55 protein-coding genes and 2 pseudogenes (2 of these 57 running past the window's edge) are annotated in these 56028 nt (G+C 65.6%); 30 read left to right on the top strand and 27 right to left on the bottom strand.

The window, feature by feature from the left end:
• The 4 genes from PSR88_RS16485 to PSR88_RS16470 all read right to left on the bottom strand — a co-directional run.
• Nucleotides 1–1027, bottom strand: the 5' portion of a protein-coding gene (locus PSR88_RS16485) for a tyrosine-type recombinase/integrase (RefSeq protein ID WP_016881979.1). It extends 77 nt beyond the left edge of the window; the window shows 1027 of its 1104 coding nt (coding positions 1–1027); the start codon lies at nucleotides 1025–1027; its stop codon lies beyond the left edge, outside the window.
• Between the two features lie 493 nt (nucleotides 1028–1520).
• Nucleotides 1521–1667: a hypothetical protein gene (locus tag PSR88_RS16480; protein WP_157180143.1), complete on the bottom strand. Its 147-nt coding sequence runs from the start codon at nucleotides 1665–1667 to the stop codon at nucleotides 1521–1523.
• Between the two features lie 60 nt (nucleotides 1668–1727).
• On the bottom strand, nucleotides 1728–3098 hold the full coding sequence (locus PSR88_RS16475) for an FAD-binding oxidoreductase (RefSeq protein WP_011595894.1): 1371 nt from the start codon (nucleotides 3096–3098) through the stop codon (nucleotides 1728–1730).
• Nucleotides 3095–4795 carry an L-lactate permease gene (locus tag PSR88_RS16470; RefSeq protein WP_016881981.1) on the bottom strand — a complete coding sequence of 567 codons (1701 nt, stop codon included), beginning with the start codon at nucleotides 4793–4795 and terminating at the stop codon, nucleotides 3095–3097. The genes PSR88_RS16475 and PSR88_RS16470 overlap by 4 nt, the downstream gene beginning before the upstream one ends.
• Nucleotides 4796–4926: 131 nt before the next feature.
• Here PSR88_RS16470 and PSR88_RS16465 point away from each other — a divergent pair, with 131 nt between their 5' ends.
• The 4 genes and pseudogenes from PSR88_RS16465 (at nucleotide 4927) to PSR88_RS16450 (ending at nucleotide 7147) form a co-directional block, all read left to right on the top strand.
• Nucleotides 4927–5607 (top strand): GntR family transcriptional regulator, encoded by a 681-nt coding sequence (locus tag PSR88_RS16465; protein WP_029538972.1) that lies wholly within the window; start codon nucleotides 4927–4929, stop codon nucleotides 5605–5607.
• A gap of 58 nt (nucleotides 5608–5665) precedes the next feature.
• Nucleotides 5666–6130: pseudogene (locus tag PSR88_RS16460) on the top strand (transposase); the annotation flags it as partial.
• Nucleotides 6131–6306: 176 nt separating this feature from the next.
• A complete protein-coding gene (locus tag PSR88_RS16455; protein WP_011595890.1) occupies nucleotides 6307–6951 on the top strand; it encodes a GntR family transcriptional regulator in 645 nt (214 codons plus the stop codon).
• A gap of 40 nt (nucleotides 6952–6991) precedes the next feature.
• On the top strand, nucleotides 6992–7147 hold the full coding sequence (locus PSR88_RS16450) for an Hsp20 family protein (protein WP_063711553.1): 156 nt from the start codon (nucleotides 6992–6994) through the stop codon (nucleotides 7145–7147).
• 220 nt (nucleotides 7148–7367) lie between these two features.
• Here PSR88_RS16450 and PSR88_RS16445 read toward each other — a convergent pair whose 3' ends face one another.
• From PSR88_RS16445 to PSR88_RS16425, 5 genes are all read right to left on the bottom strand, one after another.
• Nucleotides 7368–8579 (bottom strand): MFS transporter, encoded by a 1212-nt coding sequence (locus tag PSR88_RS16445; RefSeq protein WP_016881984.1) that lies wholly within the window; start codon nucleotides 8577–8579, stop codon nucleotides 7368–7370.
• Between the two features lie 427 nt (nucleotides 8580–9006).
• Nucleotides 9007–9315 carry a WhiB family transcriptional regulator gene (locus tag PSR88_RS16440; RefSeq protein ID WP_016881985.1) on the bottom strand — a complete coding sequence of 103 codons (309 nt, stop codon included), beginning with the start codon at nucleotides 9313–9315 and terminating at the stop codon, nucleotides 9007–9009.
• A 260-nt stretch (nucleotides 9316–9575) separates the two neighbouring features.
• A complete protein-coding gene (locus PSR88_RS16435; protein ID WP_016881986.1) occupies nucleotides 9576–10715 on the bottom strand; it encodes a glycerate kinase in 1140 nt (379 codons plus the stop codon).
• A 1-nt stretch (nucleotide 10716) separates the two neighbouring features.
• Nucleotides 10717–11031, bottom strand: coding sequence for an L-lactate permease (locus PSR88_RS16430; RefSeq protein WP_051004154.1), 315 nt, complete (start codon nucleotides 11029–11031; stop codon nucleotides 10717–10719).
• 83 nt (nucleotides 11032–11114) lie between these two features.
• Nucleotides 11115–12488 (bottom strand): FAD-binding oxidoreductase, encoded by a 1374-nt coding sequence (locus tag PSR88_RS16425; protein ID WP_016881988.1) that lies wholly within the window; start codon nucleotides 12486–12488, stop codon nucleotides 11115–11117.
• A gap of 771 nt (nucleotides 12489–13259) precedes the next feature.
• Between PSR88_RS16425 and PSR88_RS16420 the strand changes: the two genes are divergently transcribed.
• The 4 genes from PSR88_RS16420 (at nucleotide 13260) to pyk (ending at nucleotide 18861) form a co-directional block, all read left to right on the top strand.
• A complete protein-coding gene (locus PSR88_RS16420; protein ID WP_016881990.1) occupies nucleotides 13260–14084 on the top strand; it encodes a hydroxypyruvate isomerase family protein in 825 nt (274 codons plus the stop codon).
• A gap of 40 nt (nucleotides 14085–14124) precedes the next feature.
• Entirely contained in the window at nucleotides 14125–15009 is an 885-nt protein-coding gene (locus tag PSR88_RS16415; RefSeq protein ID WP_342338282.1) for a 2-hydroxy-3-oxopropionate reductase, read from the top strand.
• A gap of 36 nt (nucleotides 15010–15045) precedes the next feature.
• On the top strand, nucleotides 15046–16851 hold the full coding sequence (gene gcl / locus PSR88_RS16410; protein ID WP_342338280.1) for a glyoxylate carboligase: 1806 nt from the start codon (nucleotides 15046–15048) through the stop codon (nucleotides 16849–16851).
• Between the two features lie 498 nt (nucleotides 16852–17349).
• Nucleotides 17350–18861, top strand: a complete 1512-nt coding sequence (gene pyk, locus PSR88_RS16405) for a pyruvate kinase (RefSeq protein ID WP_011595880.1) — start codon at nucleotides 17350–17352, stop codon at nucleotides 18859–18861.
• Nucleotides 18862–18934: 73 nt separating this feature from the next.
• On the opposite strand, the gene PSR88_RS16400 is transcribed toward pyk, so the two are convergent.
• The 3 genes from PSR88_RS16400 to PSR88_RS16390 all read right to left on the bottom strand — a co-directional run bounded on the left by PSR88_RS16400 (nucleotide 18935) and on the right by PSR88_RS16390 (nucleotide 21386).
• Nucleotides 18935–19711 (bottom strand): IclR family transcriptional regulator, encoded by a 777-nt coding sequence (locus tag PSR88_RS16400; RefSeq protein ID WP_011595879.1) that lies wholly within the window; start codon nucleotides 19709–19711, stop codon nucleotides 18935–18937.
• Between the two features lie 650 nt (nucleotides 19712–20361).
• On the bottom strand, nucleotides 20362–20688 hold the full coding sequence (locus PSR88_RS16395) for a WhiB family transcriptional regulator (RefSeq protein ID WP_192815069.1): 327 nt from the start codon (nucleotides 20686–20688) through the stop codon (nucleotides 20362–20364).
• 527 nt (nucleotides 20689–21215) lie between these two features.
• Nucleotides 21216–21386 (bottom strand): hypothetical protein, encoded by a 171-nt coding sequence (locus tag PSR88_RS16390; RefSeq protein ID WP_237720490.1) that lies wholly within the window; start codon nucleotides 21384–21386, stop codon nucleotides 21216–21218.
• A 280-nt stretch (nucleotides 21387–21666) separates the two neighbouring features.
• On the opposite strand from PSR88_RS16390, the gene PSR88_RS16385 reads away from it, so the two are divergent.
• The 5 genes from PSR88_RS16385 to PSR88_RS16365 all read left to right on the top strand — a co-directional run bounded on the left by PSR88_RS16385 (nucleotide 21667) and on the right by PSR88_RS16365 (nucleotide 27167).
• Entirely contained in the window at nucleotides 21667–23109 is a 1443-nt protein-coding gene (locus tag PSR88_RS16385; RefSeq protein WP_237724040.1) for an MFS transporter, read from the top strand.
• A 93-nt stretch (nucleotides 23110–23202) separates the two neighbouring features.
• Nucleotides 23203–24003, top strand: a complete 801-nt coding sequence (locus tag PSR88_RS16380; protein ID WP_016881996.1) for an SDR family NAD(P)-dependent oxidoreductase — start codon at nucleotides 23203–23205, stop codon at nucleotides 24001–24003.
• Nucleotides 24004–24032: 29 nt separating this feature from the next.
• Nucleotides 24033–24782: an SDR family NAD(P)-dependent oxidoreductase gene (locus tag PSR88_RS16375; protein WP_007298644.1), complete on the top strand. Its 750-nt coding sequence runs from the start codon at nucleotides 24033–24035 to the stop codon at nucleotides 24780–24782.
• Nucleotides 24783–24873: 91 nt separating this feature from the next.
• On the top strand, nucleotides 24874–25575 hold the full coding sequence (locus PSR88_RS16370; RefSeq protein ID WP_007298643.1) for a cyclase family protein: 702 nt from the start codon (nucleotides 24874–24876) through the stop codon (nucleotides 25573–25575).
• A gap of 188 nt (nucleotides 25576–25763) precedes the next feature.
• On the top strand, nucleotides 25764–27167 hold the full coding sequence (locus tag PSR88_RS16365) for an amidase (protein ID WP_016881997.1): 1404 nt from the start codon (nucleotides 25764–25766) through the stop codon (nucleotides 27165–27167).
• Nucleotides 27168–27206: 39 nt separating this feature from the next.
• Here PSR88_RS16365 and PSR88_RS16360 read toward each other — a convergent pair whose 3' ends face one another.
• On the bottom strand, nucleotides 27207–28211 hold the full coding sequence (locus PSR88_RS16360) for a LacI family DNA-binding transcriptional regulator (protein WP_016881998.1): 1005 nt from the start codon (nucleotides 28209–28211) through the stop codon (nucleotides 27207–27209).
• Between the two features lie 187 nt (nucleotides 28212–28398).
• On the opposite strand from PSR88_RS16360, the gene PSR88_RS16355 reads away from it, so the two are divergent.
• The 6 genes from PSR88_RS16355 to PSR88_RS16330 all read left to right on the top strand — a co-directional run bounded on the left by PSR88_RS16355 (nucleotide 28399) and on the right by PSR88_RS16330 (nucleotide 33157).
• Nucleotides 28399–29400 carry an asparaginase gene (locus tag PSR88_RS16355; RefSeq protein WP_016881999.1) on the top strand — a complete coding sequence of 334 codons (1002 nt, stop codon included), beginning with the start codon at nucleotides 28399–28401 and terminating at the stop codon, nucleotides 29398–29400.
• 3 nt (nucleotides 29401–29403) lie between these two features.
• The gene (locus tag PSR88_RS16350; RefSeq protein WP_007298639.1) at nucleotides 29404–30282 is read left to right on the top strand and encodes a polysaccharide deacetylase family protein; all 879 of its coding nucleotides are present in this window, start codon (nucleotides 29404–29406) and stop codon (nucleotides 30280–30282) included.
• Between the two features lie 64 nt (nucleotides 30283–30346).
• Entirely contained in the window at nucleotides 30347–30613 is a 267-nt protein-coding gene (locus PSR88_RS16345; protein WP_029538979.1) for a hypothetical protein, read from the top strand.
• Nucleotides 30614–30991: 378 nt separating this feature from the next.
• Nucleotides 30992–32104: an NADH:flavin oxidoreductase gene (locus PSR88_RS16340; RefSeq protein ID WP_016882000.1), complete on the top strand. Its 1113-nt coding sequence runs from the start codon at nucleotides 30992–30994 to the stop codon at nucleotides 32102–32104.
• An 18-nt stretch (nucleotides 32105–32122) separates the two neighbouring features.
• Nucleotides 32123–32359 (top strand): hypothetical protein, encoded by a 237-nt coding sequence (locus PSR88_RS16335; protein ID WP_016882001.1) that lies wholly within the window; start codon nucleotides 32123–32125, stop codon nucleotides 32357–32359.
• A 264-nt stretch (nucleotides 32360–32623) separates the two neighbouring features.
• The gene (locus tag PSR88_RS16330) at nucleotides 32624–33157 is read left to right on the top strand and encodes a hypothetical protein (RefSeq protein WP_037196752.1); all 534 of its coding nucleotides are present in this window, start codon (nucleotides 32624–32626) and stop codon (nucleotides 33155–33157) included.
• A 41-nt stretch (nucleotides 33158–33198) separates the two neighbouring features.
• Here the strand turns inward: PSR88_RS16330 and PSR88_RS16325 are convergent, their stop codons facing one another.
• Together PSR88_RS16325 and PSR88_RS16320 are read right to left on the bottom strand one after the other, a co-directional pair.
• Complete coding sequence (locus tag PSR88_RS16325) at nucleotides 33199–33504, bottom strand: XRE family transcriptional regulator (RefSeq protein ID WP_037196754.1); 306 nt, start codon at nucleotides 33502–33504, stop codon at nucleotides 33199–33201.
• 5 nt (nucleotides 33505–33509) lie between these two features.
• Nucleotides 33510–33867, bottom strand: a pseudogene (locus PSR88_RS16320) (type II toxin-antitoxin system RelE/ParE family toxin).
• Between the two features lie 241 nt (nucleotides 33868–34108).
• Here PSR88_RS16320 and PSR88_RS16315 point away from each other — a divergent pair.
• Nucleotides 34109–34537 carry a hypothetical protein gene (locus PSR88_RS16315; RefSeq protein WP_029538980.1) on the top strand — a complete coding sequence of 143 codons (429 nt, stop codon included), beginning with the start codon at nucleotides 34109–34111 and terminating at the stop codon, nucleotides 34535–34537.
• 41 nt (nucleotides 34538–34578) lie between these two features.
• Here PSR88_RS16315 and PSR88_RS16310 read toward each other — a convergent pair whose 3' ends face one another.
• Nucleotides 34579–34950, bottom strand: coding sequence for a hypothetical protein (locus PSR88_RS16310; RefSeq protein WP_016882006.1), 372 nt, complete (start codon nucleotides 34948–34950; stop codon nucleotides 34579–34581).
• 167 nt (nucleotides 34951–35117) lie between these two features.
• On the opposite strand from PSR88_RS16310, the gene PSR88_RS16305 reads away from it, so the two are divergent.
• Together PSR88_RS16305 and PSR88_RS16300 are read left to right on the top strand one after the other, a co-directional pair.
• Complete coding sequence (locus tag PSR88_RS16305) at nucleotides 35118–35465, top strand: histone-like nucleoid-structuring protein Lsr2 (RefSeq protein WP_016882007.1); 348 nt, start codon at nucleotides 35118–35120, stop codon at nucleotides 35463–35465.
• A gap of 34 nt (nucleotides 35466–35499) precedes the next feature.
• On the top strand, nucleotides 35500–36750 hold the full coding sequence (locus tag PSR88_RS16300; protein ID WP_083853076.1) for a zinc-ribbon domain-containing protein: 1251 nt from the start codon (nucleotides 35500–35502) through the stop codon (nucleotides 36748–36750).
• A gap of 263 nt (nucleotides 36751–37013) precedes the next feature.
• On the opposite strand, the gene PSR88_RS16295 is transcribed toward PSR88_RS16300, so the two are convergent.
• Entirely contained in the window at nucleotides 37014–37994 is a 981-nt protein-coding gene (locus PSR88_RS16295; RefSeq protein WP_029538984.1) for an ATP-dependent DNA ligase, read from the bottom strand.
• A 773-nt stretch (nucleotides 37995–38767) separates the two neighbouring features.
• Between PSR88_RS16295 and PSR88_RS16290 the strand changes: the two genes are divergently transcribed.
• Nucleotides 38768–39001, top strand: a complete 234-nt coding sequence (locus tag PSR88_RS16290; protein ID WP_342338956.1) for a hypothetical protein — start codon at nucleotides 38768–38770, stop codon at nucleotides 38999–39001.
• On the opposite strand, the gene PSR88_RS16285 is transcribed toward PSR88_RS16290, so the two are convergent.
• The 7 genes from PSR88_RS16285 to PSR88_RS16255 form a co-directional block, all read right to left on the bottom strand.
• A complete protein-coding gene (locus tag PSR88_RS16285; protein WP_342338275.1) occupies nucleotides 38891–39334 on the bottom strand; it encodes a DUF6262 family protein in 444 nt (147 codons plus the stop codon). The two genes, PSR88_RS16290 and PSR88_RS16285, sit on opposite strands and share 111 nt — an antisense overlap.
• On the bottom strand, nucleotides 39324–40265 hold the full coding sequence (locus PSR88_RS16280; RefSeq protein WP_342338273.1) for a tyrosine-type recombinase/integrase: 942 nt from the start codon (nucleotides 40263–40265) through the stop codon (nucleotides 39324–39326). Before PSR88_RS16280 ends, PSR88_RS16285 begins: the two co-directional genes overlap by 11 nt.
• Nucleotides 40262–41155 (bottom strand): hypothetical protein, encoded by an 894-nt coding sequence (locus tag PSR88_RS16275; protein WP_342338272.1) that lies wholly within the window; start codon nucleotides 41153–41155, stop codon nucleotides 40262–40264. The genes PSR88_RS16280 and PSR88_RS16275 overlap by 4 nt, the downstream gene beginning before the upstream one ends.
• A gap of 395 nt (nucleotides 41156–41550) precedes the next feature.
• Nucleotides 41551–42663, bottom strand: coding sequence for a tyrosine-type recombinase/integrase (locus tag PSR88_RS16270; protein WP_342338047.1), 1113 nt, complete (start codon nucleotides 42661–42663; stop codon nucleotides 41551–41553).
• A gap of 494 nt (nucleotides 42664–43157) precedes the next feature.
• The gene (locus tag PSR88_RS16265; RefSeq protein WP_016882011.1) at nucleotides 43158–44504 is read right to left on the bottom strand and encodes an MFS transporter; all 1347 of its coding nucleotides are present in this window, start codon (nucleotides 44502–44504) and stop codon (nucleotides 43158–43160) included.
• Nucleotides 44497–45597, bottom strand: coding sequence for an amidohydrolase family protein (locus PSR88_RS16260; protein ID WP_016882012.1), 1101 nt, complete (start codon nucleotides 45595–45597; stop codon nucleotides 44497–44499). The genes PSR88_RS16265 and PSR88_RS16260 overlap by 8 nt, the downstream gene beginning before the upstream one ends.
• 170 nt (nucleotides 45598–45767) lie before the next feature.
• On the bottom strand, nucleotides 45768–46547 hold the full coding sequence (locus PSR88_RS16255; protein ID WP_029538986.1) for an IclR family transcriptional regulator: 780 nt from the start codon (nucleotides 46545–46547) through the stop codon (nucleotides 45768–45770).
• Nucleotides 46548–46707: 160 nt separating this feature from the next.
• Here PSR88_RS16255 and PSR88_RS16250 point away from each other — a divergent pair, with 160 nt between their 5' ends.
• The 5 genes from PSR88_RS16250 (at nucleotide 46708) to PSR88_RS16230 (ending at nucleotide 52034) form a co-directional block, all read left to right on the top strand.
• Nucleotides 46708–48087: a DUF1932 domain-containing protein gene (locus PSR88_RS16250; RefSeq protein ID WP_016882014.1), complete on the top strand. Its 1380-nt coding sequence runs from the start codon at nucleotides 46708–46710 to the stop codon at nucleotides 48085–48087.
• Between the two features lie 181 nt (nucleotides 48088–48268).
• Nucleotides 48269–49615, top strand: a complete 1347-nt coding sequence (locus PSR88_RS16245; protein WP_029538987.1) for a TRAP transporter large permease subunit — start codon at nucleotides 48269–48271, stop codon at nucleotides 49613–49615.
• A 26-nt stretch (nucleotides 49616–49641) separates the two neighbouring features.
• Nucleotides 49642–49890 carry a hypothetical protein gene (locus tag PSR88_RS16240; protein ID WP_016882016.1) on the top strand — a complete coding sequence of 83 codons (249 nt, stop codon included), beginning with the start codon at nucleotides 49642–49644 and terminating at the stop codon, nucleotides 49888–49890.
• 308 nt (nucleotides 49891–50198) lie between these two features.
• A complete protein-coding gene (locus tag PSR88_RS16235) occupies nucleotides 50199–50444 on the top strand; it encodes a DUF3263 domain-containing protein (RefSeq protein ID WP_016882017.1) in 246 nt (81 codons plus the stop codon).
• 348 nt (nucleotides 50445–50792) lie between these two features.
• Nucleotides 50793–52034 (top strand): saccharopine dehydrogenase family protein, encoded by a 1242-nt coding sequence (locus PSR88_RS16230; protein WP_016882018.1) that lies wholly within the window; start codon nucleotides 50793–50795, stop codon nucleotides 52032–52034.
• Nucleotides 52035–52217: 183 nt separating this feature from the next.
• Here the strand turns inward: PSR88_RS16230 and PSR88_RS16225 are convergent, their stop codons facing one another.
• Nucleotides 52218–52973 carry an MBL fold metallo-hydrolase gene (locus PSR88_RS16225; RefSeq protein WP_016882019.1) on the bottom strand — a complete coding sequence of 252 codons (756 nt, stop codon included), beginning with the start codon at nucleotides 52971–52973 and terminating at the stop codon, nucleotides 52218–52220.
• A gap of 1050 nt (nucleotides 52974–54023) precedes the next feature.
• On the opposite strand from PSR88_RS16225, the gene PSR88_RS16220 reads away from it, so the two are divergent.
• Complete coding sequence (locus PSR88_RS16220) at nucleotides 54024–54269, top strand: helix-turn-helix transcriptional regulator (protein ID WP_016882020.1); 246 nt, start codon at nucleotides 54024–54026, stop codon at nucleotides 54267–54269.
• Between the two features lie 550 nt (nucleotides 54270–54819).
• A complete protein-coding gene (locus tag PSR88_RS16215; RefSeq protein WP_029538988.1) occupies nucleotides 54820–55167 on the top strand; it encodes a histone-like nucleoid-structuring protein Lsr2 in 348 nt (115 codons plus the stop codon).
• A 131-nt stretch (nucleotides 55168–55298) separates the two neighbouring features.
• On the opposite strand, the gene PSR88_RS16210 is transcribed toward PSR88_RS16215, so the two are convergent.
• Together PSR88_RS16210 and PSR88_RS16205 are read right to left on the bottom strand one after the other, a co-directional pair.
• Nucleotides 55299–55862: a hypothetical protein gene (locus PSR88_RS16210; RefSeq protein ID WP_016882022.1), complete on the bottom strand. Its 564-nt coding sequence runs from the start codon at nucleotides 55860–55862 to the stop codon at nucleotides 55299–55301.
• 136 nt (nucleotides 55863–55998) lie between these two features.
• Nucleotides 55999–56028, bottom strand: partial view of an RES family NAD+ phosphorylase gene (locus PSR88_RS16205; protein WP_016882023.1) — the final stretch only. Its footprint extends 585 nt past the window's final position; 30 of the gene's 615 nt are visible here — the last part of the coding sequence; its start codon lies off the right edge, out of view; its stop codon occupies nucleotides 55999–56001.

Here is a 56028-nt window from a genome sequence, read left to right as displayed (position 1 = left end):
AGTCACTGGACGCGCATGTATAGATGGCGGTGCTGCCGGCGTGGTCATGGCCCATCTGTTGTTGCACGAACAGAGCGTCCCAGCCGTCCTCGATGAGGTGGGTGGCGTAGGAACGACGCAGCGAGTGCAAGTCGAGCCCGGGCTCGAGGTTCAGTTCAGTGCAATACCGCCGAAACCGTCGCAGCACAGTGTTCTCGGCGACGAGGGTCCCGCGTTCGCTGGGAAACACGTCGATACCGTCGTCGAGGTGCCGCTGCCCATTGGCGAGCCAATCCGCGGCGACTTCGGAGGTCCAGTCGAAGACGGTCAGGACGCTGCGCCGTTTCGGTGCCGAACCGGGTTTGGCCTTGCCATACCGGATGTGGACCAGGCCGTATCGACCGAACTCTCGGGCGTGCGGGTTCCGGGCGAAATCGACGGTCTGCAAGTGGCGGATCTCGTTGAACCGCAATCCGAAGGCGTAGGCGAGCTTGAACATCGTGGCGTCTCGGTAGGCCGGGAGCCACCCCTTCCGTCCGGACGCTGCTATCCGCGCGACCTCGTCGTCCGCGCGGTCGAACAACGCCTGCAACTCCGGTTTGGTGAAGGCGCGCTTGGACGGACCCGACTCGTTGTCTTGCACGTGCTGCGCGGTGTTCCAGTCGAAGAAGACCTGACTCGGATGCGTGCCGAATCGCTGCTCGCATACCCGGTCCCACCCGTAGGTCGGATCCGCTACATACGAACAGAACAGACGCAGCGCCACCTGGTAATTGCGGACGGTGGACTGCTTCGCGTGCCGTATCGAGCGCAAGTCCGCGAAGAACTCGTCGACCATCGCCGGAGTCCACTGCCAGGGGTATTCGTTGGTGGAGTGGAGGAAACGGCGCACGCAACGCTCGCGTTGCTCGATCGTGGCGTGCTGAAGATTGCGGCACAGCTGCTGATTGCGCCATCCCTGGAGCATCTCGGCGACTGTCTGCTCCTCCGGATGCAGCATCGGAACGGCATCCACAAGATGCACCCGGCCGCTGTCGTCGACTCCCACCGAACCCCCTCGGGGCTGTCTCATCTGATGATCGAATGATTCATCGAATGAATCATAGCGAGAAGGTCCCTGCTCCGCGCGGCAACCTGAGGTGCCGATGCGGACGCAGCCATCGTGTCACCGCGACCCGCGCCGACCGACCTACCTGTCCGCGACCGTGAAGGCGCAGGTCACCGCCTCCGGCGACGTTTAGATCCGGACGGCTCCCACGGTTCCCTGCATGAAGCCGATGATGCATCTGATGAAATACGGAGCAGTCTAGTTGACATAATATAACTTATCGGCTAAGCGGGAACGCTTGTCTGCCAGCGTATTTGGCAGCGTCCGATGTCATGTACCCCGTACCCCCTTGGTTCTGCAGACCTTCGACGATAACCAATTCCACCGACGCGCCTGACGCACCTCGCGCCTCACCGCATCCAAGACCCCCAAGAATGTCCGTTTTGTCCGTTGTTCACTGCGGTGAACAACGGACAAAACGAACATCGGTAGTTCAGTGCTGCGTGAAGAGCGTGTCGATGAGCGCCGCCGCCGATGCGGTCTTCGCTGCCGTCTTCGTGGTCGCATCGGCGGTTGCGGTGTGGCCGGCGAGGCGCACGGTTGAGGTGAATCGGGGTGCGTGCGCGGTTCGGTCTCTCACCGCAGTGCCACCCGCAGCCCCGCGCACGGCGGAAAAATACGGAGCCGTCCCCGCCCCGTATTACATGCCCCTGCCTGGATTCAGGATGTTCCTCGGGTCGAACGCTGCCTTGACCCGGGCCATCAGCTCACGTTCGGTGGCACCGACCATGGCCTCCATGTACGGCTCCTTGAGGACTCCGATTCCGTGTTCACCGCTGATCGATCCGCCCAGAGCCAGGCACTCGGCCACCATCTCGTCGAACGACTGCATCGCCCGCGTGGACTGCTCGCTGTCGGACGCGTCGAACACGATGGTCGGGTGCAGATTGCCGTCCGCGGCATGGCCGAACGTGCCGATCGTCAGCTCGTAGCGTGCCGCGATGCCCTCGATGGCGTGCAGCATCTCGGGTAGCCGATGAACCGGGACGGACAGGTCGTCGAGCAGCGTGGAGCCCTGTCGTTCCAACGCGGTCAGCGCAACACGGCGCGCCTGCATGAACGCTTCGCCCTCTACCGGATCGTCGGTGTCGTATACCTCGGTGGCGCCGGCCTCGGTGCAGGCCTGCGCGCAGATCCGGGCTTCGGCGGTGGAATCCCTTCCGTCGCATTGGATCAGCAGGAGTGCACCGGCGGACTCGTCGAGGCCCATGTGGGTCATGTCGTTGACGGCGGCGATGGTGGTGCGGTCCATCAGTTCCGCCAGACACGGTTCGGCGGTCTGCCGGATCGCGAGCACCGCGTCGATGGCCTGCGCGGTCTCGGGGAAGCTGGCGACCACCGTGGCGGCGGCGGAGGGCGCCGGCCGCAACCGCATGGTCGCTTCCACGATCACCGCGAGGGTTCCCTCGGAACCGACGAGCAGTTGCGTAAGGTTCAGGCCCGCGACGTTCTTACGTGTCGCCGCGCCGGTGTGGATGATCCGCCCGTCCGCGAGCACGGCCTTGATGCGGGCCACGTGGTCGGCGGTGACGCCGTACTTGGCGCAGCAGGTGCCTCCCGCGTTGGTTGCGAGGTTGCCGCCGATGCTCGAGATCGCCCGGCTGCCCGGGTCCGGCACATACCAGAGCCCCAGCTCGGCGGCCGCCGCCGCCAGGTCGCCGTTGATCACACCGGGTTGCACGGTGGCGGTCCGTGCGGCCGGGTCGATGTCGAGGATGGCGTTCATCTTCTCCACGCTGAGCACGATGCACCCGTCGAGTGCATTCGCGGCTCCGGCGAGGCCGGTGCCCGCGCCGCGGGTGACGACCGGGACACCGTGCCGGTGCGCAATTTTCAGGGTTTCCACCACATCGTCGGTGTCGCGGGCGCGGACCAACGCGAGCGGCATTCCCGCCGCGGTCAGCAGCGATTGGTCGCGGCGGTAGGCAAGCATCAGGTCGGGCTCGGTGACGACGACGTCGCCGAGGGCTGCTGTCAGTTCGGAAACAGGGGTCAAGACGTCGAGACTCATGGAACCATCCATCCGAGTACCGGGGTCGACTGCAGGTAAATGATGATCGTGAGGAACGCGAGCAATCCCAGGCTCCACCCGATGAGTTTGCGCAGCATGGCCCCCTCACTCCCCGGGAGTCCCACCGCCGCGACGGCCACCGATAGGTTCTGCGGCGACAGCATCTTGCCGAGCACGCCGGCCGAGGAGTTGGCGGACGCCATCAGCACCGGATCGAGTCCGGCCTGCTGTGCCGCGGTCATCTGCATGACGCCGAACAACGAGTTCGACGACGTGTCGGATCCGGTGATGGCGACGCCGATCCATCCGATCACGGGAGAGAGGATCGCGAACAACCCTCCGGTGGAGGCCAGCGCCATTCCGAGACTGCCCGTCTGACCGGACAGGTTCATCACGAACGCCAGCGCCAGGACCGCGGTCACGGTGACGATGGTCCACCGTAGCTGCACGAGAGTGTCCCGGTACGCGCGGAGCGCCTCCCGGATCCCGATGCCGTAGATCGCGGTGGTCACGACCGCCGACAACAGCAGCAGGGTGCCCGTCGCGCGCAGATGGTCGAGCTTGAATGTCTGTGCACCGACGGCGTTTCCGTCCGGATCGACGATGTCGAGTCCTGGCCACGCGAAGGCGACCGTGCCGATATCGGCGAGCCAGACCTTCACGAACGGCACCTGAGCGAGGGAGAAGATCGCGATGATCGTCACGTACGGGGCGAGCGCGTAGACGGCGCGGCGCCCGGGCCCGTAGTGGTCGAATCGGCCGGGTGACGTGGGTGTCGTCGCGCCGGCCCCTGATGCGGACGTGATGCCGACACCGATACCGGCACCCACGGGAGCCTGGCCGCCGGCATGTGCTGGCACGTCGGGGGTGGCCGCCAAGGTCTCGGCGGGACTCCAGAATTTCAGCATGCCGAGCACGGCGATCACCGTCACTACCGCGGCGACCACGTCCGTCAGCTCGACCGTGAAGTAGTTGGCCGTGAGGAATTGCGCGAACCCGAAGACGAGTCCGGCGACCAGCGCGACCGGCCAGGTCTGGCGCACGCCGCGGCGGCCGTCGACCAGGAACACCATCACCAGCGGGATGATGGCGGCGATGAACGGGGTCTGACGGCCCGCCATGGCGGAGAGGTCGTCGAGCGGCAGTCCGGTCACCCCGGCGAGCGCCAGGATCGGCGCACCGAGCGCGCCGAACGCCACCGGCGCGGTGTTCGCGAGGAGTGAGGTGCAGGCGGCCTTGAGCGGCTTCATGCCCGCGGCCAGCAACATCGCCGCCGAGATCGCGACCGGAGCGCCGAAGCCGGCGAGTGACTCGAGGAGAGCGCCGAAGCAAAACGCGATCAGGATGGCAAGGATGCGCTGGTCATCGGAGATCGACCGAATCACCCGGCCCAGCTCCTGGAACCAGCCGCTGACGACGGTCAACTTGTAGAGGAACAGGGCGTTGACGAGGATCCAGAGAATCGGAAACAGCCCGTAGAATGCGCCCTCCGCGGTGGCGCTCGCCGCCTGTGCGATGGGCATCCGCCAGCCGACGATCGCCGCGCAGACCGCGAGGGCGAGTGCGATCAGGGCCGCCCGGTGCGCTTTCCACCGGAACACTCCCAGCATCACGAACATCGCCAGGAGCGGCACCGCCGCGATGACTGCCGACCACCCCAGCGACCCTCCGATCGGGTCCAGTGTCTGTTGATACATCGAGGTCTCCTCTGTGATTGCCGCCACCACGGCGCTGGTTGATTGTCAGACAAGTACTCAGGTCTGTCAAGAATGCATGTGCGTCGTTGTGGGAAGATCGGGTAGTTCATCCACGAGTGGAGGAGATCGACATGGCGGGACGGGTCGCGGCGCTCTCGATAGTCGACGCGCTGGCTTTCGAGCTGCGTCAACGACTGTTTTCCGGCGAACTCACCCACGACGACGCGCTGACCGAGGCCGAAGTGGCCCGCAACTACGAAGTGGCCCGGCCGACCGCGAAAGCGGCCATCGAAAAGTTGGTGGGCGAGGGATTGCTGCAGCGCAGCACCCACAAGACCGCGCGGGTGCCGCATCTCGGGCCTGATGACGTCCGCGACATCTACCGGACCCGCGAACATCTCGAGGCCGCCGTGCTGCGCGAACTGTCGAAGTCTCGCACCGTTCCCGACGATGCCGTGGACGCCAATGCGGAGATCTCGGCGATGACCGACGCCACCCCGCTCTCGATCGTCGAACCCGACATGCGGTTCCACTCGGCATTGGTCACCGCGATGGGCAGCCCACGGACCAGCCGTGCCTTCCGGGCGCTGGTGTCCGAAGTGCGGCTGTGCATGGTCCAGGTCCAGGGCAAGCATCTGCTCACCAACCAGAGCATCGCCGCCGAACACCAGCAGATACTCGATGCCATCGCAGCCGGCGACGGGGACGCGGCCGCGGAGATACTCACCAGCCATCTCAGCCGGGCGCGGGAACGCCTGGCCGCGGCCCTCGGCGGCATTCCAGGCCCCGAGGCCGAGCTGACCGAACCGTAAGCGCACCCCCGGTGGCCGGGGTCCGGGCGCGACGACTCGGCACGTCCCAGTCGTGGCTGTAGCTCTCGCGCGAAACCTGTGGGCGTACGTCCCCAAGTCGCACTCCGACATGGTCGCCGCGGTGTTTCGCACGATCTTCGCCCAGCCCGATCCCGCCACCGCGGCCTTCACGTGGGACGAGGTCCGCGATCAGTTGGCCGGCCGGTTCCCCGAGGTCGGTCCCTTGATGGACCAGGCGAAGTCAGAGGTACTGGCGTTCAGCACATTTCCGCGGGCACATTGGTCGAAGATCTGGTCGACCAATCCGTTGGAGCGGGTAAACAAGGAGATCAAGCGCAGAGCCCGTGTCGTGGGCATCTTCCCGAACGAGGCGGCCGTGATCCGACTCGTCGGTGCGGTCCCGGCCGACATGCACGATGAGTGGCAGTCCGGCGAGCGCCGCTACCTCTCCGAGGGGTCGATGGCGTTGCTGGATCCCAGCGGCGATACGGGGACCATCGCCGCGATCAACCGTGGCGAGTAGGCACCGAGGATTCGACCTCAAAGCCCACCACCCCACGGGGCTCTATCACCGAATCCGGAAGGCCGCGACCACCGGCTTCACCCTCCGGAAAAAGGGAAGCACCAACACGGGCGCCCTCGAGTAGTGGGGCGCGTCTTCTCTTGCCACTAAGCCGAACTCCTGTTTAGATACAAGTTGTGTCTAAGACTCCGTCGTCGTCCGACCTGGTCTACGCGACAGTCAAGGAACTCATCCTGTCGGCTGAACTCCCCGGCGGTGAGCTGATCAGCGAAGGCGACATCGCCACGCGAGTGGGCACGAGCCGGACACCGGTTCGTGAAGCATTTCTTCGGCTCGAAGCCGAGGGATGGATGAAGTTGTATCCGAAGCGCGGGGCATTGATCGTTCCGATCGCGGACGGCGAGGCCGAGCACATCGTTGCGGCCCGGCTGCTGGTGGAGACCGGCAGCCTGTGCTCGTTCAGATCCGATACGGGGCGTCGCGAGGCTGCCGCGGCGGAGATGCGCGCCAGCGTGAACCGTCAGCGCGACCTTGCCGCGTCCGCCGGCAGTGCAGCATTCACCGCGGAGGACGCCGATTTCCATTCGGTGGTGGTGCGATACGGCGCCAACCCCTTGCTCGCGGCGTTCTACGTGGGTCTTCGAGATCGGCAGCGACGTATGACGGCATGTTCGGTCGGCCGGGATCCGATGCAGATCGACCGAATCATCGCCGATCATGCCCAACTTGCGAGTTTCGTCGAGCACGGGAATGTCGAGGAGTTCGACACCCTGCTTCGCAGCCATATGCGTGAGGTTCATCATCTGACTGCGAGGCGATAGTGCCCCGGCAACTACCCGAGTCCCCTACCTGAGATCGAGTGTGCGTTCCAGCCAAGTGTCGCTCGGAGAGAACATCGACGTCGACCGCATTTCGGCGAGCTACGACAACGGTGTCCTCAGCGTGATTCTGCCGGTCGCCGAAAGAGCGAAACCGCGGCGCATCGAAGTAGCCCGTAACGCCTGTGGAGTGCGGTGACCGTGCCTCCCCCGACGATCGGCCTGGCCCCGGTCACCACACCCGTCACCCGGCCTCCCGTCATCACGACGACCGAGCAGACCGTGCCCCGGATCGCGGGCCCGCCGACGGCGGCACCCCGCGGAGCCGACACTGCGGGCGGTCACCACCACCGCGAACCCGCGTCCGGTGATCACCATCCCGCCCGTCACCGCCAGACCGCGGGGCTGACTGATGCCGCTCAGGCCCGTCTGCGCGCCACCAACTGGGCCACGGCCACCCCGGCCCCCAGCGCGGCGACCAGGCCACTGAAGACGATCCCGGCCGTGCGAAGGTCCGTGACGCGTGCGAGCACACCCACACCGACCGCGGGGACGGCCAGCATCACGTAGATCCCCGCGAAGAACGCCGAGGACACCCCGCCGCGGAACTGCTGTTCGACCCGTTCGACGGTGGAGGCGAGCGACGCATTGAGGCACAGGCCCCCGGCGACGCCGAGCACCACCGCGGACGCGAGCAGCGGCTCGAGGACGGTGTACGCCAGTGCGAGTGCCAGCAGCGCGGCGGCGGGGATCAATCCGAGGCACCCGACGAGCATCGCGGTGGCGGTCGACAGCCGACGGGCCAGGAGCTGCCCGACCGCCATGAACAGGAAGGTCAGGAACACGACGAGGCCTGCCTTCGTGTGGCTGCTCGAGCCCAGATATTCCGTCAGGAACAACGCCGACACGGCGGTGAGCACGCCGGTCACCGCGAACGCTGTTCCGGCTGCGAGCACTGCGGTGACGAACGCGCCGCGGATCGAGGAGGGAACCTGCAGTCGGCGGGGTCGGATCCGCCACGTCGGACTGGTGGCCGGTGCGACTGCGAAGATCCACAGCCCGGTGCCCGCGAGGACGGCGAGCACGAGGTTCACCACATAGGGAATGGTCAGCGGACTCGACGTGACGTCGGCGATCACCCCCGCGCTGAGCGTGCCCAATCCGAGGCCGCCGGTGTTCACCGCGACCGCGAGCATTCCGCCGACCGCCTTGCGTTCGGGTGGGAACAGGTCGATCACCGCGGCGGTGCCCGTGCCGGTCATGAGACCCGCGGACAGTCCGGAGATCACGCGGGCCACCACGAACACCGGAAGCGTCGACGGCAGCAGGAACAGCACGGCACTGACCGCGGCGAGGGCGACCGCGACGAACAGCACCGGGCGCCGACCGACGTCGTCGGACAGCCGCCCGAACAGGGCGAGCGCGACCACGACCCCGACCGCGTACACGGCGAACAGGATGGTAACGGTGAGGGCGCTGAACGCCAGCTCCTGCGCATAGATGGAGTAGAGCGGGGTGGGCAGTGTCGTTCCCATCATCGTGACGAGAAACGCGAACGACGTGGCCCCGACCGCGAGGACGGACGACCGACGGGTGCGCGTTCCGGACAGGGCGGGCGAGAACGACGGCATGGATCCGAGCCTTTCCGAGATCGGGAGCGGTGACAAGTCATGTACAGGAGTCGGTAAGGGGGCTTCCCGCCGATCGGGGGTCCACTCCGGGACCGCAACAATCATGACGCCGGATTCGAGTCGATCACCGTTGCTGCCGCGGCGGTGCGCGGGTGCGGCTACGAAATGGCGCTGGTCTCCGGCCCTCGCGTCACCTGATGATCTCGCAGGACCGACGACGGTCTTCTGTTCGCTGAATACGTCGAGTTCGGAGGGCCGGCGACGCTCGCAGTGCTTACCCCGCAGTACCCCAGCCCTGTGGGTTATCCGTTCTTGTTCGCGTGGGCGTTGGTGGCATTGGCCGCACTGGTTCTGATCACGGTCGGATCGACTGCCCACCCCCTGGGTCGAGACCATTTCTGTTATGCGAGGTGAAGCGGTGGGGCGTTCAGGAACACCGTTGCTCCGGAACCGTTGGAGTGGTCTTGAATCTGTTGAACCACCTCTGCCTCTTTCGCTCTGTGGGCGATAGTCCGCCCCAGATCCCGTGGGGCTCTTCGGCATCTACGGCGTAGTCACGACAGTGGGCGAGGACGGGACAGTGGTTGCAGATCGCTTTCGCGGCGGGTTCGTCGGTGGAGTCGTCGGCGGGGTCGAAGAAGAGGTCGGCGTCGAAGTAGCGGCATCTGGCGTGTTGTCGCCACTCCCACTCGTTGGGTGAGAGCGCGGGAACTGTGGGGTCTTGTTCGCGAAGCATGACCTTCCTCTTGTGTAGTCCGGCGGTTGACCGCAGGGTCGCGGGCGGAGTCCACGAATACGAGGATCGTTGACTGGGAACCTGTGTGGAGACTTGGGTTCGAGGCAAGTCTCCACACAGGGGTGCAGGGACACTGGATTCTGCGATAGACGGTTGCCGGAACTCGCCGAATCAGGTGCCGGGGCTGAGGTTCAGATCTGGTGTGGTGAATGTGCGGGTTACTCAGAAGATCGGTTCGTGAGGAGCCCCGCACGTTCTTCTCAGGATCGATCGACCGCGAGCAGATGTTCGGCGGCCAGTTCTTCGGCGGCCGAAGCGATCAGGTCGGCAGCCCCCGCCATCGAACGTGCGATGTCGGGTTCACGATCCTGTAGGGAATAGATGGCGGCGAACTGAGAAGCCGCCTCCTCTTCCGGGGAAAGCCGCGACACCCCGACAATGGCGTATGTCGGAACGTCGCGAGCGGTGGCATGCAGGCGCACCCCGATCGGGGCTTTGCCGTGCAAGGACTGGTGATCGAGAGAGCCCTCACCGGTGATGACCGCGCACGCGCCGTCGAGGTGCTGATCGATGCCCACCAGCTCCAAGATGAGGTCGATTCCGGAGCGGAACTCCGCTTGCAGAACGGTCAACGCAGCGAATCCCACTCCCCCGGCCGCCCCTGCCCCGGGGCTGTCTCGGGCGTCGCGACCGGTGGCCGCTGCGACGCGGTCAGCCCAATGTGCCAGTGCCGCATCGAGTTCGGCGACTTGTGTGGGAGTGGCGCCTTTCTGGGGTCCGTAGACCGCGGCGGCACCAGTGGGCCCGCACAGTGGGTTGTCCACATCGCTGGCGAGGGTGATCTTCGCGTCTCCGAGTCCCGGGTGCAACCAGGAAACATCGAGCATCGTGGCCTGAGACAGGGCGCCGCCTCCGTCCCGGATCGGGCTCCCGTGAGCGTTGACGACCTCGGCGCCGAGCGCACGCAGGAACCCGGCCCCGCCGTCGGTGCAGGCGCTGCCACCGATACCGAGCACGATCTCTCGGCATCCGTCGTCGAGGGCGCGGGCGACGACTGTGCCGAGACCACGGCTCGACGCGGTCATCGGACGCAGTACCCCGGCGGGCAGTCGGTGCAAGCCAGAGATGTCCGCCATTTCGATCACCGCGAGCTGCCCTTTCCGTGCGTAGGCAGTCAGCGTCCGCTCGCCGGTCGGCCCGGGCGCAGCGACGGGGATCCTCTCGAAGCCGGCCGCCAGAGCGGCGGCGAGTGTCCCCTCGCCGCCGTCCGCGATCGGGCACTCGATCGTCCGGATCGTCGGATCGCGCCGCTGGAGTCCTCGGCTGATTTCCGCGGCGGCATCGGCCGCAGAGATCGACCCCTTGAACTTGTCGGGAGCGACGACGACATGACGGGGCATCTCAGACCACCATCCAGCTCAGCACCGGAGTCGCCTGTAGGTACACCGGGATGCATATCAGCAGCAGCGGCAGCAGGCTCCACCCGAGCGCACTGTGGAAGGGGCCGCCTTCCTTGCCCTGGAGGCCCGCCGCGGCCGCGGTGATCGCCAGGGTTTGCGAGGAGAGCATCTCGCCGATCACACCACCCGAGGAGTTCGCCGTGGCAAGTAGATTCGCGTCCGCCCCGGCGGCGTGCGCAGTCTTGGCCCGCAGTGAACCGAACAGTGAATGCACGGATATGTCCGATCCGGTGCCCCTCACCCCCGGCCGCCCCATGGCCGGAACCCGGACAGGCGGACCGCAGCGGCCATAGCTGCAGGTGAGCGCGCCCCTCACCAGGGCATAGTCGGGCCGAAACATCAGATCACAGCTCCCGGGTTCAGGATGTGCTGCGGGTCCAGCGCGGACTTGATGCGACGGGTCAACTCCATGACGTCCTCGCCGACCTGGTTGGGCAGCCACGCCTTCTTCAGCCGGCCGACGCCGTGCTCGCCGGTGATGGTGCCGCCGAGGGAGATCGCCAGGTCCATGATCTCGCCGAAGGCGATGTTCGCGCGTGCGGTCTCGTCCTCGTTGGCAGGGTCGTGCACGATCAGCGGGTGGGTGTTGCCGTCGCCGGCATGGGCGATGACCGCCACGAGGACCTCGCGCCGGGCTGAGATGTCTTCGATGCCCTGAATCAGCGCGGGCAGTGCGGGCAGCGGGACCCCGACGTCTTCGAGGAGCAGGTTGCCCAGACGTTCGACGGCAGGGATGGCGAACCGTCGTGCCGCGGTGAAGGCTTCGCCCTCTTTCGGGTCGTCGGTGGTAAACACGTCGGAGGCGTTATTGTCGCTGAACACCTTGGCCATGAACTCGGTTTCCCGGGCGCGGTCCTCGCCGGGCGAGTCGGACTGGGCGATCAGCATGCCGTGCGCGGTCAGGTCGAGGCCCATGTTCATGCCAGCCTCGACGGCGCCGATGGAGGCGCGGTCCATGAATTCGAGCATGGCCGGACGCATCACCCGGGTGATGTCCAAGATCGCGTTCGTCGCGTCCTGCACGGTGGCGAACGATCCGACCACGGTGCTGGCCGGCGCCTGGGCGGGAATGAGGCGGACGGTGATCTCGGTGATGATACCGAGGGTGCCTTCGCTGCCCACGAACAGCTTGGTCAGCGACAGACCTGCCGAATCCTTCAGGCGTGGGCCGCCGAGTCGGACGACGGTGCCGTCGGCCAGGACGACCTGGAGGCCGAGGATGTAGTCGGTGGTCACGCCGTACTTCACGCAACACAATCCGCCGGCGTTGGTGGCCGCGTTGCCACCGATCGAGCACATCTCGAACGACGAGGGGTCCGGCGGGTACCACAGTCCGTGCTCGGCTACTGCCCGCTTGACCTCGACGTTGATCAGCCCGGGCTGCACAACGGCGGTCCGCGTCACCGGGTTGACCTCGATGTTGCGCATCAGTTCCGTCGTCAGGACGATTCCGCCGTCGACGGCGGTCGCCCCTCCGGACAGACCCGATCCTGCGCCGCGCGGAACGACGGGGATGTTGTGCACCGTCGCCCACTGCATCACCGCTTGGACGTCCTCGGTGGACGTGGCGCGCACGACCGCCAGCGGCCGGCCGGCGTCGGGGTCGCGTGCCCAGTCCCGCCGGTAGCTCTCGGTCACATCGGGGTCGGTGATGATGGACGCGTTGGGAATCCGAGCGTGCAGGTCACCCAGTCGCTCATCTATCACAGTCATCGGATCTCCTTGATCAATGTGGTGCCAGTCGGCCCGGAGGGCGCATGTCGTCTTGGACCGGTTACTTTCGGGGCGGGGCATTTCCGGAATGGAGCGCCGTCTCAGGGGGCTGGCGGTGACAGACCGCCGGCAGGTAGTCGGCAGGTGTGCGGTGCGTTCGGTGCTGCAGCGAGACCGGCTCTGTCTGCACGAGCCCGGGAGCACCGACGCGCTTGCGTGCCATCAATCGAACCTCGATCTCATCGAGAGCCATCTCTGAGAATGCCGGCAAAGATTCCTGCCGCCATCCGCCCATTTTCCGTTCTTCGAGAATATACTTTCGCATTACGAGAGTGGCAGGGATCACCCCCATTGTCAATACCTCGCGCTCCGCCCCACCGGGCGACTTCGAAGGTCGATCACCCCGACCACGATTCGCCTGCAACGCAGCCGTTCCGGGATTCGGCCGAGGCGCCTCGTCAGTGCACTCTCGACGCACCCGCCGCCGTCGGCGTGCATCGCGGACAGCCCGTCCTGCGGCATGCGCCAATCGGGCTGCGGCACTCCGCGGCCGACGCGAGGGCTTGACAGATGCCCGGTAGCCAAGTTGACTCAAATCGCACAACGGAAAATTTCTTCCATATTACGGAATATACGAAGAGGAATCTTCAGTTTTCCGGCTTCGGTTTGCCAGAGAAGCGCTCAGCTGTCTGGGCAGTGGCGGACCAGCGCGCCGAACTTCCATCACCACGACAACCTCACCCCGCATCCCCCTGAAAGGAACGTTCCCGGATGGTTAGCCCTGCTTACACTGTCAATTGCTCGATTCTGCTGACCGATATCCCCTTGCTCGAGCGACCGCAGGCTGCCCGGGATGCCGGATTCGACGCAGTCGAGTTCTGGTGGCCCTTCGCCACGCCCGTCCCCGCCGACGATGAGGTCGACTCCTTCGTTCGTGCGATCCGCGGCGCCGGCGTGCAGCTGACCGGTCTGAACTTCGCCGCAGGCGACATGCCCGCCGGCGACCGGGGAATCCTGTCCGACCCGGGACAGGTCTCCGCCTTCCGCGATAATGTCGACGTCGCGATCGGTATCGCAGAATCGTTGGGCACCAGAGCATTCAATGCTCTCTACGGCAACCGGCTCGACACGGTCGAGGTGGACCGGCAAGACGCGATCGCCGCCGAGAACCTGGCGTACGCCGGGCAGGCGGCAGAGAAGATCGGTGCGGTCGTACTGATCGAGCCGGTCAGCGGGGCGCCGGCCTACCCGCTCAAAACGGCCGCCGACGCGGTCGCGGTCATCGACCGCGTACGCAGCGAGCACGGCGTCGACACGCTGCGGCTCCTCGCGGACCTCTACCACCTCGAGGTCAACGGCGACGACGTCGGCGCCGCGATCGACACGTACGCGGACCGCATCGGGCACGTGCAGATCGCGGATGCTCCCGGTCGCGGCGAACCCGGCACCGGAACCCTCGACATCGACGGCTACCTGAAGAGGCTCGCCGGACACGGCTACGCCGGTTATGTCGGGCTCGAGTACAAAGCCACCCGGCCGGACACCTTCGACTGGCTGACCCGTGAGCTGCGCGGCGCGCGGCGCGTCGAGGCCTGACACCTTCCCCCCCAACGAACGACGACTTCGAGGAGACCTCATGAGCACCATTGCATTCATCGGACTCGGCATCATGGGCAGCCCCATGGCCTGCAACCTGGCCAAGGCCGGCCATCAGGTGGTCGGATTCAACCTCGCACCGGACCGCACCGCGGCACTGGTCGAGGCCGGCGGCACCGCAGCGGACTCCATCGCCAAGGCCGTTGCCGGCGCCGACGTCGTGGCCGTGATGGTCCCCGACTCGCCCGACGTACAGGCCGTACTCACCGGTGAGGACGGAGTCTTCGAGCACGCCCCGGCAGGCGCGCTGATCATCGACTTCTCCAGCATCCGGCCCGACGTCACCACCGCACTCGCCGCGCAGGCGACCGAGCGTGGATTCCGGCTGATCGACGCCCCGGTGTCGGGTGGCGAGGCCGGGGCGGTCAACGCCGCACTGTCGATCATGGTCGGCGGCGCCCCGGAAGACTTCGAGTCGGCCCGCCCGATCCTCGACGTCGTCGGGAAGACGGTGGTCCACGTGGGCCCGAACGGCTCCGGACAGACGGTGAAGGCAGCGAACCAGCTGATCGTCGCCGGCAACATCCAGCTCCTCGCGGAGGCGATCATCTTCCTCGAGGCCTACGGTGTCGACACCGCGGCCGCCGTGGAGGTACTCGGCGGCGGGCTCGCCGGATCGGCCGTCCTGAACCAGAAGGCGCAGAAGATGCTGGACCGGTCGTTCGAGCCCGGATTCCGCATCGACCTGCACCACAAGGACCTCGGCATCGTCACCAGCGCTGCCCGTGAGGCAGGCGTCGTGACACCCCTCGGCGCCGTCCTCGCCCAGCTGATGGCCTCCGCCCGTGCGAACGGTGATGGTGGCCTCGATCATTCGGGCCTGCTGCGCGGAGTGGAGCGGCTGTCCGGCCGCCCCTCCCAGTGACCCGCCTCAACTCGTAATCCTCGATGGAGAACTGATATGCCTCGTATGCGCGCCGCTGACGCAGCGGTCAAGATTCTGGAACTCGAAGGTGCCACCCAGGCCTTCGGCCTCCCCGGTGCGGCGATCAACCCGTTCTACGCAGCAATGCGCGACCACGGTGGGATCAAGCACGTCCTCGCCCGCCACGTCGAGGCCGCATCCCACATGGCCGAGGGATTCACCCGCGCCAAGGCCGGAAACATCGGTATCTGCATCGGCACCTCCGGGCCGGCCGGGACCGACATGATCACCGGCCTGTACTCGGCGATGGCGGACTCGATCCCGATCCTCGCGATCACCGGGCAGGCCCCGGTCGCACGCCTGCACAAGGAAGACTTCCAGGCCGTCGACATCGCCGCGATCGCGGGTCCGGTCACCAAGATGGCCATGACAGTGCTCGAGCCCGCCCAGGTTCCGGGTGCGTTCGCGCAGGCATTTCACCTGATGCGGTCCGGCAGGCCCGGACCGGTTCTCCTCGACCTGCCGATCGACGTGCAACTGGCGGAGATCGAGTTCGACCCGGACACCTACCAGCCGCTACCCGTGTACAAGCCGGCGGCGACCCGGGCGCAGGCGGAGAAGGCCCTCGACATGCTGGGGGCCGCCGACCGCCCGCTGATCGTCGCCGGCGGCGGCATCATCAACGCCGACGCCGCGGATCTGCTCGTGGAACTGGCGGAACTGCTGGACGTTCCGGTGGTGCCGACGCTGATGGGCTGGGGCACCATCCCGGACGACCACCGCCTCGCCGCGGGCATGGCCGGTCTGCAGACCGCCCACCGGTACGGCAACGCGACCATGCTGGCCTCGGACTTCGTCCTGGGCATCGGCAACCGCTGGGCCAACCGGCACACGGGCGGCCTCGACACCTACCGCAAGGGGCGCAAGTTCGTTCACGTCGACATCGAACCCACCCAGATCGGGCGCGTGTTCGCACCGGACTACGGGATCGTCTCCGACGCCAAGGCGGCGCTCGAACTGTTCGTCGCCGTCGCGAAGGAGCGCAAGGCCGCCGGAACCCTGCCCGATCGCAGCACCTGGGTCGAGGACTGTGCCACCCGGAAGCGGACCATGCAGCGCAAGACCCACTTCGACGACGTCCCGGTCAAGCCGCAGCGGGTGTACGAGGAGATGAACCGCGTCTTCGGGCGCGACGTCCGGTATGTCAGCGCGATTGGGCTCTCGCAGATCGCGGGTGGGCAGTTCCTGCACGTGTACAAGGAGCGGAACTGGATCAACTGCGGGCAGGCCGGCCCGCTGGGCTGGACTCTGCCGGCCGCCCTCGGTGTCGTGACCGCCGATCCGACCGCCACGGTGGTCGGGCTCTCCGGCGACTACGATTTCCAGTTCCTGATCGAGGAACTGGCAGTCGGCGCGCAATTCAACCTGCCCTACATCCACGTGGTGGTGAACAACTCCTACCTGGGACTGATCCGGCAGGCCCAGCGCCAGTTCGACATGAACTTCTGTGTCTCGCTCGGATTCGACAACATCAACACCCAGGAAGCCACCGAACACGACGTGCTGCCCGCGGTCCCGAAGGGGTACGGCGTCGACCATCTGCGTGTGGCGGAAGGGCTCGGCTGCAAGGCAATCCGAGTGACCGAACCCGGTGAGATTGCCGGGGCCCTCGAACGGGCCAAGACGTTGGCGGGCGAGCACAAAGTCCCCGTGATCGTCGAGGTGTTCCTCGAACGCATCACCAACATCGCCATGGGAACCGAGTTGGACAATGTGAACGAATTCGAGGCACTCGCCGAGAGCCCCGACGATGCACCGTCGTCCTACGCCCTGCTTGATTAGCAACTCGATCAGCAGATAAGCATGGATGTCGGTGCCACGCGTCCGGGAGCCGGCCCTCACCGTGTCGGCTCCCGGGCTCGATCGATCGCGCAGGTATGGGGGAACCGCCGGACGGCGGAATCGATACCCGCCACACCCCTTCTTCAGGCTGGTCACCTCGGACGCTACCGACCGCGGTTCGGCGGCTCCCACGCGGTACATACGTCCCCATCCGAGGAGGAGAAATGATCGATACCACCACTGCAATAGTGCACTTCGCACAGAAGTGGCGGCACTGGGGCGGCGGAGATCCGACGCCGACATCTTTGTCGAATTCGGTCTCACCCCCGTCCAATACTTCCGCCGATTGGAGCAGATCCTGATGAAGAAGCATTTCCTGCACAGTCTTGGTATCACCCCGACGGTCTCGGCTCAGCACCAGCTGATCTGCCAGGTCCGGCTCGCATGCCACTCGACCAAGAACCCACTTGCACACGATGACACCCGGCTGAGTACGCGATGACCGAGTCGGTCACGCGCACCGCACCGCACCGCAGTGAAGTCGTCAGCGAGTCGGCGAGCACCACACGCCACTTCGACAGCCACACTGCTCCACTACGCCACACGAAGATCGTATGCACACTTGGACCTGCTACCGCCACCGGTGACCGTATTCGCGAACTCGTCGAAAGCGGTATGGACGTGGCGCGGCTGAATTTCAGCCACGGCGAACACGCCGACCACGAGGAGAACTACAAACGCGTCCGGGCGGCCTCGGACGCGACGGGGAAGGCGGTCGGTGTCCTCGCCGACCTGCAGGGCCCGAAGATCCGGCTCGGCCGGTTCGCCGAGGGGCGCACCACGTGGGCCAACGGTGAGGAAGTGCGGATCACCGTCGACGAGGTCGAGGGCACCCACGACCGGGTGTCGACCACCTACAAGCAGCTCGCCGAGGACGCCAAGGCCGGTGACCGCCTGCTGGTCGACGACGGCAAGGTCGGTCTCGTCGTCTCCGGGGTGGACGGCAACGACGTGATCTGCCGGGTCACCGAGGGCGGCCCGGTCAGCAACAACAAGGGTGTGTCGCTGCCGGGGATGAACGTGTCGGTCCCGGCGCTGTCGGAGAAGGACATCGCCGACCTCGAGTTCGCGCTCGGTCTCGGTGTCGACTTCATCGCCCTGTCGTTCGTGCGGTCGCCGGCCGACGTGGAACTGGTTCACGCCGTGATGGATCGGGTCGGTCGCCGGATCCCGGTGATCGCGAAGCTCGAGAAGCCGGAGGCGATCGACAACCTCGAGGCGATCGTGCTGGCGTTCGACGCGGTGATGGTCGCCCGTGGTGATCTGGGGGTGGAGTTGCCGCTCGAGCAGGTGCCGCTGGTGCAGAAGCGGGCGATCCAGATCGCCCGGGAGAACGCGAAGCCGGTCATCGTCGCGACGCAGATGCTGGAGTCGATGATCGAGAACTCGCGGCCCACCCGCGCCGAGGCGTCCGACGTCGCGAACGCGGTCCTCGACGGTGCGGACGCGGTGATGCTGTCGGGTGAGACGTCGGTGGGCAAGTACGTGATGGAGACGGTGCGCACGATGGCGCGGATCGTCGAGGCGGTGGAGAACGAGTCCACTCAGGTGCCGCCGCTCACGCACGTGCCGCGGACCAAGCGCGGTGTCATCTCCTATGCGGCCCGCGACATCGGGGAGCGGCTGGATGCGAAGGCGCTGGTCGCGTTCACCCAGTCCGGGGACACGGTGCGCCGGTTGGCGCGGCTGCACACGCCGTTGCCGTTGCTGGCGTTCACCCCGCTGCCGGAGGTGCGCAGCCAGTTGTCGCTGACGTGGGGTACCGAGACGTTCATCGTCGATCCGGTCGAGAGCACCGACGCGATGGTGCGGCAGGTCGACCACGCGCTGCTCGGGTTGGGCCGGTACCAGAAGGGGGAACTGGTGGTCATCGTGGCCGGGTCGCCGCCCGGCACCGTCGGCTCGACCAACCTGATCCACGTCCACAGAATCGGCGAAGAGGACCACTGATCGGCAAGGACTGATCAATCGGCACGCCCCCAATAGCACCGGCCCGACACCGGAGCCTGCCTCCCCCACCGCTTTACAGAGCGGCATCCTTGTCGAACTCGGTCCCCAGCTCCAGCGCCACCCGCTGGAGCAGGGGAGCGATCTCATCGGCGGACTCGACGGTCACGCGCGCCGCCGGTCCCGAGATCGACACAGCAGTCGGGGTAGGCGCGTTGGGGACCGGCACGGCGAAGCAGCGAACACCGATCTCCTGCTCACCCTCGTCGATGGCGTAGCCGCGTCTTCTACTCACCTCGAGATCGGCGATGAGCGTCTCGGGATCGGTGATGGAATTCTCGGTGTACGACGGCATACCCGTCCTGGTCACCAGCGAACGAACCGTCTCGTTGGACAGCTGCAGAAGCAGCGCCTTTCCCACTCCGGTGCAGTGCGGGAACACGCGCCGACCGACCTCGGTGAACATGCGCATCGAGTGGGGGGACGGAACCTGTGCCACATAGACCGCCATGTTCCCGTCGAGCACCGCCATGTTCGCGGTCTCGCCGGTGCGCTCGACCAAATCCGACAGGTGAGGTCGCGACCAGGACCCGATGAGCTGGGTAGCACTGTCCCCCAGTCGAATCAACTTCGGCCCCAACGCGTATCGGCGGGTCGGCAACTGACGCACGTACCCCCGATCCACGAGGGTGCGAATCAGCCGGTGAATGGTCGGAAGGGGGAGCCCCGCCCGGTCGGCCAGCTCACTGACCCCGATCGCGCCGCCGGCCGACGCCATGAGCTCGAGGATGTCGAACACCCGCTCGACCGATTGAACTCCACCGCCGGCGCTGGCCCGAGTTGCTGTTGTCATGCCTGATCTCCATTCTGCGGTCACCGGCCCATCAGAGTATTCCACGAAGCGGAAGGCTTGGTTCGAGCGATGATAGCGTGGCCCCCTTGTGCCTGACGCGATCGCAGATCCTCCGCACCACGGATCACAATATTATCTCATTTTGCGGAAGAATATTTCCGAATTACGAAATCGCTATGGTGCGCTCGCTCGACCTCCGGTACGTGGACGGAAGCGCCGGCGCCCACGAGCCCACCACTAGCTCCTGACTCTCACCGTTCGGAACGCGGCAGTCGACCTGCACACCAGCACCCCGAGGAATCCCCTATCGCGGAGATTCCCGGTCCCTCGTCCGCGGCGCAGGCGAGTAGGCGAAGCGCGCTGAACCCGCGAGAACCGAGCTCACCCACATCGCCCCCTGAGGGCGCCCCCAGCAAGCAAGGAAGCGGTCTGCCGAAGCTCAGGCGAGAAGTCAGATCGCCGTCCCCGCCACTGCCCCGGTCGGAGTCAGCACCACCTCGACGCTCACCGGGGCGATCGCATCGGTCAAGGGCGCGAGGACCGCCCTGGGCGTAGTGGAGAGGCATCCCGACCACATCGTCATCGACCCGCGACGCGGCGAACGTTCGAACAGCCGAGTAGATCACCACTGCAATCGCGCGCATCGTCTGTCAGCGCACCGGTTCCTCGACAGGAAGGTCGGCGGGCCGCCTCTCTGTCTGCCGGGGCCGGATGTGCCGTCTGCGGTCGTTCTCGGACATCCCGCCCCACGTTCCGTACGGTTCGGCAACGGCCAGGGCGTACTCGCGGCATTCGGTGAGCACCGGGCAGTCCTGGCAGACGCGTTTGGCGCGCGCTTCGCGCCGCGCCCGGTCCCGACCACGCTCCCCCTCTGGAGAGAAGAACAACGACGACTCGACGTTCCGGCACGACCCCAGGATGCGCCAATCTCCCCGATCACGGTCGGCGGGCGGTTCCGGTCCGTGGCGTACCTTCACGGCGGGAAGCCGGCACAGTGTTCGGCGCACGAGCGGATATACAAGTCATCGGATCGGTCTCACTCATCTCACTCACGGGTATTTGTGCTGCGGACCTGTCACCGCGGTAATCCTTTCGCAAACAACATCCTTCACAACCAGTCCGGACGGTCTCTTCAAGTTCAGGTGCCCAGCCAGAACCTTCGACGAGCGACGGTGATCACTTGCTCGACCAAGCGGCCGCAGCGGTGCCGGCGCGGCGACGTCGAGATACGCGACCAGTGCCCGACAGAACGCTGCGGTGTCCATCCCGAAATCGGTTCTGATCACCTCGGGAGGGCCGCCGCCGTGGGCGCACCGACGTGGGGCCTCGCACCACCGGGAGGGGCGACCCCTCGACGCCCCACCGGTAAATTCCAGCGTCTGTTGATCACTCCGAATCAAACTAGAACCGCAGGGCGTCGGCATGTCCGATTGTGAAACACACGCCTGTGACACCGGGGCGCGTGTGCCAGCATCAGTTAACGCAAATGCATGCATGAACTAACTCATGCATGCCGGTGTGGTCCGATGAGACTGTCGAGGTAGGCGACCTGGGCTTCGAGAGCTGCGCGGATGTCGTCGATGTCGTTGCGTAGCGCGGAGGTCCGATCGATTGAGTACTCGGCGCCGACGATGTCTTCGTAGAGTCGGTCGACGTCCGCTCCCCCGGTAGCCATCTCGGTGACGACAGACGGTATTGACATCCCGGGTGACCCCTGTCACTATTCGTAGAACGAAAGTATATTCTCGCAATACGGAAATTACGATCGGGTCGTAGAAGTGCACCCTCCCGTGGACTGCTTTCGCTTCCGCACTCCGCGACCCGATTTCGATGAGGTTCCAGGTCTGAACGATGACTCGACCTGTTGGTGAGGCAACCGTGTGCCACTGGTTGCCCCGACCGCCTCGACCTCGCTGCTCGGTACTACCGGTCGGCTCGAACGAAAGGCCTACCCCGTGTCCCCCACCGATCCTTCCCCGCTTGCCACGTCATCCCGGAGCGGCCCGCTCCCCGATGCAGATGACCAGGAATGGGCGTCCGGCAAGCCCTCCGACGAGGTCCTTCTGAAGGGCCCGCCCGAGCACAGCCGCAAGTTCCTGCTGACGACGTCGATCGTCTGCTTCCTTGCCTGGGTGTTCTCGGTCTATGACTTCGTCCTCTTCGGCACCCTGCTACCCGAGATAGCGAAGACCTTCGAGTGGTCCACAAGCACGGCCACCGCAGTCGCCACCTGGGTCACCTTGGGCACCTTCTTCGTGTCCCTGGCAGTTGGCCCGTTGCTCGACCGCGTGGGACGCAAACCAGCGCTGGTCTTCTGCACCGTGGGCGCCGCGCTGACATCGGGTCTGACGGGTCTGGCGAACGGCGCGCTCGCCATGATCGGAATTCGTGCGATCTCGGGTCTTGGCTACTCGGAGGAGGTCGTGAACAGTGTCTACCTCAACGAGATCTACGGTAAGAGCCGTCGTCGGGGATTCATGTTCAGCTTCGTCCAAAGTGGTTGGCCCGTAGGCGCTCTACTCGCCTCCGCCTTCGCCGCGGCCCTGCTTCCGTTCGTGGAGTGGCGCTGGATCTTCGTCCTCGCCACCTTCCCCGCCATTGTGGTCGTGTTCCTCGCACGCCGTCTGCGGGAGTCGCCGGCGTTCATCGCGCTCCGGCGCACGAGAGAATTGCGTAAGGAAGGCCGGGCCAACGACGCGGAACGCCTCGCCGCCCTCTACGACCTGGATATCACCCGGGATCAAGAGTCCGGGCTGCGCCAGATCTTCGCTCCGGACCTCCGCCGGCACACGATCTGCCTGTCGGCGGCGTGGCTGTTGAATTGGATGGGCATTCAGGTCTTCGCCGTCCTCGGAACCACGATCCTCACCGACGGCAAGGGCGTATCGTTCGGCAACGCATTGCTCATCCTCATCGTGTCCAACGCGGCCGGCTTCCTCGGCTACCTCGCCCACGGCTATGTCGGTGATCGTGTCAACCGGCGGACCACCATCATGGTCGGTTGGATCATCGGCGGCGCCGTCATGACAGTGATGCTCTTCGGTCCGAACAACGCCGGTTTCGTCATCCCCCTGTATGCCCTCGGAATCTTCTTCTTGAACGGCCCCTACGCTGCGATGCTCTTCTACATGAGCGAGTCCTTTCCCGCCCGTGTACGCGGGACGGGCCCCAACGCCGCGCACATCATGGGCCCGGTCGGCGCCATTCTCGGCGCGGGTCTGCTGACGATCATCCTGTCCACCGGCGTTGACGTCCCGATGGCCGCGTTCATCGCGGGAGCCCTAGGAATGTTCGGATCCGGCCTGGTGATGCTCGGATGCCGCAAGGTCGATCAGAACCACCACCACGGTGACGTCGACGACGTCGACGTCGACGACACGGACGCGGTCACGGCCTAAAGAACCGCCACGTCACCACCAGCGTGGACCTTTATACCCAGCCCGGGGCGGTCCACGCCTGCATAAACCAACTACCAGTGAGAGGTAAGTTCCGTGCCCCACAACACCAGTACCCCCACCCGTGATGACGGCCTGCAGGGCAAAGTCGCGATCATTACCGGAGGATCCAGCGGCATCGGCCAGGCCCTGGCGGTGGCCTACGCCCGCGCCGGCGCCACCAGCGTCATCGGCTACTACACCGGCGATCCGCACGACGTCAACGACACCGTCAAGCAGGTCGAGGCGATCGGCGGCCAGTGCACAGCGGTCGCGGTGGACGTGCGCGACAGCGGCCAGGTCGAGACGTTCGCACAGAGCGCCATTGACATCTACGGGCGGCTTGACATCGCCGTCGCCAACGCCGGGATCCTGCGGCAGGCGTCTTTGGCCGAGTTGGACGACGCCGCTTGGGACGACATGCTGTCCGTGGACCTGACGGGTGTACTGCGCACCTTCCGGTCGGCGGCCAGTCGAATGACCGGGCCGGGCGCGATGGTGGCCATCTCCTCCATTGCCGGCGGAGTCTACGGCTGGGATCATCACGCACACTATGCGGCCGCGAAGGCCGGCGTGCTGGGACTGTGCCGTTCGCTCGCAACGGAACTGGCAGAATCCGGTATTCGCGTCAACGCGGTCATCCCGGGCCTCATCGAGACCCCGCAGTCCCTTGACGGGGTCAACTCCCTCGGCCCCGAGGGACTCGCCGATATCGGCAAGATCATTCCGTGGGGCAGGGTGGGGTGCGCCGACGAGGTGGCACGGGTCGTGCGCTTCCTCACCAGCGAGGACGCGGGATTCGTTACAGGGCAACAGATCATCGTCGACGGCGGCCTGACCGTCCGCTGGCCGAAGTGACCGGGTAAACGAGTGGAAGGCAGAAGATAATGGGTATACTCGAAGGGCGTACCGCGATCGTGACAGGTGCCGCGAGCGGGATCGGAGCAGCCATCGCCGACGCCTACGCGGCCGAGGGCGCACACCTGCTGCTTGCCGATCGCGACGAGGAGCGCCTCGCGGCCGCCGTGAGCCGTTACTCGGAGGGCGAGGCAAAAGCGGTGGGTGTCGTCGTCGACGTGACCGATCCCGACCAAACCAAAATGATGGTAGATCGATGCCTGGCGGAATTCGGTGCACTCGACATCCTGGTGAACTGCGCCGGGCTGCTGACAGAGGTCCCGTTGGCCGAGATGGACGTCGCCACCTGGGACGAAATGATCTCCGTTGATCTGCGCAGCGTGTTCCTGTGCTGCCGGTGGGCGGTACCGCACATGCTGGCACAAGGGTCCGGTCGCATCATCAACATCAGCAGCCAACTGGGGATCAAAGGCGGTGTCGGCCTGGTCCATTACTGCGCCGCTAAGGCGGGTGTCATCGGACTGACGAGGGCGCTGGCCCGCGAATTGGCCCCCAGTGGGGTCTTGGTCAACGCGATTGCCCCCGGACCGGTCTGGACCCCGCTCTTCGCCGGCATCACCGAGGACTGGCGACAGGCGAAGGAGGCCGAACTGCCGCTGGGCCGATTCGGGTTGCCGCACGAGATCGCGCCCACCGCGGTCCTGCTCGCCAGCGACCCCGGAGGCAACCTGTACGTCGGGCAGACCTTGGGGCCCAACAGTGGCGATGTGATGCCGTGAGCGTTGATCCCCCCGGTCCAACCCCGGCTAGTCGGTACGGGCCGCGAGCGGCCGCACAATTTCCATACGATCTGATGTGAGGAGTCACACCATGGCACAGCGCGTGATCGACCTATCTCTTCCGATTGACGACAACATGCCCAGCCACAAGTTCTTTCAGAGCCCCGTTCACGTCCCGCATACCCGGCACGAAGACTCGGTCAAGCTCAACCTCGGGACCGACGACGATCCGATGTCCCTGGCCACGTCGTACATCGGCACCCTCGACCACATCGGCACCCACGTCGACTCCTTCTTCCACGTCAACCCCGACGGCCTCAAGGTCGGTGAGATGCCGCTGGAGATGTTCTTCGGAAAGGCGGTGTGTTTCGACATGACGCACATCCCCGACCTGGGGATGATCGAGGTCGAAGACCTGGAAAGGGGACAGGAGCAATCCGGGGTGACGGTGGACGGCCATATCGTGCTCCTCAACACAGGTCTGCACAAACGTCATTATCCCAACCATTCGGTGGTGACCAGCAACCCCGGCATCAGTACGGACGCCACCCACTGGCTCGCCGACCACGGCTCGAAGGTGCATGGGGTGGAGGGGCCGTCAACGGATGCCCCGAATCACAACTACTTCTACAACCACCGTGTGTGCCGAGACCGCGGCATCACCCACTACGAATGGCTGGTCAACCTCGAGGAACTGGTCGGTAAGGGCGAGTTCATGTTCTTCGGAGTGCCGCTCGCGCTCATGCATGGCACCGGCGGGCCCACTCGTGCGTTCGCCATCCTGGACGAGTAACTCGGTATCCGGCCATTCTCGACGCGATCGCTGAACAGCAGTTGTTCCTGCTCGCTTCGATACATGGTGTATCGACCTCCAGCCGCAGTCAGGGCGCCGACTGGGCCGCCCTGACTGCGGCGTGGTGCCGTCACACGTAATTCGGTGGGGACGTCCCTCCGTGCCAAGTAGGAAGAGCGAAACGTCCAGTGAGCAACGATTTTTCATACCTCACCGCCTTCGAGCTGAGGCAGCTGATATCCACCAGGCAGGTGTCACCGGTCGAGGTCACCGAGGCGGCCTTGACCCGGATGGACGACCTGGAACCGACACTCAACGCCTTTGTGACCGCAACACCTGATGTGGCCCTGAAGGCCGCTCGCGCCGCAGAGGCCCAGGTCCTCGCCGGCGGTCAGCTCGGAAAATTGCACGGAATTCCGCTCTCGGTGAAGGACTTGATCGACGTCGCGGGCGTCCGGACGACGTTCGGGTCCAAGACCAGGGCCGACAACGTCGCGCGGTCCGATGCACCCTCGGTCGAGCGGATCAAGTCAGCGGGTTCCTGCATCCTGGGCAAGACCACGACCACGGAGTTCGGCGCCAAGGCCGGTGGCGGGGACAGTCCTCTGACCGGGGTGACCCGCAATCCGTGGAACACCGATAAATCGCCGGGTGGCTCCAGCTCGGGCGCAGCGGCCAGCGTGGCGGCCGGGGTGACGCCCTTCGCCCTCGGAACCGACGGCGGCGGATCCGTCCGGATACCGGCCGCCCTCTGTGGGTTGGTCGGCGTCAAGGCGCAGTACGGTCGAGTCCCCGTCTTCCCGACCAGTGCCACCCCCTCCCTCGGCCACGTCGGTGCGATTGCACGGTCGGTCCGCGATGCCGCGCTGTTGATCGAAGTGATGTCCGGGTTCGACGCGCGCGACCCGTCGAGCGTGGCACAGGATGTCCCCGATCTTGTCGGCGCCTGCGGTCGCGGGACGACCAACATGCGAGTTGCATGGAGCCCGACCCTCGGTTACGCGTCCGTCAGCGGCGAGGTGCGAGAGCTCTGCGAATCCGCCGTCGGGCGATTGGAAGAGGCGGGTTGTCATGTCGACCTGATCGACGAGGTGCTACCTGACGATCCCATCGGGCTCTGGGAGGCCGAGTTCTACGCCGGGGTCGGACTGAAGTTGCGCGAGGAGCTGGACCATTCCCGGCACTTGCTCGATCCCGATGTCGCCGAAGCGATTACGCAAGCGCTGTACCGCGAGACACTCGCGGACTACTTCGCCAAATTCTTTCAACGGTTTGAATTGCGGGAGCACGTACGTCAATTCTTCAGCCGGTATGACGTTTTGGTCACCCCGACTCTTCCCGTCGCCGAACTGGGCGCCGGCATCAATGTCCCCCCGGAGCTGCCGGACCGCGGCCTCGTGTCGTGGGCCTACTACACATACCCCTTCAACCTGACCGGCAACCCAGCAGCCTCCATACCGTGCGGCTTCACCACGAGTGGGATGCCAGTGGGCCTGCAAGTTGTCACGGGAACGAATCGCGACGCCGACCTCTTCCGAATCGCGGGGACGCTCGAGGAGGCCTCACCCTGGGGTCATCTCAGACCGCTCTAGTCGGCGAGACTGGTCGCGCCGATTTGAGGTTCTCCGCTCCTACACCGGGGTCGTTGTCGCGCGAGTGTCGCTGCTCCGCCTCACTATCAATTCGGGCTCGAGGAGAACAGACTCCGGTGTCCTGCCGGCCAGGACCTCGAGCAACAGGCGGAGGGCGTGTCGACCCAGCTCATGCATGGGAGAGCGGATAGTTGTCAGTGGGACGGCGCCTCCCTCGGCCAAGGGGGTGTCGTTGTACCCGACAAGCGCGACGTCGTCGGGTACGTGGATGCCCCTGTCTCGGAGGGCTCCGAAGGCTCCCAGTGCAGCGAAATCGTTGGTCGCGAAGATCGCATCGGGCACCGGTCCTGTAGCCAGAACCTTCTCGACCGCCGCGCGTCCACCCGCGGGATCAAAGCCCGAGTACACGATGCGATCAGTCGGTACCTCGATTCCGTTGTCGGCCAACGCTTCGACCGCCCCCCGTGCGCGATCGCGTGCTGTGGACGCAAATTCGAGACCCGCCAGAACCGCAACGTTTCGGCGGCCGGTATCAGCCAAGTGTTGTCCGACGAGGCGACCGCCCTTGACATCGTCGACGGTTGCCGAGGTATAGCGGCCCGCGCGCCGGGAGGCCAAGGTGAACTTGAGCCCCTGGTCATGGACTTCGTCGAGGAATTGGTGGTCGAGGTGGGCATCGCCGAAGATCATTCCGTCGACGCGGCGATCGATCATCATTTGTGTCCGCGCTCGTTGATTGGCGGGGATGTCCAGCGAGTTGGTGACGAAGGTGGACAGTCCAGATTCCCACGCCGCTTCCTCAATGCCTCCGTAGATGGTCGCGAGCACGTAGTCCTCCAGGCGTGGCACCAGCACCCCGATGAGGCCGGACCGCCGCGTCCTCAGACTCGACGCTTGAGGATTGGGGGAATACCCATGCTCCTCGGCGAATGCCCGGATTCGGGCCACGGTTTCGGGGGATCCCCAACGCAGGGCGGCGTCGCCTTCAGTGTTGAGGACCCGCGAAATCGTCGACGGGCTTATCCCCAGCTCGGTCGCGATCATGCGGAGTGTCAGCGGGCCTTTCTGTGACGCCTTCAACGGCTCGCCTCCCTGGTCATCGACATCGAACTCGATCTCTCGACCTCAGACTACCGAACGAAGACCCCCACAACGATCAACACACAATCGTTTGTGAAAAGTGAGCCCAAACGATTGCGGCAAACGTTTGTATTGTGCTTCACTTCTTGGCATGCCGTTGCGAATAGCGATCATCGCTACCGGAGGCACAATCGCCTCCACGACCTCCGAGGGCGGTGTCGTCGCGAACCAGACGGCGGCCACTCTTCTCGAGGGCACCGGCATAGCCGGCGTCGAGATCGAAACGATCGACCTGATGACCATCGGCTCGTACCAGATGACGCTCGGTCACCTGCGCCAGATCAGTGACCAAGTCGCCGACCTGCTCGCTCGCGAGCACGAGCGTGTCGACGGAATCGTCATCACCCACGGCACCGACACGATGGAGGAGACAGCGATCCTCCTCGATCTCGTGCACGACGATCCCCGCCCCCTCGTGCTGACCGGCGCACAGCATCCCCGTGACGCTGTCGCCGGTGACGGCCCCCGCAATCTTGCGGACGCCGTGCGGGTTGCGGCCTCGCCCGACGCCCGCGAGCTGGGTGTGCTGATCGCCTTCGCCGGGCGGATTCTCCCCGCTCGGGGAACGCGCAAGATGCACACGACCGCTCTGGCGGCGTTCGACTCGATGGTCGGCGGCAGCGTCGGCAACGTCAGCGGAGGCGCCGTGTCGATCATCTCCGCCCCCCGCCGTCCCAAGCCGCTACCGCGGCCCACCCTCGCGTTCGACGACACCCGCGTCGATCTGGTCGAGATGTATCCGGGCGGCGACGCCGCGTTGATCCATGCAGCCGTCGCGGCCGGGGCGAAGGGTGTGATCGTGGCCGGCACCGGCATCGGCAACGCCAACCCGGCGGTGGTCGCAGCCGCGCAGGATCTCTTGCCGCGAGGGGTATTCCTCGTGCTGTCCACCCGAGTCCCCGAAGGTCCGGTCGCCGGCGTGTACGGAAATGGTGGCGGGGCCGACTTGGTGGCCGCGGGCGTTCCTGCGGCGTCAGGCCTGCCGGCCACGCAGCTCCGAATACTCCTGGCCCTCTGGCTGTCCCAGCGAGTGGATGCCTCGGAGCAGGTCAACTCCCTGATCGATATCTACGCAGACAACAAGGAGGACTGAACTATGGCCAAGGAGATTTTCGTCGCCTTCGGTATCGACGTCGACGCGGTCGGTGGCTGGCTGGGTTCGTATGGAGGCGAGAACTCACCCGGCGACATCTCCCGGGGCGTCTTCGCCGGCGAAGTCGGCGTCCCCCGACTCAACAACTTGCTTGCCAAGTACGACCTGCCTGCCACCTGGTTCTGGCCAGGGCATTCCATCGAGACCTTCCCGGAACAGTTCGACGCCGTTGTCGCAAGCGGACACGAGATCGGTCTCCACGGATACAGCCACGAGAACCCCATCGCGATGACACGTGAGCAGGAGTCGGAGATCCTCGACCACTGCATCGATCTCATCACCACCCGCACCGGTAACCGTCCCACCGGCTACGTCGCCCCCTGGTGGGAGTTCAGCAAAGTCACCAACGAGCTCCTCGTCGAGCGGGGCATTACCTACGACCACTCACTCATGCACCGCGATTTCGAGCCGTACTACGTGCGCGTCGGCGACTCGTGGACTCCGATCGACTATGACAAGCCCGCCGGGCAATGGATGAAACCCCTCGTCCGGGGCGAGGAGACCGATCTGGTCGAAATCCCCGCGAGCTGGTACCTCGACGACCTGCCGCCGATGATGTTCATCAAGGGCAGCCCCAACAGTCACGGCTTCGTGAGCCCACGGCACATCGAGGAGATGTGGCGGGATCAGTTCGACTGGGTCTACCGGGAGAGCGACTACGCCGTCTTCACCTTCACCATTCATCCCGATGTCTCCGGTCGTCCTCAGGTGCTCCTGATGCTCGAACGGCTCATCGAGCACATCAGCTCGCACGACGGCGTCACCTGGACGAATTTCAACACCATCGCCGAGGACTTCAAGAAGCGCTCACCACGCCGGTGAGCCACACCCCTATCCGTCCTCCCACCTGTATCCCCCAGTGAACCCTCTAGCAAGAAGCAGACTGATGTCTCACGCACATGTCGCCCCGCCCCCGGGACTGCGGCGCGTCACCGGTAAGGAGACTCGCCGTGCGTCCGGTATCGCCTTCTTCGCCTGGACCATCGCTGTCTACGACTTCGACGATCACTGGAAGCGCGCCAAACGTGCGCAGTTGCCGCTCGGCCGGTTCGGACTGCCAGAGGAGATCGCTCCCACAGCGGTGCTGCTCGCCTCGGATCCGGGGGAAATCTGTTCGTCGGACAGGTCCTCGGCCCCAACTCGGGCGACGTGATGCCCTGATGTGCGGCGGATGCGGCGGCGCGCCACTCGACTGGGCCGCTGAGCTGGTCAGCGGCCCACGGCAGCGAACCGCAGTGGCCCGTCGAATCGGGGGGCTACTGCGACGGGACACGGTTCGTGCCATCACCGCTGGCTGGGTGGTTAGCAGCCCCACCGGCGCATCCGTGGTGTGCCGGACATATGACGACCTCGTCGACGCGGTCAGCGAACGCTCAGATCGACCCATCTCCGAGGTTCGGGCACACGGACTTGCCGACTACACAAACGTTTGCCACAATCGTTTGTGTAGGCCGTAGGGGCAGGCCCCAAGCGCCAGGGCAACAGATGTCATCAACGACATGCACGATCACTATGTTCGGGAAGGCCCCAAATGCAACACACGTCTACAACGGCAAGCACCCTGTTCTCACCGCTCAAGCTGGGACCGACGGAGCTGGCCAATCGCGTTGCACTCGCACCGATGACACGGGTGAGCGGCGACGAGGACGGGTCGGCGAACGAGTCGATCGCGTCGTACTACGAGGTTTTCGCGAAGGGAGGGTTCGGCCTTCTCATCACCGAAGGCATCTATCCCGACACGAAGTACAGCCAGGGGTATCTGAACCAGCCCGGATTAGCGACAGCCCAGCACGCGGACTCGTGGAAGCCCGTGGTTGAGCGGGTTCACACCGCTGGCGCAAGAATCTTCGCCCAGCTGATGCACGCGGGTGCGCAGTCCCAGGGCAACAGGTACGTGACCGAAACGGTCGCACCCTCGACGACACCTCCACTCGGCGAGCAACTGGGCTTCTACGGAGGTACAGGCCCGTACGCGACGCCGCGCGCCCTGTCTCTGCGGGACATCGACGACGTGTGCGCTGGATTCGCCCAGGCTGCCCAGCACGCGGTAGCCGCCGGATTCGACGGGGTGGAGATCCACGGCGCCAACGGCTATCTGCTCGACCAGTTCCTCACCGATTACATGAACCAGCGTGATGACGAGTACGGCGGATCCCTCGCCAACCGACTGAAGATCTACCGAGAGGTCATCGCCGCAGTTCGGCAGGTGGTTGGCTCCAAGGTCACTGTGGGAGTGCGGATTTCGCAATCCAAGGTGAGCGATTACAATCACCGTTGGGCCGGAGGTGAGTCCGACGCTGCGGAGATCTTCCAGGGGCTGGCCGAAACCGGCGTCGACTACATCCACACCACCGAGTTCGATGCCACCGCACCTGCCTTCGCGGACTCAGGCACCACGCTTGCAGCCTTCGCGACGAAGTACTCGGGCTTGCCTGTTATCGCCAACGGGCAACTCGGTGACCCCGCGGCAGCAGACGCGCTGATCGAGAACGGCTCCGCCCAGGTGATCTCGCTAGGCAAGCCGGCACTGGCGAACCGTGACTGGCCACAGCGTGCCCTCGATGCCAAGCCGATCCAGTCGGACGTCGACCCCTCGGTATTCAGTCCCATGGCGACCGTAAAGAGCTGGGAGCTCTCGGCGTAGCCGACTGGGTACGCCGACTTGCTGCTGGTCGCCGCGCTGGTGGGTTCACGTGCGGCCGGGTGGCTGGGCGTGATCGTGGGGATCGGCACCCTCGCGGTGTTCGGGTGGCGGCTCAATGAGCGTGTCGGCGACGACCTCCGGGACAACTACGACATCGTGCTCACCGATCGCTGGGGGCTGTACCTCGCAGGCGGCGGCCTGATCATCGCCCTTCTTGCGCTGCTGGTTCCGAGGGAACGACTGACGGCGGCGTGATTTACGCGTCTGATTCGAGGCGGTCGGTCGGTCGAGGTGGGTGGTGGATGCGGAACCGCTTCGCAGGTGATGTCGTCGGATGCTGCTAGGTTCGTGGTCAGAGCCGGTTGTTGCACGGCTGACCCCGAGCCGCCGTGATGCCCGCATCATCATTTTCGGTGGCACTCGAGGGCAAGGTCCGCTGGATCTGCGACAGCCGATCCGTCACTGACCGTGGCGGCGGATGCGGGGCGTCGCCCTCGAGTAGTGAATTGGACCGCCGCGATGACGAAGAATTCCGCGAAGAAGAAGGCCGCCCGCGCTTATCAGGCCGCCCACCCCGGAACGACGTTCCCCGAGGCGCTCCGCGCGGTGAGAAGTTCCGCGCCCATCGCGGACGATGCGATTGCTCCTGTGGCTGCGCAGCCCGCTCCATCCCCGGATGAGGACTGGCCGATCGGCCGCCTCGTCGAAACGATCTGGGCGATGGACGCGGATGCGAATGGCGGTGTCGACGCCCTGCGCCGGAATCGGCTCGCCGACTGGGTTGCCCGCGCCCGCGCCGTGCACCGCCGCGGGTGGACGGCCGCCGAACCCTGGTCGTCCGGCGAGCGGGAGGCCGCTGCCTGGATTCTGGACGATCACGACGCGATGGACAGGTTCGACACCACACCGGCAGAGATCGTCACCCGCCTCGGCTACGACCTCCAGGCCCGCAGCCGCGGGGAAGCCGAGCACTACTTGAATACCGCCAAGGCCGCCTTCGCGGGCGAGCACGATCCCACCACCGGACTGGCCTCCGGCCAGAACGGACCATGAGTCGTCAGCCGAACATCATCTGGGCTATCCCCGACCGTCGATTACGCGATCTGGAAGCGCTCGTCGCCGAGCTCGACCTCGACGCGTAGGGCTCCGCCGACGGCCTCGACATACCGGCGCAACGTGTCGATCTGCACACGCTCGAGGTCGCCGTGCTCGATGTTGGACACCCGGTTCTGCCCGACTCCGAGCCGCTCGGCCAGCTGCTTCTGTGTCATCGCCACCGATTCGCGCAGCTCCTGAAGTCGATACGCCCGCACCTGCTCGATCATGCGGGCCTTGTGCGCCTCGACCGCGCCGCGATCGACCGGACGCTCGGCGAGCAACTGCTCGAGACTCTTTGCCATCGTGTTCACCTACCTTCCAACTCGTCCAGATGGGCCGCGAAGCGGTCATCGGCGATCGGGATGTTGACCTTGTACCAGGTTTTCCATTGTCCGGCCTTGTTGCCGGCGACCAGCAGGATCGCCTTTCGTTCGGGGTCGAACGCGAACAGCACCCGCAGCTGAAGAGCGGACACTCGACCCCGGCCGCAGTTCCTTCATGTTCTTGTGACGGGACGCCTTCACCGTGTCGACCAACGGTCGGCCGAGCTGCGGTCCACGTTCCGCGAGTAGCTCGAGTGCGGCCACCACCTGCTCGTACGACGACTGATCCAGTGCCAGCAGCCACTCTTCGACCAGCCCCACCTCTACGGTCCACTTCCCCACCGCGCGAGATTATCACACCTAGATGATATCACTTTTGAGTGATAGCTGGAGCTCGAGGGCCCGGTGGGGATTGGGGTTGCCGGACGCGGTGCGCCTGGGCGGAGTTCGGGGTCTGTCCCCGGTGAGGCCGGAAAGTAACGAATGACGAGAGCGTGACGACGGCATCGGTGACCCCTCGCCCGCGCCGCCGATCGTGTCCGCGAGCGAACCGAAATGAGGGTCCTCATGGGAGGAAGATCCGATGCGACGCCGTACCTCGCACGCCCTACCCGGACGCCGGATGTCGATCACCGCTGTCCTGGTCGGACTGGGTGCCCTCTTCCTCAGCGCGGCGCCGGTCGCGAGCGCAGCGCCCGCGGACACCGCCCTTCCGGTGCCAGTCGTCGGGATCACGACTCTGCCCACGGGATTGCCCAGCCTCGTCTACACGCAGGTGACGGTGCGCACCGACCCGGAGAGGCGGGGTATCACCGAGTTCGTCGGCTACTGCTTCTGCACCGTGCACTGGCGCAACCTGTCGACCGGAGTGGGAGGAACCGTGGTCCCGGCGGTCAAGCCGACTCCCGTCGTAACCGGCTCGGGAACCCTGGTTGCCGCCATGACGGTCGACGGCAGGTCCGGCGTTGCCGTCACGGCACTGCCCGGCGCGGGCACCTGGAATGTCCCGTGAGATAGCGGCTTACGTAGACCAGGCTGCACGGCGATCAGGGATCACCAGATGGCGAGCTGACCGGTTTCCTGCCGGCGCGATGCGGCCGGGGTGGTGTCCCACCGCTTGCGGGACTGGTGGGCGGTCAGGCTGGTGGCTTCGCCGATCTCTGCCCACCCGGCGCCGGCCGCACGGGCGCGAGCAATGTCCTCGGCGAGGTCGAAATGCGCCTGGTGCGCGATCGCGATCCGCACCAGCAACCGTTCCTTCACCGAGTCCGCGGCGGTGCTCCGGTGCGCGTACCAGGCCCTCGAACCCGGCGTGGGAGCGGCCATCACCCGGTCCGCCAGACGTTCGAGCAGCATGTCCGCCTTCTGCGTCAGCAGTTCCGCCGCATCGGCAATCGCCGCATTCGACACTGCGCTCTCGCCCATACCGCGCAGCGTAGCGACGGGGTACGACATCTCCTCCGATGCCGCCGAAGCCGCGCAGTCCCACTGCGCCCGCGCCACACGGCGCCTTGGCCACAAGTTCCCGTGGTCCGATCGGGGCGCTGAGCCCAGTACTGTCGTCTGGTCCGTACCAGCGAAGGAGTGAATCTGTGGCACGCAAGGTCGTAGTGGAGATGGTCGACGACATCGACGGCACCGCCTTCGGTGAGGACGGCGAGAGCATCCACTATGCAGTCGACGGCGTCGAGTACGTGATCGACCTGAAAGACGAGCACGCGAAGGAACTCCGCGAGACCTTCGAGTACTACATCGCGCACTCCACCCGGGTCGGCGGCCGCAAGCACCGCGCGGACCGACCAGGTAACCCCACTGCCCGGAAGCGGCCGCGGGACGAAACGAAGAAGATCCGCGCTTGGGCGCTCGAGCAGGGCTACGAGCTCTCCTCCCGCGGCCGTATCCCCACCGAGGTCGAGCAGGCCTTCCACGACGCCCACTGACGGCACCTGCCTCAGAACAGGAGCATGCACCGGTATGCGTCTCAAAGATGAGCACCCAGAACTGTTTCGGCAACTACATCGGACCCGCAATGCCGGGGTCGATCTTGATTCGACCACGGCTTCCTCGCACGAGATGCTGTGGTGGCGTTGCCCCGTCGGTCACGAGTGGCGAGAAACGCCGCTGCAACGGCGATCGCACGCGACGTGGAAGCAGGGGGATCTCCACGCATGCCTGTACTGCGTAGCCCCTGGCTGCCTCGTCTACAGCTGCGGTCATCGTAGGTTTCGGCGCAGTGAATCCACCTTCCGTGTGCTCGCCCACCCGTGCGACAAGTGTGAGAGCACAGAGCACGCACAACTGATTCTCGACGCGCTGGACGATTCGGCCGCGGCCGCGGTCCGCATTCTCGATGAGAGCCCGCACTACGCCCTGTTCTGCGGCAAGGCGGCCGAGACCGTCGAGTGGTGGGACGAGATCTTCCCACTGGTGGAGGCATACTTCGTTCGCATGGTCAGCGTGTACGCCGCCATCGCGACCGTCGAGCATCGTCCCACGCTGAGCGAGCCGATATCGAGCCTGCTCGGCGCGTGCATGCTGCGCATCCTCGATGCGCTGCCGCAGGACTGCCGGGAGGAGATGCATTCGGCCGTGCTGGAGGATGCCGGGCACTTTCATGACCGGTATCTTCCCGGGCGGCATCATCACGAGATCGCATGGGCGTTGAAGAAGCTCGGCTTCGACATCGTCGACACACCCCTGCAAGACGATATCGAGCGGCGCGTGCAATTCTGCGAGCAACAGCGCTTCTCCGCGACCGGTGAACTGCCTTCGGTCAACCTCGCAGGTAGGCACTATCCCGCCTTTATCCACCTGCCTCGGGACCGCGAGAGAGGGTCGTTGTCCAAGCTGCAGGGATTCCGCCCGAAGCAGCTCCCACCACGGATCACCGCAGTTCGGGTCAGGCTCGACGAATCCTCACCCGCCGATACCGACGACCCCCTCAGCCGAACGCACATCGGCTACTCCCCGGATCTCACGCCGCAAGAACTGTGGGAGCGGGGACGCGGAGTGTGGAAGTTCCGTGCCGATCACGTCGCCGCATCAACGATCGTCCTCATGGTTCACGACAAGACGGTTGTCCTGGTGGCATCGATCACCGGGCTGACCCTGCACCGCGGCGGCCTGGCCATTCTCGGTGAGCCGCTTACCGATCACCCCCTCATCGGTAAGCCCGACCCGCTGCATACACCGAACCCCCTTGCCTATGGCGTCATCAATTTCTGACCGGCCGCCGCGGTGCGAGTTGGCCGGCGAGTCGGAATACCACCCGCTCCGCCGCTGTTGAAGAGGCTGACGGTGGCGCTCATACCCCGGGTACCACATCAGAAAAGTCGCTGCGAGCGACCACTTGCCGAGAGGCGATATGGCGTCACTGTCACCCCTGACCGGGTAAGACCTACATTGCGTAGCGTTCCTGGCTGGGATGAGGAGCCGCTGACGCCGGGGAAGGTGCCGGCGGCTTCCCTCTGATTACGGATACGGTTCCGTCACAGGGAATCCCGGGTAATCGACTCCGGATCGAGGTCTCCTCGCTGCCCCTTGAAGCTGGGATGCCGAAGCCCGCCCGGCTGGTATTCGCGATACGCGACGTCCACGACGATCACCGGTTCGACCCAGCGCACGATCCCGTGCTCCTCCGCGGCCGCGGACTCGGTGCCGAGTGGGCTGGTGCGGCGTTCGAGGGTCGCCAGCTTCTCCTTCAGCTGGCGGCGCACCGCCTGAGAAAATCCAGTCCCAACATGGCCCACATAGCGAAGAACGCCCTGGTCATCGTAGGCGCCGAGGACGAGAGAACCGACCATGTTGCGCTGCGCACCGCCTCCGGGAATCCAGCCGATCACCAGGGCCGAGCTTCTGGTGCGCAGAAGTACTTTCCGCCATGACCGGGCGCGCTTGCCGGGCTGGTACGTCGACGAAACTTTCTTGAAAAGTGCACCTTCCATCGACGCATTTTGAGCGGCCTCCAGAATGACAGCGCTATCCACACCCACCCAGTGCGGGATGACCTGTACGGGCAGGCCGGCGACGTGCAACTCGTGGCCGAGGTCGGTCAGAGCGGCGCGGCGCTCCAGATACGGGGCCGCCATCAGATTTCCACCGTCGAGCCGGAGAACGTCGAACGGAAGGTATGTCACCGGCACCTGCCGCCGCACGGCGGTGGACGGGCGCAGGGTCGTCATCCGCTTCTGCAAGCGCGCGAACGACGGCCGACCCTGGACAAGGGCCACGACCTCGCCGTCGAGCACGATGCGGCCGCGACCGCCGAACACATCGGCCAACGCCTCGGCCACCTCCGGGTACGAGGAGGTGACGACGTTGAGGTTGCGGGTCCACAACACCGGCGGCTCATCGCCGCCGACCGCAACCAAGAGGCGGCAGCCGTCGTACTTCATTTCCGCGGCCCAGGCACCGTCGATTTGCTCGGGTGGTTCACCCGGGGTGGCCAACATCGGCGCGATCAGCCGCATGGGCCGATTGTGCGCCCCATTTGCGCAGCTCGGGCGACCTTTACGGTTCCGGTATGCGGAAGACCAGCCGATTCGTCAAGCGTATGTTCACGCTGCTCTCACGTGACGCTGAACCACCAGTAGGCGATCTGTGCCAGACCGTTGGCGATCGCGTAGAAGGCGGGCTGCGCCCACTCGGGAATGCCCCAAAGACTCAGGTCGTCCATGGCGTCCTCCACTCGTTGAAGTTGGCCCCGACAACTACGTATCGCCCGCGGTTACGGGGGATCGGAATCACGTCATCACCTCCGGGGTTAGGTGAATGGAAGCGACTGCCACCACTGGATCGCGTTGCCTATTGCCACCCACGCGTCGAGGAGCTGAGGGAAGGCAGAGAAGAATCCCAGGTCCAACATGGCGAACTCCTTGGTCGGAAACGGGCTCAGTTGAATGGAAGAGCACCCCTCCTGCGCTGTGTATCGACCGCCGGAGGCGGATCGGTACACAGCTACCCATGAGTGGGGCCCTATAGGTGCAGGCCGAGTGATGGCGGATTCACCCAGATCCAAAGAGAAACAGGCCGCCACGCACGCCAATCCGCGGAAGACCGCAGATCAGGACCGGTGATCAGATCACCGGTCTGGGCAGTGAGTGGCGACCTGTTGCTCGTCGCGGTTGTCAGAGTAGATCGTCCCTCTGACAGAGACGATTAGGACTTCGCCGGGACGAGAAACTTCACCGCGACGCTGAAGGCGTATTTTCCTGGGCTGTTCAGCAAGGGACTCGATGAGTGCATGGCCGTCCTCGTCGATGTTGAGGATTTTGAACTTCGAGACCCCCTGCTTATCTTCAGCTCGGTCAGTGTCCGCATCGCCGACCTGCGCGGATGCGTGGTGACAGTGTTGACGACGCAGCCGTCAGCATGGCCCGCTGAGGGTTCGAGATTTTCTTCTCGGCGTGTCGGGATTGCACTCGATGACGGCTGCGACCCGTTGTTCACCGAGGGCGATGGCGAGGGCCGCGCGTAGCTGTCGGTTTTCGGTCTCCAGTTCGCTGTTTCGTTGTGTTGCGACCTCGAGCCGCCGACGAAGCGATGCGTCGGATGCGCGTTGCCGATCTGGAACCCGCTGAGCGGTAGGTGATGGATTCTGCCGGTCACGCAGCCGTTCGATCTCGGAGCGCAGGTCGGGCTGTTTGTAGAGCCAGGAGCGTGAAACTCGGGCTTCCCGTGCGACCGCATCGAACGAAATCCGTTGTCCCGCATTATCCATCCTGCGCAGCGTGGCGACGGCACGCCGGCGCGTCGCGGTTGCTCGGCGCCGAGCGGAGGCGACGACATGACGGGAGTTGTCAGCGCGCATTCGGGGCCCCCTCTTCTTCTGCGTCTGTCTTCTCGACTTCGCTGATCATCCGGTCGAGGTTGGTCAGGACCTGCTTGTTCATCTCGACCATGCGGGCCTGGCCGTTGCGTTCCGACACGTCGATGAGCGTGAGGGTGTGATGGCGCTGCTCACGCAGTTCGGGCAGGAACTTCGGGCCCGTGAGGAAGACCGGGCAGCTCAAACATGCGTTGGCGTGCGGGCAGGTCTTCTGCAACGGCAGCCCGCAGTATCCGTTCGGCAACGCTTGTGTCGCCATGCTGTAGCGGGCCTTAGCCCATTGCGCTTGGGCCAGAGGTCCTTCCGGATCGATCGAGATACGCTCGCCCTTGATGTTGACCTTGGTTGCCTGTTCCCAGTGCCGCCGCACGGTCTCGTCGGTGAGCTTGGCATAGTGCGAGGTCATCTCGTGTGAATCGTGGTCCAGAAGGACCCGGACGACCTCATGGGGGACGTCACGGTTGATGAGCCGGCAGGCGAAGGTGTGCCGCCATTGATGGGGCGTCAGATGGACCGGTCGGCCGTGTTCGTCGCGGATCTCGCAGGTCTCGAGCCATCGGTTGAGCATATGCCGGTAGGTGCCGTCCGAGAGCGGGGTGTGGCCGGAGACGTTGGCGTTGGGTCGGGGGAACAGGCAGGGTGTCCCGTCCGGCCATCGGTGCAGGACCCGTTGATGCTGTTCGCCTATGGCCGCTTCGAGTTCCTCGTCGATAGGCACGGCAGCCTCGCGTCGCATCTTGGTGTTGAAGTAGCGGAGATAGGGGGCGCCTTGGCTGTCGTGGAGTAGGCAGTCGAAGTCGAGGGTCAACGCGCTCGAGATCCGCAGACCGCAGCGGGAGAGGATCAGTGTGATGAGCCGACCTGCCGGGTTGGGCCAGCGGTCCAGGTTGGCGGGGGCCTCTATCTGGGTCATGACGTACTCGGCGAGGCGACGGTCGACTTGTCTCGGGGTGGGAGGTGTGTCGCCGCGGTACCGGGCAGTGTGTCGTCCCATCCGTATTGTCGGATGTTCTGGAAGAACACGTTGAGCGGGCCGATCCGCGCCTTCTTCGAGCCGTTCCCGCCAGGCTGTGACATCAGGAAAGCGAGATAGCGTTCCAGCAGAGGCCGGTCGATCTCGTCGATTGCGTCGATGCCGACGCTGGTGAGGAAGCTGCTGAAGCTGTTGAGCGCATCGACCCCCCTCCGAGCTGCGCCGATGCTCAGCCCGGACGACAGTCGCAGCCGCGTCCATCGCTTTCCCAGTGCACGCAGCCAGGGCTGGGCGATGCGATCGAACCGCAAATGGGAGCGTGAGCAGGGACGCCCGGCGGGAAGGGTGAGGCCGGGCAATTTATACAGCCGCCACACATCCTTGGAAAACTCGACGTCCCAGCCCGTCCCATCCCGCAGCGATTCCACCGCATCACGGGCATCGAGCAGAAACCCGATCAACTCAACGCCACGCGCCCCTGCGTGCTCGCGCCACTGGTGCTCGGACAGGTCCAGCAGCGAGACAACGCCGCGCTTCTTGACGAGACGGACTACAGCCATCACCACGCGCGGAGCGGCGGTGCGGGAGCGGGAGTCGCGCCGGCACTGCAACGAGTACTGAAACTCCAAGCGCAATTGCGGGTCCAGGGATCGCAGATCGATGCGGGCGGTTCCGATAAGTTCGCAGTCGGCGATGAAGCGGTCCGGGTCCGGCTGGCCCTGATACCGCCAGCGACCCTCGTGGCCCATGCAAAACAGTTTCGTCGGATTGACCCAGATATTGCAGAACGGCAGTCGACACTCGGCCGCCGTGGTGTCACTCGGGGTCATGTCAGGTGCGTCCCACTCTGCAACATCGGGCCTGCCGGCCCGCTCCCACCGATACAGATGCCTCGAACACAGCCCGTTCTTGGCGCCTCGCCCGTATCGGCAGCCGGTAACGATGCAGACGGCCAACGAGCTGCGTCCCCGCACCGGTGGGCCGGGGTCGGCGAGGAAGTCCGCCATCGGCGGCTTGCCGCGCTTGCGGAACCGGAGGGCATGGGGGTTGCACATCCCTCGCGTCGGTCCCGCCGGTCGGTCGCAGTCGGCGACCACACACGCGTCGGTGATGAAGACCGGATCGTCCGGGGCGGGGGCTAGGATCTCGGTGCGGAACTCGGCCCGAACGGCGGACATCAACTGTTCCAGCAGCCCAGATTGCCTCGATGCTTTGTCAGTAACTGTCACAGTCGGACCTCCCGTCCGGTGAACCAGCCCGCAGATTCGAGCGTCTGCCGGGCGTCCTCGACCGTGAGGTGGCTGTACGTGTCGATCGTGCTGGTGATCGAGGCATGGCCCAACAGGGACTGCACCGATTCCATGGCGGCACCGCGGCGCAGCAACCAGGTCGCGTAGGTGTGTCGAAACAGATGCGGCCCGAAGTCAACTCCGGTGCGTGTCCGCAGACGCTTGACCAGGTCGTAGACGGCCGAGTACGACCATGGGCGGCCGCGCGGTGCCGACCAGAGATTGACGAACACGTAGTCCGAATCGAGTGCCCCGTACTCCTGATTGAGATAGTCGGCATACAGGCGCATCAGCTCCGCGCTGGCCGGGATCGTTCGCGCTCCCGCCTTGGCGCGGGCGCCATTATCGTTATGGCGCGGCATGACCGTCACCGTCTTCTCGGCGATGGCGAAGTCTTCGTGACGCAGACCCAAGGCCTCGCCAACTCGGATCCCGGTGTCGAGCATCAGAGCGAACAACAACCGGTCCCGCAGGTGCTCGCAGGAGTCGAGAATCGATTGGACCTGTTGAACAGTAAGCACTTTCGGTATCTGGCGAGAAGTCTTCAGTTTGATCGTCCGACGCCGTTCGACACCGCGCTTGCTCACGTGGTGCAGAAACGGCTTGTACGAAGTCGCCGCACCACCGCGACCGGCTGGCTGCATCGTGATCAGTGACGCCGACAGTTCGACACCGTGACGAGCATGGAACCCGCAGAACGATGTCAGTGCGGCCAACTTGCGGTTCACGCTGCGGGCCGAGCAGTACGGCTGCATCGTCGGCAGCGCCGTCACCCTGCCGTCTCGGGCTGGTGGGGGCATCCGAAGCCAGGCCACGAACCCGGCGACGTCCTCCAGCGTCGCCGACTGCCAGTCGATCCTGTGTCGACCCAGGTAGGTCAGCCAGTCCTTCAAGTCGTGCGCGTATGCCTTGACCGTGTTCGGTGACTTCTCGATCGACACCAGATACGACAGGACGCGTTCGATCGGCTCCACCGGGATCTGGTCATCTCCGAGCACCGTCCAAGACTCGAACTCTACGGCCGGCATTAGCACTCGCTGCACCCGCATTTAGAACCTCCTGTTCCGTGATGGACAGCAGAAGGTAATCCCATCTACGACGCAATTTCGGGGATTTCGCGCTACGTCATGCACGTCGGAGAGGGCGTCGGTTCAGCTACAGATAACCTTCCGGATGCAGCATTACGCGATCGCCAACATTCAAATGCGTGCGAGTTCCGGGATTCTCGGATATATCAAGGGGTTAACTCGTACGGGTTCGGTGTGCAACCCCGCCGACAGAGTTGGGTTCGCTCGTTTGGTTCGTTCGTCGGTGCCGTGAGGGTAGGACCGTCGGTGTGGTGGGCGCTGCTACCACCGATTCGACCTGTTCAGGAGGCGACGGATACTGCTCGTCGATCACGATCTCACGCGTGGAACGGCGCCGCATCCGAGACCAAGGGCAAGCCATGACCATCATGACTGACCGACGCGACGTGTCGAGAATCTATCGATTCGCGACAGCGGACCATTTGACTTGACCGGACGATGTCGGGAGGCTCCGGTTAGTGTGCGACGGTGCTGGGAACCTTTTCGGGGGTGTGGTTGTCGTGTTTTCCTCTGCCTTCGAAGTAGGCGGCGATGAGCAGTGTGATGACGCTGACGGCGGCGAGGATCATCAGGGGGATCATGGCGAGGGCGAAGCTGTCGGTGTGGTCTTTGATCGCTCCGATGACCCAGTTGCCGCCGAATGCGGCGAGGGATCCGAGTGAGTTGATCATGGCGACGCCGGCGACGGCTTCACGTTTGCTGAGCCATTCGGTCGACAGACTCCAGAACGGGCCTTTGGCGGCGTAGGTGCCGATCAGGACGGTGGAGAGGACGATCAGGAAGATCGGTAGGGAGACGATGAGGGGGACGAAGGCGAGGGCGATCGCGGATACGGCGATGGGCAGGGCGGTGGAGCGGACTCGCTCGGCGCGGCGGTCGGAGATGCGGCCCCAGATGATCATGCCGACGACGGCGACGGCGAAGGGGATCGCGTTCACCCATCCGATTTGGGTGTTGGTGAGTCCGAAGCTTTTGATCATCTGCGGTTGCCACAGCGAGAGTCCTTGGCTGATGGCGGCGGTGGAGGCGTAGACCAGCGAGAGCAGCAGAATCTTGCGGCTGAGAAGGACCTTGCGCAGCGGGGTGTGGTGGTTCTCGACGACGGTTTCCTGCGCGCGCAGTGCGGCTTCGAGCCATTCCCGTTCCGCGGTGGGCAGCCATTTCGCGGTCGAGGGCCGCGACGGCAGCACGAACAGGGCGAGGATCCCGAGGATGACGGCGGGCAGGCCTTCGATGATGAACAGCCATTGCCACCCGCGCAGGCCCAGGAGTCCGTCGAGGCCTAGGAGGTAGCCGGAGATGGGGGATCCGAGGACGCTGGCGAGGGGGATGGCCATGCTGAACAGGGCGATGACGCGGGCGCGGTAGGAGGGCGGGAACCAGAACGTCAGATACAAGATGACGCCGGGGAAGAATCCGGCTTCGGCGGCGCCGAGGAGGAACCGCATCACGGTGAAGGAGGTCGGTCCGACGACGAAGGCCATGCCGGCGGCGAGGATGCCCCAGGTGATCATGATCCGGGCGATCCACAGTCGGGCGCCGACCTTGTTCAGTGCCATGTTGCTGGGCACTTCGAGCAGGACGTAGGCGAGGAAGAACACCGAGGCGCCGAGTCCGAATGCGGAGGCGCTCAGGCCGATGTCGTCGTTCATCTGCAGGCTGGCGAACCCGACGTTGGAGCGGTCGATGTAGGCGATGAGGTAGCCGAGGACGAGGAAGGGAAGTAGGCGAATCGAGATCCGCCGGATGGTGGACCTTTCCAAGGTTTCGGTGTCGTCGGGGACGGTGGGCTGGTCAGCCATGAACGTGCTCCTGAGTGCTGGCGTGTGTCGAGGAGAGGGGCAGGCCGAGCCGGTAGACGGCGTCGGCGGTCCCGTGGAAGAGGTGCTCTTGTTCTGATTGGTTCAGGGGTGCAGCGGCTTTCGCGTACGTATTCCAGAGGGTGCGGTAGCTGAACATGCCCTTGTCGACGGGGAAGTTGCTGGCGAACATGCACCGCTGCGGCCCGAACAGGGTGAGGGCGAGGTCGAGGTACGGGGTCAGTGCGGCGGCGAGTTCGTCGGAGGTCGGTGGCCGGCTGCGTTGATCGAAGGCGAACCCGAACACGCGCATTCCGGCGCCGGACAGTTTCAGCACGGTGTTGGGGCAGGCGGCGACCGCGGCGAGATCGCGGGCCCAGTCCGCGAACGCGCTCGTGCGGGTGTCGGCGTACGGGCCGACACCGAGCGGTCCGCCGAGGTGATCGACGACGATGGTGGTGTCCGGGCAGGCGCGGGCCAGGTCCCGCAGTTGACCCAATTGGGTGTGATACGCCCACACGTCCAGGCTCAGACCGCGGGTACCGAGCATGCGGGCGCCGCCGTGAAAAGCGCTGTCGAGCAGCTTGTTCGGGGCAGGCGGGAAGGGGGAGCTGGTGACACGGGGATCGGGATGCCAAGCGGTCTGGTTCCGGATGCCGCGCAGCCGCCCGCCGGCGTCGGCGTCGAGGACGTCGAGGACGCCGCCGAGGCGGTCGCCCAGTGTCAGGTCGGCACCGGCGACGATCCCGCGCGCGACGTGCGGTCCATTCGGACGCGTGCGGTGGGCCGATTCGGCGACCGCCCGGGCGAAGCGGACCTCCCCGACGGGTTTGAGTGCCTCCGGGCCGGCCGGAAGGTAATGCGAGCGGCACTGCACGAACACGGTCGCGGCGACCGCGGGCACCGTGTCCAGGTCGGCCCGATATTCGGGCAGCAGGTACTGGTTGCGGGGGCGATCCCACAGATGATGGTGGGCGTCGACGATCGGCATGCCGGACGGCACGAGCGGTTCGTCGACGAGTCCGAGCCACTGCTCGCGGATCGGTGCGTGCACACCGGCCGGTGCGGTGCCGGGGCCACCGTTGTCGGGCTTCACAGGGATACATCCTCACCAACAGTTCCATACTATGGAACTAAATTTCACTTAACGAGTTCAGTGTTGCTCAGGTCACAGGCTCGGGTCAAGTGCCGATGCGAAACCGGGCCCCGGTGGGCAGGGAGGAGGTGTACCCGCGCACCGCCGACGCAGACGCCGGCGGCGGGGTGTCAGTGCAGGTGGCGGCCGACGGAGTCGGCGGCGCGGCGCACCGCGATGCTCAGCTCGTCGATCTGGTCGGCGACCTCGGCGGCGGTGCTGTTGATCTGCACGGCGGCGAGGTAGGTGCCGTCGCGGTCGAGGATGGGCGCGGCGATCGAGGCCATCCCGACCAGCCGTTCCCCGGTCGCGTACCGGTAGCCCTCGCTGCGGATCTTCTGGAGCTCGCGGTCGAACTCGGCCCGGTCCACGGTCTGCCCGGAGGCGTAGCGCGGATCGTCGAGCGTGCGCCACATCTCGTCGATCTCGTCTGCCGTCATCCCGGCGGCCAGGACTTTCCCGGCGCCCAGGTGTAGGGGCAGCCGTTCGCCGATGGGCAACTGATAGCGCTGCGGAACGCGTCCCTCGACGCGGGCCACCACCGCCCGGGTGTAGCCCACTCGCACGTACAGCGAGGCGGTGTAGCCGGTTTCCTCGGCCAGATCGCGCAGCACGGGACGGCCGGCGAGGATCAGCCGGTTCGACTTCATGTACGAGTGCGCACCGAACAGCGTTGCGATCCCGGTGCCGAAACCGCCGTCGACCTTCTCCACCCGCCCCCGGGCCTCGAGGGTGCCGAGGATCCGCTGCGCGGTGGCCTTGGGAAGCCCGAGTTCGCGGGCCACGTCGGTCAGGCGCAACGGCCGGGCGGCGTTGTCGAGCAGGTCCAGGACGTCGAGAGCGCGTTCGAGGGAACGCATGGTCGACGGCGTCGACGCCGTCGCCTCGGTCGGGTCTTTCACAGCTCGCATCTCCGCACTCCCCAACTCTAGCGGGGCCCATCGCCCCGGCCGGCTCTTGACAGGTCACACACCGCGATGCACAGTGATACCCATCATATGGATCTAAGTTCCATTGTATGGAACATCCATTCTTTGTTCAAGTCACGGTTCATCTGGAAGGACCCCTCTCATGGTCATCACCATCCTCGGGCTCGGCGAGGCCGGCTCGCTGTACGCACAGGGCCTCATCGCCGCTGGTCACACCGTTCGCGGCTATGACCCGTTCACCTCCGACAGCCCGCAGGGGGTCACCAAGTTCGACACGATCGCCGACGCGGTCGACGGCGCGGAATTCGTGCTGAGTCTCACCGGGGCACGGGCCTCGGAGAAGGTGGCGATCGACGCCGCCGCCTACCTCGCGGCCACCTCGGTGTACGCGGACATGAACGTCGCGTCCGCCGCGACGAAGCGGTCGGCCGCGGCACCTGTGATCGCCGCGGGCGCGACCTTCGCCGACGTCGCCGTCGTCGGTCCCGTCCCGGTCCACGGCTCCGCCACCCCGGTCGTGATCAGCGGAAACGGCCGACAGGCCACCGCGAGACTGTTCGAAAACCTTGGTGCTCCAGTGGAAATCGGCAACGACGAACCCGGCGACGCCTCCAACCGCAAACTGCTGCGCAGCGTCTTCATGAAGGGCCTCGCCTCGGTCATCAGCGAAGCCCTCGACGCCGGCGAGGCCGCCGGCGCCCGCGACTGGGTCAAGGACCAGATGCGGGCCGAGCTGGTCCTGGGCGACGCCATCATCGACCGCCTCTACGACGGCACGATCAAGCACGCCTCCCGCCGCGGCCACGAGCTGCGCGACGCCGCCGACCAGCTCACCCAGCTCGGCGTCGACCCGATCATCACCGCCGCCGCAGCCCACCTGCACGAACAGCGCGCCCACGAAAACCCCGACCACGTATCGGACGAGATCCTGCAGGTCTTCGCCGACCAGTCCGCCGCCGCCACCGGCGACGCCATGGACCGCCTCGGCCTGCTCCCCACCTCGATCAGCCCGGTCTTCCACACCCCCGGCGTCGTCGTCGGCCGCGCACTGACGGTCTGGGTCCGCGCCGGCGACAACCGCGGACTGCACGAAGCACTCGAAGAAGCCCGACCGGGCGACTTCATGGTCGTCAACGGCGAAGGCGACGTCTCCCGGGCCGTACTGGGCGAATTGCTGGCCGAGCGCAGCCTCGCCAAGGGCATCGTCGGCGCGGTCATCGACGGCGCAGTCCGCGACGTCGACGTGCTCGAGGAGGTCGGATTCCCGGTCTGGGCCCGGGGTTTGAGCCCCGCGGGCCCGTTCAAGTACGGACCGTGCAAGGTCGGTGAACCGGTCGCCGTCGGCGGCGTCGTGGTCGCCCCCGGCGATGTGATCGTCGCCGACAACGACGGTGTCGCCGTCGTCCCGAAGGCCCGCGCACACGAGATCGCCGAGGCCGCCCGCGCGGTCACCGAACGCGAAGCCGCCGTCCGCCGCGCCATCCGCGCCGGAACCGCCAAGTCCGCCGTCGCAGCGAACTAGCGCACCACCCCCGCATCCACGACCCACTCTCCACCACGACCATCGCTCCCCGCATACTCGAAACCCGTTCCCCCGCACAGGGTGCGGACCTGCATGATCGGTGGGTTTTCACCGGCGAAAGGCCTCACATGTTCCTCACGACCTCGGCATACCCGTGCACATCCCACTGCGCGGTCCTGACATGAGCGGGATCTGGGCGCTCATCGCCTTCATCGGCGTGATCGTCGTCTTCAACTCCGTCCTCAAACGCAACATCGGCGAATCCATGATCGCCGGCTTCGTCGCCTGCGCCGCGTTCGGCGGCACCGAGGCGGTGTCCATCGCCTGGCACGGGCTCATCGACGCCATGCAGGAAGAGGTCACCTTCGCGACCCTGACCTTCGTGTTCATGAGCTACCTGCTGTCGATCTCCGGTGTGATGGACCGCCTGATCACAATCCTCAGCTCCCTCCTCGGCCGCTACCGCGGCGGCTCCGCATACTCCTCCACCGTGGCATCCGGACTGTTCGGTGTGGTCGCGCACGCCGGTTCGGCCATCACCGCCACCGTCGGGTCCGTCACCATCCCCTGGATGCAGCGATCGAAGGTCTCCGGTCCGCTCGCCGCCACCATCGTCGCCGGCAACGCGGGCATGGGCATCACCTTTCCGCTCAGCAGTTCCTTCTTCATCCTGACCACCTCGGCCACCGTCGCACCGCTGCTGTCCGCGGACGACCTGGTCGTGCCCCTGTTCGCAATCGGCGCCTGGTGCCTGCTGTACCGGCTCATCGTCGTCACCATCTTGATCCGTAAGCACAACATCGAGCCGATGGACGCGGTCGACATCCAGCCGCTGCGGCGAAGCTTCGCCTCCGGGTGGCAATCGCTGCTCATCTTCGTCGGCATCGCCATACCCGTCCTGGCCACCATCGGCCCCACCGGCCAATTCATCAGCGACCGGGTCGGCGAAGACGCCGAGGGCGCGATCAGCCTGATCACCTGGCTGCCGGTCTTCATCCTCACCGTCGGATTCGCCATCGGTTGGAAAGCCCTGCCCCGCAAGATCAGCGACTGGTGGTCGCTGTTGGGTGAAACCTCGAGCCGCGTCGGTGTCGTCGGCGTGACCATGGTCGCCGCCTTCGCCGCCTCCAACGTGCTGGCCTCACTGGGCCTACCCGCCCAGCTCACCGAGCTCCTCGAAAACGTCGGAGGCATGCCCACGATCGTCGTCGCCACCCTGGTCGGAATCCTGGTGATGCTCGTCGCCGCACCACTGACCTCGACCGCGACCATCGCCGCGATCGGACCGGTCGCGTTCGCGACTCTGGTCAGCGCGGGCGTGCCACCCGCGATAGCCGCCGGATGCGTGCTGGTCTTCTCCTCCACCGAGGGCGCCTCACCGCCCGGAGCCCCGCCGATCTACGTCGCCTCCGGCATCGCCGGCATCGACCCCAGCAAGACGTTCAAGCCATTGATCATCTACTACGTGATCCCAGTGCTGTTCATCGGCGTCTTCATGGCCGTCGGCTACATCCCCCTCCCCGCCTAGACACCCTCCCAGCAGAGTTGGTTCCCATGCTGAAAACCCGCGTGTTCGCCCAAGTCGTCAATCAAGCCTTCCGAGTGTTTCTCCTCGCCTTCCTCGCCGGCGGCTTCGTGCTGGTGTTCGGCCAGGTGCTCGGCATCATCGTCGGACAAGGGTCGATCCTCGTCGACCTCGAAGAAGCCCTGGCCATCCCCACCTACATGTGCGCCGCCATCGCCGGACTGCTCGCGTTCGCCGAAATGTACGCCTCGGGGCGCAACGTGAAAGAGGAGGGATAACAACCCCACCAGGGCGACCGCCCACACTCAAACCGGAAGCCGACAACCGAGCACCACTTTCGGCTCGGCCGTCCGATCAGGACTCGCCATCGCGAATCATGGGTCCGACCAGTGGTTGTGGCAGTGGAAGACCCACAAGGTCTCCACTGCCACCTGCCCACACCACCCCATCACAGACAGCGCCTCCAACGGACTACGCAAATCACCGGCTCCCTACTCTGCCTGTGTTCCCAATCCCTAGGCCTTGCATCGGGGGATCACGACCAGGGAGCGTGGGTCATCGCAGCGCCGGCACGGAAGAATGAAACATGAACATTACCAACACACGTGACCACGACATCATCGCCTTCGCACAGGTCTGGGCACCATTCGGCGGCGGCAACGCCGAGGACATCTTCGTAAGATTCGGAGTCCCACCCCGCCGGTACTTCGCGCGCCTCGCCGCGATCCGCGCGGACAGCGAACCAGCAGGGATCAATCCGCACCAGCTGCGCGTCATGCGCGATGTCTGCGGCGCACGGCTCTCGCAGCACGGGAACACACTCCGCACCTGAACAAGTCCGATCACCGCGACCCGGCCCCAATTTGTCGAGATTCGTTGGTTATTCGACAACTGCTACGAACTGCGGAAAGTGCCTGAAGAGGCGTCGGCAACCGTGTCGAGAAACTATGTTGTGGCCTGGCCTCACCCCCCGATGCCGGGCCACTCATACGGAATTGGATAACTCATCCACAAGGCGCGTCGTCGCCCGTACCTGGAACAGGTCGTGAACTGGGAATATGACACGTCCCCTTCGGTGCTGGTTTGAGGGGATCTGCCCCACCACGCCGCCGGTATGCAAGTTACCCCGGGTTACACCTACCTCTTCTGTCTGACCGGCGTCGCTTGTAGGCTTCCGCGCATGACTGACAGCGGACGTGAACTCGATCTCGTCATCTACGGTGCCACCGGGTTCGTGGGAAGGTTGCTCGCCGACTATCTCGCCCGCACCGCCCCCGGCGGTGTGCGGATCGGACTTGCCGGACGGTCGCAGGCGAAACTCGAGGCCACGCGGGCGGCGCTCGGTGCCCGCGCGGCCGAGTGGCCGATCGTGATCGCCGATGCCGACGACCCTGTCGCGCTCGCCGAGCTAGCTTCCCGCACAAGGGTTGTCGCGACCACGGTGGGACCGTACGCGAAGTACGGCACCGAACTCGTCACCGCCGCCGTCGCGGCCGGCACCGACTACGTCGACCTGACCGGGGAGGTGTTGTTCGTCCGCGAGAGTATCGACGCCCACCACGAGAAGGCCCGGGCCAACGGTGTGAAGGTCGTGCACTCCTGCGGCTACGACTCCGTCCCTTCGGATCTGGGTGTGCACGTCCTGTACCAGAAAGTCCAGGCTGACGGTGCCGGGGAACTGACCGACACCACCCTGGTGGCGTCGCTGAGCGGCGGAGTCAGTGGTGGGACGATCGATACGTTGCGCACCCAGATCGACCTCTCCCGGGGCGATGCCGCCCTGCGCCGGCTTGCCGCGTCCCCGTACTCGCTCAGCCCCGACCGGACCAAGGAACCCGACCTCGGCCGACAATCCGACGTCGCACTGGTCGACGGCGCCGAGATCGCCCCGCAGGTCCGCGGGTGGAAGGCCCCGTTCGTGATGGGCTCGTACAACACCCGCATCGTGCGGCGCAGCAACGCACTGCGTGGTTGGGTGTACGGCCGGACGTTCAAGTACCGGGAGGTGATGAGCGTCGGCGACTCGCCACTGTCCCGCCTCTACGCGGCCGGTGTCGCGGCCATCCTCGGCGGGCTCGTCCTCGGGCTCAGCGCTCCGCCCACCCGGTACGTCCTCGACCGCCTCCTCCCCTCACCAGGTGAGGGCCCCAGCGACAAGACCCAGCGCAACGGCTACTTCGCGATGGACATCTACACCACCACCACGACCGGCGCCCGGTACGCCTCCCGGGTGGCGGCGCAGGGCGATCCCGGCTACCGGGCCACCGCGGTCCTGCTGGGGGAGTCGGCGCTGAGCCTGGTGCTCGACCGCGACCGGCTCCCCGACGAGGCCGGTGTCCTCACCCCGGCCACCGCGCTCGGTGACGTGCTCGTCGACAGGCTACGCGGGGCAGGGGTCGAGATTTCCGCCCGCGAACTCTGATGCGCCTCGGCTGACGAGAACCACACGCTCAGAACTCGCCCACCCAACACCTCCCGATCGCCACGCACTGCCAGCCTTACTTGCAATGAGGGCAGACAGGCCCGACGTGTCGCCGTTCGTCGGGCCAGGTGGTGCGCGAAGACCCTGTGGGAACGAAAGTTCTCGCGTCAGTGCGATCCGATCTCACCGCGCGGCGCCGACGCGTTCTCGTGCGGTTGCGGCCGCTTCGGCGACGGAGCCGCGATGGATCGGCCCGTGTCCGGGCAGGAGAATGTCGGCGTCCAACTCTCCGATGATGCGCAGCGACTCCGCGGCCGTGCCGCGGTCGTGGTCGAACCATTGCGGCAGCAGTTGGGGCCCGGAGATCGGTGAGGTCAGGTGCCCGGTGATCAGGGCGTCCCCGGAGATCACCACACCGCGATCGGGAAGGTGGTAGATGGTGTGTCCGGAGGTGTGGCCGGGCGCGAGAACCGGGACCGGGGCGCCCGGGCAGGTCAGGGCGCCGGGTACGGGCATCGGGGTGGGGGAGTCGATGCCGTACTTGGCAGTGCCGCCCAGCCGAATCAGCTTTGTTGCCCAGGGCAGGACCCCGGGTCGCCAGATATTGCTGAGCACATCCCAGGGTGTCGCGACCTCGTGGCATTCCCGGCGGGCGTGAGCGGCCTCGTCGGGGTGTACCAGTACCGGCGCCCCGTAGGTGTCGGAGAGATACTGTGCGCTGCCGATGTGGTCGACGTGGGCGTGGGTGATGAGCACGGCCTCGATGCCGTGCGGGTCCCGCCCGATAGCCCGGATCGATTCCTCGACCTCGCCAGGCTGACCCGGGTACCCGGTGTCGATCACGGTCACCGCGTCGCCTTCGGTGAGCAGCACCCAGTTGACCATCTCGGAGTGCACAAAGAACACGCCGTCGGCGATCTCTACGGTGTGGGGCTTCATCGCGTGACCACAGCCGGCATGCCGAAGCCCTGTCGCACATCTGTCGTGACCTGCGCGCCCGACACTCATCGATAGTCCATGCCGTCATAGTCGACGAGTGTTCCGTGCACCGATCCGACCCCCATGCAGTCTCTCCTCCTGTGTGCTTACTCCAGCGGGCAGGGTACGTGGTCGAGGCGGCGACGGGGTTGACACGGTGGCGTAGGGGGCGATCTGTCGCTGAGTTGATGGCCGTGTCGCCGTGTCCGTGCCACCGGCGGTGCAGGCTCCTCGACGGCGTCATATGTGGAATGCGTTTTGCGCTCAGCGGTTTCGGTGTGACCGGTGGGGGCGGGTATGAGGAAGGTCGTGGCGCCTGAGTTCGTGCGATGTGACTGTGGGCACTTCTTCTCACCTTCGGCGGGACGTGGCCTCCTGCCCGATGCTGCCTGGCATGCGGTGGGGCCAGGTGTGGCGCCGGGTGAGCTCATGGTCGCACGGGAGGTCTACGTCTACGGCCATGTCGGGACGTGCGACGGCGGTGCCATGCCGCGTGCCGTCACTGCCCCGGCGAGTCGGCACTGATCTGTCCCTCCCCGGCGGGGCAGGTCGTTCTCGCTGCGGCAGCTGCGCGCGGAGACACCCCTGACCGATTGGCTGCGGACCGTCGACGTGGAATTTTCCGTGCGCACGCTCGGCAAAGAGTGTGCGCGAGATCGGCCGTGAGGACAACGACATGTCGACATTGTTGTCGCAAGCGAGCAGGTCCTTCGGCTCGAGGAGTGACAGATGATGTTCGGGGACGTGTCGTGTCCCCAGCCGGAGGCCTCCTCTCCCAGGGGTTCCGAACCTTGCAATTTAGCGCTGTAGTGTTGGAGGGTAGGGACCGCTTTCAGACCCCCGAACGCGTGTGCGGGCAGTACAAGTACGCCGTTGTCGGGTCCCTCCGACGAGAGTCCCGCACCGCCGTGCGTCGTGTCGCGGCCGGTCTGTCGGGTCGACCGCCGGACTGCAACCCGAACTGCCACCCGCCTCGCCGAGAAGGCGATGAACAGGAAGGACTCTCACCAGATGGCGAACCCGCATCGACTGACCACCGACCAGGTCATCGACCTGATCAAAGAGGAGACCGGTACCGAGCTGTCGGTCTCGACGTTCCGCGGGTACGTCTCCCGCGGGCAAGCGCCGGCGCCGGTGGAGAAGATCGGCCGCACCCCGCTGTGGAAGCGCTCGGAAATCGTCGCGTGGGCGAACAACAGACCCGGTCAGGGCGCGCGCACCGACATTCCCAAGTCGCGCCGGCGCCGCGCCGAGTGATCACCTGTCACTTTTGCGACACCGAAGACCTGGACTCCGGTCCGCGGGAGTTCGCCCACCTGCACCTGGATGGGGCTGGGCCGCACTACGCCAGCGGGCTCCCTGCCCGGGGGAGCGGAGGTGGGCGCAGGCGGCGGCGAACACATGGGTTTGCGGCAGCCCGACGTGCATCCGCCCCGACGGGCGCCGATAGTGCCGCACACGTAGGCCCGAGAGTGCTTCTGCGGCTTCCTGGGTCGGTCGTCGGACGGGGCGATCGGAGGGGCGGTACGGCGACCGGCGCTCGAATTAGGTCATAGCGACGAAGTGGCGTGGGGTGCTTGCGGTGGGATTGTCCGGTGAAAAGCCGGGTGGCGCTGGTGATGAGGACCCTCGAAGGATTCCGGCGGCGGCCCCTCGCACACGATGGCAGCAGGGTGCTGTGCGACGCCGAGCCTGATCGCCGGCATTTTGGTGCGATGCAATCATCGCTAGCGTAGCTAGCAGTAATGCGGTAGTCCGCGCGAGTACTGTTGATTCCTTCGTATCGATGAAGGTGGGAGTGGAACCCGTGGCACGTAGGGCTGTGGTGGAGTTGGTGGACGATATCGACGGGACCGTGTTCGGCGACGACGGGGAGAGCATCAACTACGCGGTTGATGGCGTCGAGTACGAGATCGATCTAAAGGGCGAGCACGCCAAGGAGTTCCGCGACGCCCTCGACTACTGGATTGCTCATTCCAGGAGGGTCGGAGGCAGGAAGCGCCGCTCGAATCGGGTAACGGATCCGATCGGATCGACTCCGAGGACGGGCGAGGTCAAGAAGATTCGGGAGTGGGCGACAGAACACGGCTACGAGGTGTCCTCTCGGGGCCGGGTCCGCGCCGAGATCGTCCAAGCCTTCCACGACGCCCACTGACGCCGCATCTCCCGTCCGAGGGCGGCGCCGAACAACGGTCTATGGGACCCCAGGTGGCCGGTCCGCGTCGACAATCCTGAAGGGGTCGGCTAAAGGTCGACGGCGGCACAGCCCGACGTGCTGACGGCCGGTTAGGGAATTGGTCGGGTATCTATCGGCTGGTGGCCCAGGTGTTCGAGTCGGTCGAGTTCGGCGAGGAGGGCGTCTCGGCTGGTGTAGGTCTCGGCAGGGGCGCGAAAGTCCTCGTCCGGGGAGGGATAGTGGACCTCCCACCGGGGTCCATCGGCAGCGGTAAAGCTGACCGCGATGTGTAATGGTTGGGCGAACTCACCCCAGGCTGTCGCGACGTGGTCCCGGTTCGGAACGTGATCCCACGTCCCGTCTTCGTAGCTCTCCCACTCACGGCGACGGGTGAGTATCCGCGTGAGGGTGGGATCGACAAGGTCGTACTCATCCGGCTTCGGGTTGTCGTCAGTGTTCCGGATTTTGTGGTACTCCTCGACGGTCAGCTTCGGTGCCAGTTCGATGAGCGCCCGCTGTGCGGTCGCGTCGAAGGGGTTGCTGAGAACCATCGCCCTGGAGTCGGGGAAGCTCACATTCGCGATCGGGTTCGTACCGCGGGCCTGTCGTTTGGCCTTGTTCCGCCTCTTCTTCGCGGCCTGGGTGGCCTGCGTTGCCTTCTTCGAGCGTCCCATGGATATCCTTCGATAGGTGGTCTGTCATGGTCTCGTTGATGAGCAGGGAACAATACTGTACTGACGGTGGGCTTTTCCTGGGTTCATCTCCCACGCCCCACGCCAGTCACAGACGGTGGGAGATCGGCGTCGACACTTAGATGAGTGTTGCGTTGTATTGTGCGAG

The sequence above is a fragment of the Rhodococcus sp. DK176 genome, from assembly GCF_038447315.2.
GTDB classification, from domain to species: Bacteria; Actinomycetota; Actinomycetes; order Mycobacteriales; family Mycobacteriaceae; genus Rhodococcus_F; species Rhodococcus_F jostii_A.
This window is presented reverse-complemented; position numbering and strand designations above follow the sequence as displayed.

Excerpts from the sequence above, each read along its gene's own strand:
- PSR88_RS16270 (WP_342338047.1), bottom strand. The coding sequence starts at position 42,663 with ATGCGGGTGCAGCGAGTGCTAATGCCGGCCGTAGAGTTCGAGTCTTGG.
- PSR88_RS16240 (WP_016882016.1), top strand. The coding sequence starts at position 49,642 with ATGCTGAAAACCCGCGTGTTCGCCCAAGTCGTCAATCAAGCCTTCCGA.
- PSR88_RS16230 (WP_016882018.1), top strand. The coding sequence starts at position 50,793 with ATGACTGACAGCGGACGTGAACTCGATCTCGTCATCTACGGTGCCACC.
- PSR88_RS16290 (WP_342338956.1), top strand. The coding sequence starts at position 38,768 with ATGGCCGTCCTCGTCGATGTTGAGGATTTTGAACTTCGAGACCCCCTG.
- PSR88_RS16310 (WP_016882006.1), bottom strand. The coding sequence starts at position 34,950 with ATGGGCGAGAGCGCAGTGTCGAATGCGGCGATTGCCGATGCGGCGGAA.
- PSR88_RS16445 (WP_016881984.1), bottom strand. The coding sequence starts at position 8,579 with ATGCCGTCGTTCTCGCCCGCCCTGTCCGGAACGCGCACCCGTCGGTCG.
- PSR88_RS16250 (WP_016882014.1), top strand. The coding sequence starts at position 46,708 with ATGGTCATCACCATCCTCGGGCTCGGCGAGGCCGGCTCGCTGTACGCA.
- PSR88_RS16265 (WP_016882011.1), bottom strand. The coding sequence starts at position 44,504 with ATGGCTGACCAGCCCACCGTCCCCGACGACACCGAAACCTTGGAAAGG.
- PSR88_RS16210 (WP_016882022.1), bottom strand. The coding sequence starts at position 55,862 with ATGGGACGCTCGAAGAAGGCAACGCAGGCCACCCAGGCCGCGAAGAAG.
- PSR88_RS16475 (WP_011595894.1), bottom strand. The coding sequence starts at position 3,098 with ATGAGTCTCGACGTCTTGACCCCTGTTTCCGAACTGACAGCAGCCCTC.
- PSR88_RS16285 (WP_342338275.1), bottom strand. The coding sequence starts at position 39,334 with ATGCGCGCTGACAACTCCCGTCATGTCGTCGCCTCCGCTCGGCGCCGA.
- PSR88_RS16325 (WP_037196754.1), bottom strand. The coding sequence starts at position 33,504 with ATGGCAAAGAGTCTCGAGCAGTTGCTCGCCGAGCGTCCGGTCGATCGC.
- PSR88_RS16440 (WP_016881985.1), bottom strand. The coding sequence starts at position 9,315 with ATGCTTCGCGAACAAGACCCCACAGTTCCCGCGCTCTCACCCAACGAG.
- PSR88_RS16295 (WP_029538984.1), bottom strand. The coding sequence starts at position 37,994 with ATGCGGCTGATCGCGCCGATGTTGGCCACCCCGGGTGAACCACCCGAG.
- PSR88_RS16275 (WP_342338272.1), bottom strand. The coding sequence starts at position 41,155 with ATGACCCCGAGTGACACCACGGCGGCCGAGTGTCGACTGCCGTTCTGC.
- PSR88_RS16355 (WP_016881999.1), top strand. The coding sequence starts at position 28,399 with ATGCCGTTGCGAATAGCGATCATCGCTACCGGAGGCACAATCGCCTCC.
- PSR88_RS16235 (WP_016882017.1), top strand. The coding sequence starts at position 50,199 with ATGAACATTACCAACACACGTGACCACGACATCATCGCCTTCGCACAG.
- PSR88_RS16425 (WP_016881988.1), bottom strand. The coding sequence starts at position 12,488 with ATGACTGTGATAGATGAGCGACTGGGTGACCTGCACGCTCGGATTCCC.
- PSR88_RS16430 (WP_051004154.1), bottom strand. The coding sequence starts at position 11,031 with ATGGGGCGGCCGGGGGTGAGGGGCACCGGATCGGACATATCCGTGCAT.
- PSR88_RS16400 (WP_011595879.1), bottom strand. The coding sequence starts at position 19,711 with ATGACAACAGCAACTCGGGCCAGCGCCGGCGGTGGAGTTCAATCGGTC.
- PSR88_RS16245 (WP_029538987.1), top strand. The coding sequence starts at position 48,269 with ATGAGCGGGATCTGGGCGCTCATCGCCTTCATCGGCGTGATCGTCGTC.
- PSR88_RS16345 (WP_029538979.1), top strand. The coding sequence starts at position 30,347 with ATGTCTCACGCACATGTCGCCCCGCCCCCGGGACTGCGGCGCGTCACC.
- PSR88_RS16340 (WP_016882000.1), top strand. The coding sequence starts at position 30,992 with ATGCAACACACGTCTACAACGGCAAGCACCCTGTTCTCACCGCTCAAG.
- PSR88_RS16435 (WP_016881986.1), bottom strand. The coding sequence starts at position 10,715 with ATGCCCCGTCATGTCGTCGTCGCTCCCGACAAGTTCAAGGGGTCGATC.
- PSR88_RS16470 (WP_016881981.1), bottom strand. The coding sequence starts at position 4,795 with ATGTATCAACAGACACTGGACCCGATCGGAGGGTCGCTGGGGTGGTCG.
- pyk (WP_011595880.1), top strand. The coding sequence starts at position 17,350 with ATGACCGAGTCGGTCACGCGCACCGCACCGCACCGCAGTGAAGTCGTC.
- PSR88_RS16360 (WP_016881998.1), bottom strand. The coding sequence starts at position 28,211 with ATGATCGCGACCGAGCTGGGGATAAGCCCGTCGACGATTTCGCGGGTC.
- PSR88_RS16420 (WP_016881990.1), top strand. The coding sequence starts at position 13,260 with ATGGTTAGCCCTGCTTACACTGTCAATTGCTCGATTCTGCTGACCGAT.
- PSR88_RS16350 (WP_007298639.1), top strand. The coding sequence starts at position 29,404 with ATGGCCAAGGAGATTTTCGTCGCCTTCGGTATCGACGTCGACGCGGTC.
- PSR88_RS16315 (WP_029538980.1), top strand. The coding sequence starts at position 34,109 with ATGCGACGCCGTACCTCGCACGCCCTACCCGGACGCCGGATGTCGATC.
- PSR88_RS16375 (WP_007298644.1), top strand. The coding sequence starts at position 24,033 with ATGGGTATACTCGAAGGGCGTACCGCGATCGTGACAGGTGCCGCGAGC.
- PSR88_RS16225 (WP_016882019.1), bottom strand. The coding sequence starts at position 52,973 with ATGAAGCCCCACACCGTAGAGATCGCCGACGGCGTGTTCTTTGTGCAC.
- PSR88_RS16220 (WP_016882020.1), top strand. The coding sequence starts at position 54,024 with ATGGCGAACCCGCATCGACTGACCACCGACCAGGTCATCGACCTGATC.
- PSR88_RS16255 (WP_029538986.1), bottom strand. The coding sequence starts at position 46,547 with ATGCGAGCTGTGAAAGACCCGACCGAGGCGACGGCGTCGACGCCGTCG.
- PSR88_RS16330 (WP_037196752.1), top strand. The coding sequence starts at position 32,624 with ATGACGAAGAATTCCGCGAAGAAGAAGGCCGCCCGCGCTTATCAGGCC.
- PSR88_RS16300 (WP_083853076.1), top strand. The coding sequence starts at position 35,500 with ATGCGTCTCAAAGATGAGCACCCAGAACTGTTTCGGCAACTACATCGG.
- gcl (WP_342338280.1), top strand. The coding sequence starts at position 15,046 with ATGCCTCGTATGCGCGCCGCTGACGCAGCGGTCAAGATTCTGGAACTC.
- PSR88_RS16280 (WP_342338273.1), bottom strand. The coding sequence starts at position 40,265 with ATGACCCAGATAGAGGCCCCCGCCAACCTGGACCGCTGGCCCAACCCG.
- PSR88_RS16465 (WP_029538972.1), top strand. The coding sequence starts at position 4,927 with ATGGCGGGACGGGTCGCGGCGCTCTCGATAGTCGACGCGCTGGCTTTC.
- PSR88_RS16370 (WP_007298643.1), top strand. The coding sequence starts at position 24,874 with ATGGCACAGCGCGTGATCGACCTATCTCTTCCGATTGACGACAACATG.
- PSR88_RS16415 (WP_342338282.1), top strand. The coding sequence starts at position 14,125 with ATGAGCACCATTGCATTCATCGGACTCGGCATCATGGGCAGCCCCATG.
- PSR88_RS16390 (WP_237720490.1), bottom strand. The coding sequence starts at position 21,386 with ATGGCTACCGGGGGAGCGGACGTCGACCGACTCTACGAAGACATCGTC.